At 72.4% G+C, this 56,624-nt stretch carries 52 protein-coding genes and 1 pseudogene; 31 read left to right on the top strand and 22 right to left on the bottom strand.

Features of this window, described 5'->3' with window-relative positions; genetic code table 11:
* Window positions 1-626 precede the first annotated feature (626 nt).
* The 5 genes and pseudogenes from AB5J87_RS18765 to AB5J87_RS18745 form a co-directional block, all read left to right on the top strand.
* Window positions 627-758, top strand: coding sequence for a hypothetical protein (locus AB5J87_RS18765; protein WP_369377953.1), 132 nt, complete (start codon window positions 627-629; stop codon window positions 756-758).
* A 276-nt stretch (window positions 759-1,034) separates the two neighbouring features.
* Complete coding sequence (locus AB5J87_RS18760; RefSeq protein ID WP_369377951.1) at window positions 1,035-1,709, top strand: cupin domain-containing protein; 675 nt, start codon at window positions 1,035-1,037, stop codon at window positions 1,707-1,709.
* Window positions 1,706-2,599, top strand: coding sequence for an aldo/keto reductase (locus AB5J87_RS18755; protein ID WP_369377950.1), 894 nt, complete (start codon window positions 1,706-1,708; stop codon window positions 2,597-2,599). Before AB5J87_RS18760 ends, AB5J87_RS18755 begins: the two co-directional genes overlap by 4 nt.
* Window positions 2,580-3,437 carry a hypothetical protein gene (locus AB5J87_RS18750; protein WP_369377949.1) on the top strand — a complete coding sequence of 286 codons (858 nt, stop codon included), beginning with the start codon at window positions 2,580-2,582 and terminating at the stop codon, window positions 3,435-3,437. Before AB5J87_RS18755 ends, AB5J87_RS18750 begins: the two co-directional genes overlap by 20 nt.
* Before the next feature lie 114 nt (window positions 3,438-3,551).
* Window positions 3,552-3,899, top strand: a pseudogene (locus AB5J87_RS18745) (DNRLRE domain-containing protein); the annotation flags it as partial.
* A 659-nt stretch (window positions 3,900-4,558) separates the two neighbouring features.
* On the opposite strand, the gene AB5J87_RS18740 reads toward AB5J87_RS18745, so the two are convergent.
* Complete coding sequence (locus tag AB5J87_RS18740) at window positions 4,559-4,996, bottom strand: STAS domain-containing protein (RefSeq protein WP_369377948.1); 438 nt, start codon at window positions 4,994-4,996, stop codon at window positions 4,559-4,561.
* A gap of 383 nt (window positions 4,997-5,379) precedes the next feature.
* Here AB5J87_RS18740 and AB5J87_RS18735 point away from each other — a divergent pair, with 383 nt between their 5' ends.
* From AB5J87_RS18735 to AB5J87_RS18720, 4 genes are read left to right on the top strand one after another with little or no spacing between them, the layout of a single operon-like run.
* On the top strand, window positions 5,380-5,979 hold the full coding sequence (locus AB5J87_RS18735) for a chemotaxis protein CheB (RefSeq protein WP_369377946.1): 600 nt from the start codon (window positions 5,380-5,382) through the stop codon (window positions 5,977-5,979).
* Window positions 5,979-7,844 (top strand): CheR family methyltransferase, encoded by a 1,866-nt coding sequence (locus AB5J87_RS18730; RefSeq protein ID WP_369377944.1) that lies wholly within the window; start codon window positions 5,979-5,981, stop codon window positions 7,842-7,844. Before AB5J87_RS18735 ends, AB5J87_RS18730 begins: the two co-directional genes overlap by 1 nt.
* A 24-nt stretch (window positions 7,845-7,868) precedes the next feature.
* Window positions 7,869-8,723, top strand: a complete 855-nt coding sequence (locus AB5J87_RS18725; RefSeq protein ID WP_369377943.1) for a GAF and ANTAR domain-containing protein — start codon at window positions 7,869-7,871, stop codon at window positions 8,721-8,723.
* A gap of 11 nt (window positions 8,724-8,734) precedes the next feature.
* Window positions 8,735-9,466 carry an ANTAR domain-containing protein gene (locus AB5J87_RS18720; protein ID WP_369377941.1) on the top strand — a complete coding sequence of 244 codons (732 nt, stop codon included), beginning with the start codon at window positions 8,735-8,737 and terminating at the stop codon, window positions 9,464-9,466.
* Between the two features lie 1,084 nt (window positions 9,467-10,550).
* Here the strand turns inward: AB5J87_RS18720 and AB5J87_RS18715 are convergent.
* On the bottom strand, window positions 10,551-11,051 hold the full coding sequence (locus AB5J87_RS18715) for a hypothetical protein (protein WP_369377940.1): 501 nt from the start codon (window positions 11,049-11,051) through the stop codon (window positions 10,551-10,553).
* A 330-nt stretch (window positions 11,052-11,381) separates the two neighbouring features.
* The gene (locus AB5J87_RS18710) at window positions 11,382-12,401 is read right to left on the bottom strand and encodes a LuxR C-terminal-related transcriptional regulator (protein WP_369377939.1); all 1,020 of its coding nucleotides are present in this window, start codon (window positions 12,399-12,401) and stop codon (window positions 11,382-11,384) included.
* 195 nt (window positions 12,402-12,596) lie between these two features.
* Between AB5J87_RS18710 and AB5J87_RS18705 the strand changes: the two genes are divergently transcribed.
* Both AB5J87_RS18705 and AB5J87_RS18700 read left to right on the top strand, forming a co-directional pair.
* On the top strand, window positions 12,597-12,890 hold the full coding sequence (locus tag AB5J87_RS18705; protein ID WP_369377938.1) for a hypothetical protein: 294 nt from the start codon (window positions 12,597-12,599) through the stop codon (window positions 12,888-12,890).
* Between the two features lie 42 nt (window positions 12,891-12,932).
* On the top strand, window positions 12,933-13,238 hold the full coding sequence (locus AB5J87_RS18700; RefSeq protein WP_369377937.1) for a response regulator transcription factor: 306 nt from the start codon (window positions 12,933-12,935) through the stop codon (window positions 13,236-13,238).
* Between the two features lie 56 nt (window positions 13,239-13,294).
* Here AB5J87_RS18700 and AB5J87_RS18695 read toward each other — a convergent pair whose 3' ends face one another.
* Window positions 13,295-14,653, bottom strand: coding sequence for a deoxyribodipyrimidine photo-lyase (locus AB5J87_RS18695; protein ID WP_369377935.1), 1,359 nt, complete (start codon window positions 14,651-14,653; stop codon window positions 13,295-13,297).
* Window positions 14,654-15,020: 367 nt separating this feature from the next.
* Complete coding sequence (locus AB5J87_RS18690; RefSeq protein WP_369377934.1) at window positions 15,021-15,446, bottom strand: MazG nucleotide pyrophosphohydrolase domain-containing protein; 426 nt, start codon at window positions 15,444-15,446, stop codon at window positions 15,021-15,023.
* 564 nt (window positions 15,447-16,010) lie between these two features.
* On the opposite strand from AB5J87_RS18690, the gene AB5J87_RS18685 reads away from it, so the two are divergent.
* The 4 genes from AB5J87_RS18685 to AB5J87_RS18670 all read left to right on the top strand — a co-directional run bounded on the left by AB5J87_RS18685 (window position 16,011) and on the right by AB5J87_RS18670 (window position 19,243).
* On the top strand, window positions 16,011-16,472 hold the full coding sequence (locus AB5J87_RS18685) for a hypothetical protein (protein ID WP_369377933.1): 462 nt from the start codon (window positions 16,011-16,013) through the stop codon (window positions 16,470-16,472).
* Window positions 16,473-16,703: 231 nt separating this feature from the next.
* On the top strand, window positions 16,704-17,258 hold the full coding sequence (locus AB5J87_RS18680; protein WP_369377932.1) for a toxin: 555 nt from the start codon (window positions 16,704-16,706) through the stop codon (window positions 17,256-17,258).
* A gap of 78 nt (window positions 17,259-17,336) precedes the next feature.
* Window positions 17,337-18,629 (top strand): MAB_1171c family putative transporter, encoded by a 1,293-nt coding sequence (locus tag AB5J87_RS18675; RefSeq protein ID WP_369377931.1) that lies wholly within the window; start codon window positions 17,337-17,339, stop codon window positions 18,627-18,629.
* An 8-nt stretch (window positions 18,630-18,637) separates the two neighbouring features.
* Window positions 18,638-19,243: a hypothetical protein gene (locus AB5J87_RS18670; protein WP_369383580.1), complete on the top strand. Its 606-nt coding sequence runs from the start codon at window positions 18,638-18,640 to the stop codon at window positions 19,241-19,243.
* A gap of 42 nt (window positions 19,244-19,285) precedes the next feature.
* Here AB5J87_RS18670 and AB5J87_RS18665 read toward each other — a convergent pair whose 3' ends face one another.
* The 3 genes from AB5J87_RS18665 to AB5J87_RS18655 form a co-directional block, all read right to left on the bottom strand.
* Window positions 19,286-20,908: a DHA2 family efflux MFS transporter permease subunit gene (locus AB5J87_RS18665; RefSeq protein ID WP_369377930.1), complete on the bottom strand. Its 1,623-nt coding sequence runs from the start codon at window positions 20,906-20,908 to the stop codon at window positions 19,286-19,288.
* A 449-nt stretch (window positions 20,909-21,357) separates the two neighbouring features.
* Complete coding sequence (gene trpS / locus AB5J87_RS18660) at window positions 21,358-22,332, bottom strand: tryptophan--tRNA ligase (RefSeq protein WP_369377929.1); 975 nt, start codon at window positions 22,330-22,332, stop codon at window positions 21,358-21,360.
* A gap of 787 nt (window positions 22,333-23,119) precedes the next feature.
* Window positions 23,120-23,527: a hypothetical protein gene (locus AB5J87_RS18655; protein WP_369377927.1), complete on the bottom strand. Its 408-nt coding sequence runs from the start codon at window positions 23,525-23,527 to the stop codon at window positions 23,120-23,122.
* Between the two features lie 75 nt (window positions 23,528-23,602).
* On the opposite strand from AB5J87_RS18655, the gene AB5J87_RS18650 reads away from it, so the two are divergent.
* The 4 genes from AB5J87_RS18650 to AB5J87_RS18635 all read left to right on the top strand — a co-directional run bounded on the left by AB5J87_RS18650 (window position 23,603) and on the right by AB5J87_RS18635 (window position 28,183).
* A complete protein-coding gene (locus tag AB5J87_RS18650) occupies window positions 23,603-23,869 on the top strand; it encodes a hypothetical protein (protein WP_369377926.1) in 267 nt (88 codons plus the stop codon).
* Window positions 23,870-24,005: 136 nt separating this feature from the next.
* Window positions 24,006-24,983, top strand: coding sequence for an endonuclease/exonuclease/phosphatase family protein (locus tag AB5J87_RS18645; protein WP_369383579.1), 978 nt, complete (start codon window positions 24,006-24,008; stop codon window positions 24,981-24,983).
* 82 nt (window positions 24,984-25,065) lie between these two features.
* Entirely contained in the window at window positions 25,066-25,995 is a 930-nt protein-coding gene (locus AB5J87_RS18640) for an NADP-dependent oxidoreductase (RefSeq protein WP_369377925.1), read from the top strand.
* A 202-nt stretch (window positions 25,996-26,197) separates the two neighbouring features.
* Window positions 26,198-28,183, top strand: coding sequence for an FUSC family protein (locus AB5J87_RS18635; protein ID WP_369377924.1), 1,986 nt, complete (start codon window positions 26,198-26,200; stop codon window positions 28,181-28,183).
* Between the two features lie 22 nt (window positions 28,184-28,205).
* Here the strand turns inward: AB5J87_RS18635 and AB5J87_RS18630 are convergent, their stop codons facing one another.
* Both AB5J87_RS18630 and snpA read right to left on the bottom strand, forming a co-directional pair.
* Entirely contained in the window at window positions 28,206-28,418 is a 213-nt protein-coding gene (locus AB5J87_RS18630) for a hypothetical protein (RefSeq protein WP_369377923.1), read from the bottom strand.
* Window positions 28,419-28,484: 66 nt separating this feature from the next.
* Window positions 28,485-29,147 (bottom strand): snapalysin, encoded by a 663-nt coding sequence (gene snpA / locus AB5J87_RS18625; protein ID WP_369377922.1) that lies wholly within the window; start codon window positions 29,145-29,147, stop codon window positions 28,485-28,487.
* A 177-nt stretch (window positions 29,148-29,324) separates the two neighbouring features.
* On the opposite strand from snpA, the gene AB5J87_RS18620 reads away from it, so the two are divergent.
* The 6 genes from AB5J87_RS18620 to AB5J87_RS18595 all read left to right on the top strand — a co-directional run bounded on the left by AB5J87_RS18620 (window position 29,325) and on the right by AB5J87_RS18595 (window position 36,586).
* A complete protein-coding gene (locus AB5J87_RS18620; protein WP_369377921.1) occupies window positions 29,325-30,299 on the top strand; it encodes a LysR family transcriptional regulator in 975 nt (324 codons plus the stop codon).
* Between the two features lie 421 nt (window positions 30,300-30,720).
* Window positions 30,721-32,235 carry an APC family permease gene (locus tag AB5J87_RS18615; RefSeq protein ID WP_369377919.1) on the top strand — a complete coding sequence of 505 codons (1,515 nt, stop codon included), beginning with the start codon at window positions 30,721-30,723 and terminating at the stop codon, window positions 32,233-32,235.
* Window positions 32,236-32,276: 41 nt separating this feature from the next.
* The gene (locus AB5J87_RS18610; RefSeq protein ID WP_369377917.1) at window positions 32,277-33,251 is read left to right on the top strand and encodes a hypothetical protein; all 975 of its coding nucleotides are present in this window, start codon (window positions 32,277-32,279) and stop codon (window positions 33,249-33,251) included.
* Between the two features lie 164 nt (window positions 33,252-33,415).
* Complete coding sequence (locus AB5J87_RS18605; RefSeq protein ID WP_369377916.1) at window positions 33,416-34,591, top strand: VWA domain-containing protein; 1,176 nt, start codon at window positions 33,416-33,418, stop codon at window positions 34,589-34,591.
* Between the two features lie 107 nt (window positions 34,592-34,698).
* Window positions 34,699-36,306 carry a methionine--tRNA ligase gene (gene metG, locus AB5J87_RS18600; RefSeq protein ID WP_369377915.1) on the top strand — a complete coding sequence of 536 codons (1,608 nt, stop codon included), beginning with the start codon at window positions 34,699-34,701 and terminating at the stop codon, window positions 36,304-36,306.
* Window positions 36,307-36,436: 130 nt separating this feature from the next.
* Entirely contained in the window at window positions 36,437-36,586 is a 150-nt protein-coding gene (locus AB5J87_RS18595) for a hypothetical protein (protein ID WP_369377914.1), read from the top strand.
* A gap of 46 nt (window positions 36,587-36,632) precedes the next feature.
* Here the strand turns inward: AB5J87_RS18595 and AB5J87_RS18590 are convergent, their stop codons facing one another.
* The 4 genes from AB5J87_RS18590 to aspS form a co-directional block, all read right to left on the bottom strand.
* Window positions 36,633-37,433: a L,D-transpeptidase family protein gene (locus tag AB5J87_RS18590; protein ID WP_369377913.1), complete on the bottom strand. Its 801-nt coding sequence runs from the start codon at window positions 37,431-37,433 to the stop codon at window positions 36,633-36,635.
* Between the two features lie 41 nt (window positions 37,434-37,474).
* Window positions 37,475-38,290, bottom strand: coding sequence for a hypothetical protein (locus AB5J87_RS18585; RefSeq protein WP_369377912.1), 816 nt, complete (start codon window positions 38,288-38,290; stop codon window positions 37,475-37,477).
* Complete coding sequence (locus tag AB5J87_RS18580; protein ID WP_369377910.1) at window positions 38,283-38,789, bottom strand: SigE family RNA polymerase sigma factor; 507 nt, start codon at window positions 38,787-38,789, stop codon at window positions 38,283-38,285. Before AB5J87_RS18580 ends, AB5J87_RS18585 begins: the two co-directional genes overlap by 8 nt.
* A gap of 167 nt (window positions 38,790-38,956) precedes the next feature.
* Complete coding sequence (aspS, locus tag AB5J87_RS18575; protein WP_369377909.1) at window positions 38,957-40,735, bottom strand: aspartate--tRNA ligase; 1,779 nt, start codon at window positions 40,733-40,735, stop codon at window positions 38,957-38,959.
* Window positions 40,736-40,842: 107 nt separating this feature from the next.
* On the opposite strand from aspS, the gene AB5J87_RS18570 reads away from it, so the two are divergent.
* On the top strand, window positions 40,843-43,029 hold the full coding sequence (locus AB5J87_RS18570; protein ID WP_369377908.1) for a SpoIIE family protein phosphatase: 2,187 nt from the start codon (window positions 40,843-40,845) through the stop codon (window positions 43,027-43,029).
* Here the strand turns inward: AB5J87_RS18570 and AB5J87_RS18565 are convergent.
* From AB5J87_RS18565 to AB5J87_RS18555, 3 genes are all read right to left on the bottom strand, one after another.
* A complete protein-coding gene (locus AB5J87_RS18565; protein WP_369377907.1) occupies window positions 42,945-44,057 on the bottom strand; it encodes an AI-2E family transporter in 1,113 nt (370 codons plus the stop codon). The two genes, AB5J87_RS18570 and AB5J87_RS18565, sit on opposite strands and share 85 nt — an antisense overlap.
* A 601-nt stretch (window positions 44,058-44,658) precedes the next feature.
* On the bottom strand, window positions 44,659-45,615 hold the full coding sequence (locus tag AB5J87_RS18560) for a pirin family protein (protein WP_369377905.1): 957 nt from the start codon (window positions 45,613-45,615) through the stop codon (window positions 44,659-44,661).
* A gap of 208 nt (window positions 45,616-45,823) precedes the next feature.
* Window positions 45,824-46,273 carry an SseB family protein gene (locus AB5J87_RS18555; protein WP_369377904.1) on the bottom strand — a complete coding sequence of 150 codons (450 nt, stop codon included), beginning with the start codon at window positions 46,271-46,273 and terminating at the stop codon, window positions 45,824-45,826.
* A 122-nt stretch (window positions 46,274-46,395) separates the two neighbouring features.
* Here AB5J87_RS18555 and AB5J87_RS18550 point away from each other — a divergent pair, with 122 nt between their 5' ends.
* Both AB5J87_RS18550 and AB5J87_RS18545 read left to right on the top strand, forming a co-directional pair.
* Window positions 46,396-48,225 (top strand): acyl-CoA dehydrogenase, encoded by a 1,830-nt coding sequence (locus AB5J87_RS18550; protein WP_369377903.1) that lies wholly within the window; start codon window positions 46,396-46,398, stop codon window positions 48,223-48,225.
* A 100-nt stretch (window positions 48,226-48,325) separates the two neighbouring features.
* A complete protein-coding gene (locus AB5J87_RS18545) occupies window positions 48,326-49,615 on the top strand; it encodes a M18 family aminopeptidase (protein ID WP_369377902.1) in 1,290 nt (429 codons plus the stop codon).
* Between the two features lie 108 nt (window positions 49,616-49,723).
* Here AB5J87_RS18545 and AB5J87_RS18540 read toward each other — a convergent pair whose 3' ends face one another.
* Window positions 49,724-51,544: an NHL domain-containing thioredoxin family protein gene (locus AB5J87_RS18540; protein ID WP_369377901.1), complete on the bottom strand. Its 1,821-nt coding sequence runs from the start codon at window positions 51,542-51,544 to the stop codon at window positions 49,724-49,726.
* A 74-nt stretch (window positions 51,545-51,618) separates the two neighbouring features.
* Between AB5J87_RS18540 and AB5J87_RS18535 the strand changes: the two genes are divergently transcribed.
* The gene (locus AB5J87_RS18535; RefSeq protein WP_369377899.1) at window positions 51,619-52,266 is read left to right on the top strand and encodes a hypothetical protein; all 648 of its coding nucleotides are present in this window, start codon (window positions 51,619-51,621) and stop codon (window positions 52,264-52,266) included.
* A gap of 101 nt (window positions 52,267-52,367) precedes the next feature.
* Here the strand turns inward: AB5J87_RS18535 and AB5J87_RS18530 are convergent, their stop codons facing one another.
* From AB5J87_RS18530 to AB5J87_RS18520, 3 genes are read right to left on the bottom strand one after another with little or no spacing between them, the layout of a single operon-like run.
* A complete protein-coding gene (locus AB5J87_RS18530) occupies window positions 52,368-53,456 on the bottom strand; it encodes a recombinase family protein (protein WP_369377898.1) in 1,089 nt (362 codons plus the stop codon).
* On the bottom strand, window positions 53,363-53,917 hold the full coding sequence (locus AB5J87_RS18525; RefSeq protein WP_369377897.1) for a recombinase family protein: 555 nt from the start codon (window positions 53,915-53,917) through the stop codon (window positions 53,363-53,365). Before AB5J87_RS18525 ends, AB5J87_RS18530 begins: the two co-directional genes overlap by 94 nt.
* 42 nt (window positions 53,918-53,959) lie before the next feature.
* Window positions 53,960-54,082 carry a hypothetical protein gene (locus AB5J87_RS18520; RefSeq protein ID WP_369383776.1) on the bottom strand — a complete coding sequence of 41 codons (123 nt, stop codon included), beginning with the start codon at window positions 54,080-54,082 and terminating at the stop codon, window positions 53,960-53,962.
* A 40-nt stretch (window positions 54,083-54,122) separates the two neighbouring features.
* On the opposite strand from AB5J87_RS18520, the gene AB5J87_RS18515 reads away from it, so the two are divergent.
* Window positions 54,123-54,632: an LURP-one-related/scramblase family protein gene (locus tag AB5J87_RS18515; RefSeq protein WP_369377896.1), complete on the top strand. Its 510-nt coding sequence runs from the start codon at window positions 54,123-54,125 to the stop codon at window positions 54,630-54,632.
* A gap of 162 nt (window positions 54,633-54,794) precedes the next feature.
* On the opposite strand, the gene AB5J87_RS18510 is transcribed toward AB5J87_RS18515, so the two are convergent.
* A complete protein-coding gene (locus tag AB5J87_RS18510) occupies window positions 54,795-55,574 on the bottom strand; it encodes a carbon-nitrogen family hydrolase (RefSeq protein WP_369377895.1) in 780 nt (259 codons plus the stop codon).
* Between the two features lie 140 nt (window positions 55,575-55,714).
* Between AB5J87_RS18510 and AB5J87_RS18505 the strand changes: the two genes are divergently transcribed.
* On the top strand, window positions 55,715-56,539 hold the full coding sequence (locus AB5J87_RS18505; protein WP_369377894.1) for a maleylpyruvate isomerase family mycothiol-dependent enzyme: 825 nt from the start codon (window positions 55,715-55,717) through the stop codon (window positions 56,537-56,539).
* Window positions 56,540-56,624 lie beyond the last annotated feature (85 nt).

Here is a 56,624-nt window from a genome sequence, read left to right as displayed (position 1 = left end):
AAGGGCTCAACCGAGCGTGATGGTACCCAAGTTGGGTAATCCGCTGGACCTTTCTGCCCCCTGGCCCTGATCGCGATCCTTCTGCACATGGCGAAGCGACCGAGGACGACCGCCTCGAACGACTCGGCGGGCACTCCTGACACGCAGCGAACGACGATCGGGAAGACCCCTGGCCCGGGCTTCAAGCCCCGCGTCCTCATGAGCATCCGGGTGTCACGGGACTCGGGCCGAACGTGGTCACCGGGGACGCGGGTCCTGGAAGGAGACCGCTACGACCTCCTCTCCAACCCCGGGCGCTACCCCCCGTGCAAGTGCCCGCGTTGCGGCGGCACGGCCTTGTCGGCCCGATCCCTGCGACCGGCCCCCGTCGAGACGGGGGCGGCGTGAGGGGCGGCTGCCCCCGGCCCCGTGCCCGTGGCCCCCGGGGCTGGCGCCAGCCGCTCGCCGTTCTCCTGTACGTCATCGCCGTCAGCGCCCTTGTGATCACCCTGGCCATGGCCGGGGATCCCAGTCGCTGACCCACGGACGTCCGTCCCGAGATCCCCGCACGTCACGGGGCGGAGGCACCACCGCAGTGCCCCGTCGGGTTCCCGGCGGAACTCATCGAGATCAGAGAGGAGTACGGAATGAACGAGAACGCTCCCACCGAAGAGAACAGCAGTCTGGTGATCGGTGTCCGCCGCATCGCCGCAGACCGCTCGCGCACCGAGGAAGCCTCGGACAACACGGGCGGCAGGTCGGACATGAACGACACCTGATCAACCCAGGAGACCCACGGTGACTGATTCCGCATCGTGGGCCGAGCGTCTGGGCGGGGACACGTTCCTCGCCCAGACGTGCTTCCGGGCCCACAAAATGATCCCCTCCGACGGCATCATCCGTCCCCCGCTACTGGGCTGGGACGACCTCAACGAGATCGTGGCCGCTCACCGGCTCGAACCGCCTCGGATGCGGCTCTCCCGCGCCGGGGAAGCCGTGGCTGCCACGGCCTACTCGAAGGCTCCAAGCGGTGGAAGATCTACAGCCCCACCCGCGTGGCACCTGCCTGGCGGGACGTCGAAGCACCCCAGGCCCCTGCTGGCGACCCGATCGCGGATCTCGTCCTGGCGCCGGGGGACGTGCTCTATCTGCCGCGTGGCTGGTGGCACGCCGTCAGCGCCGACCGGGGCACCGCCTCGCTTCACCTCACTTTCGGGCTCGCCACTCAGTCCGGCGCCGAGTTCCTGGGCTGGCTGTGCGACAGCCTCCGGGCGAGCGCGACAGTCCGGGCAGACGTACCGCGTTTCGGGACTTCGCAGGAGCGGGCGGACTGCCTGGCCGCGGTACGGAAGGAGGTTCTGGCCGCCCTGGACGACCCGGGGGTTCTGGACCGCTGGCAGACGTCACTGGACACCACGCACCCCGGGCGTCCACGTCTGTCGCTGCCACACCTCACCGGCGTTCCTGCCGAGCCGCGCATCACCGTCCAGGCCACGGTGCCCCGTGCCCGGATCGACCAGGACGACGAGACTGTGACCTTCGCCGGGGCGGGGAACGAGTGGACCTTCGCCCTGCCCGTCGCCCCGGTTCTCCGCCTCCTCGCACGTGGCGGGCCAACCACCATGGCGGACCTGGCCGCCGAGTCCGATCTCACCCTTGCTCAGGTGGCAGAGGTCGTCTCCGCGTTGGTTGCCGGTCAGGCCGTCGCCGTGGTCGGGGGCGCCTCGTGACCGCTTCCCTGGGACTGGGGACGTACCGGGTGCGCGCTGTCGAACAGGCGGCCCGCACCGCGTGCGCCGACGGGGCGGTTTGGATCGACACCGCCCCCAACTACGGCGGCGCCCACCAGGCGCTGGGCCCTGTCATCTCCGACTGCCCGAGCGCCCTGGTGGCAACGAAGACGGGGTTCTTCATGCCGGAAGAAGGTGAGGCCGCTCTCCGGGCCGGACTGCTCACCGCTGCCCAAGTCCGCACCGGACACAGCCTCGACGCCGCCTTCATCCGCTGGCAGACAAAGAGGTCCCTGGCCGCTCTCGGCCGGGTCGACCTGGTGTTCATCCACAATCCGGAGCGTGCCGGCCTGCGCCCCGGGGAACTGCACCCGGCGCTCCGTGAGGCGTTCGCGGTCCTGGAGGAGTTCGCCGGCGCGGGCAGGATCGGCGGGTACGGCGTGGCTACTTGGTCGGGGTTCCTGCACGGCACCTTCACCGTGCCCGAACTCCTGGGCCTGGCCACCGAGGCCGCTGGATCGGGTGAACATCACCTGCGGGCCATCCAGCAGCCGGTCAGCCTCGTCATGGCAAGACCGATCGCCCACGCCCTCGACAGCCGGGGCCCCCTCGTCCTGGCACATGCGGCGGGACTGATCAACTTCGGCTCCTCTCCCCTGCACGGCGGCGAGCTGCCCGGCCTCGTCACACCAGCACTCGCCGACTTCATCCGCCCGCGTGCCTCACCGGCCGCTTCCTGCCTCCTCGTCGCCGCCTCATGTCCGAACCTGGACGTGGTACTGCTGTCTACGAGCACCGCCCCTCACTGGGCCGCCGCAAAGGCCGCCATCACCGCCCCGCTCGATCCGGGCCATCTCAGGAAGGTCACCGATGTACTCGCCCACGGATGAGAGCACCAGGGCACGCATGGAGAATGCCCTGGCCGACGCCGCTGCCCGCCTGTCCACCACGACCATGGGTGCGCCTGCGTGGGGATGGCTGGGCCGCACCATCGGCAGCCGCACCGAGGGCGGACACTGGCTCCGCATCCACTGCGGCGAGGCCGCCAAGACCACCACCACTCGGAACGAGGGGATCGCACTCGCCGAGGAACGCGTGTCCGACAAGGTGCCCCGCCCGCACCTCCACGAGCTGTACCGCTGGGACAGCGGCGAGTACATCTTCGAGGCAGAGCTGATCGACTACATCGCCCAGCCCGTCATCTCGCCGGAAACACCCGACCTCACCCGCGACCCGCACCTACCGGACTCATGGTGGACCACCTTGCGGGAAAGCCTGGACGCCCTCAGCACCGCCGAACCGCCCCGCGAAACCATCCGTCAGTCCTGGGCCGACCGAGCCTTCCCCGAGTTCCTGGGCATCCCCGCGCCGGCCATCACCGAACGCGTCACCGGCCACGCCGATCTCCAGTGGGCCAACCTCACCCATGACCCGCTCGTCATCCTGGACTGGGAGCGCTGGGGCGCCGTCCCCGTCGGCTACGACCCCGCGATGCTCTACGTCAACAGCCTCCGCGTCCCCGCCGTCGCCGACCGCATCCGCGCCGAGTTCGCCCACGTACTCGACACCCCCGCCGGTCGGATCGCCGAACAGATCGCCCTCGCCGAGATGCTCCAGGCCGTGGGCCGCGGCTGGTACAGCAAGCTGGCCCCGCTCCTGCGGCACCGCGCGGAGGAACTGACCGGGGTCCGCCCTCCCAGCCCGGCTCCTGCTCCATCTACCGCCTGACCGGCAGCAGCACCCCACCTCCGGGCCCCGGCGCTTCTCCGTGGCTCCGCGGCTCAGATGCACCATCCCGCGGATGGCGCCGCTATCGCCTGGTGGCAACAGGGCGTTGGACTCCACTCGGCCAACACCGACTGCAAGGCGCAGCCCTGGCAGGTGTGGGCGGCCGACCCGGCCACCACGACGAGCCGCTGGACCAACCGGCCCACGATGCGCACCAAATATGCGACGCCCACCGAGACGAAGGGCAACCCCGCCTGCGGCGCGGACGGCTGGATCAACGCTGACGTCACCTCGCTCGTGCAGACCTGGGCCTCGGCCAAGGCGCCGCAGTCGACTATGGGCCTGACTGCGGCCGACGAGTCGTCCGTCGCCCAGTGGAAGCGCGTCAACTCCGCGAACGCCACCAGCAACCCGCCGAAGCTCACGGTCACCTACAACTTCCGACCGCGGTCGGGGAGCAAGTCGCATCCAGCGTGCTGCATCTTTCCGGGAACGGGCCCGCATTCCGGTCAGAGTCGCTGCCGGTCACTCATCCACCGCGCGCGACGGAACGCTGTTGCCGGGCAGAGGAGGGCGAGAGCCCGCAGGAGTGCGCCCGCGCGGGAGACCAAGTGCCTCGGCACACCACCCTGCAAGGCGGCATCCATTGGACGCTTCAGCTGGTCAGGGGGAGGCAAGCGCTCAAGTACTCCTTCATTCCCAAGCGTCAGAGCGCGGGTTCGATTCCCGTCACTCGCTCCACGACAAAGGCCCTGGTCAACGACCGGGGCCTTGTTTGTTGTTCAGGCACCCCTGCCCGACGGCGCTCAACGGCGCTTTGGAGGCGGCCGTCGCCGCGTATCGGCGACGGCCGCCTGCGCGCGGAGTTGCCCCCCTCATCACGGGATCCGCGCGCGCGGATCGTCCTCGCGGCCAGTGGGGCAGCGCGGGAGTGTGGCCCCAGTTCGAAGAGACCGGGAGGACGCGGGCCGGGAGCCGTCCACGTCCCTTGCGGGACGGGTTCCGGCCGCTTGACGAATGTGTCTCTCCCGACCCGGGGGCAGGGGGTCGGAAACCGCCCACCGCACAGGCCGACACTGCTGCCTCTGCCTCGATGGGCGTGGAGTTCCTTGCTCCGCAGCCTAGGGCGAACCTTCCGTGGGCAACAGCCCGCGAATCGGACTGTGCGGCGGGAAACCGAGCCCGTGCAGGCCCGGCCCCGGTTCACTGGCGGGCGCCTGCCGAACGTCCCGTCCAGGGCGCCCGACCGCCTCGTCCAAGGTGTCCGCCACCGCGAAGACCTCGTCGAGCCCCAAGACGCGGAGCATCCTGCGAATGCCGGGACCGGGACGTACGAGGGTCAGGCGTCCGCTCCGTTCCTCGACGCGTCGCCGTGCACGGCACAGCATCCCCAGCCCGCAGCAGTCCATGAACTCGACAGGACCGAGATCGACCACGATGTCGACACGCGGCCCCTCCGTGAGTACGTCCATCTCGGCGGTGAAGCGCAGGACGACGGCCATGTCGATCTCACCCAGCAGTTCGACGACGGTGCGCCCTTCCGTCTCACGGACACGCATCTGGCGGACAGAGGAGTGGACAGAGGACTGGACAGGGGGAACGGGCTCCCGGGGCATCGCGCCATCTCCGTAGGGGGTCGCGAGATGCCCGCCTCAAGGGCGAAGCGGGCGTCGATGGAGGTTCTCGGCCACCGGGAGCACGGGTGACGACGGGGCGACTCTAGGCCGACCCAGGTCAGGAACAGGACGCCTCTCGAACAGAAACGCTTCTCCTTGGCGGGCGTTCCGCCTTTCGGGTGTACTTTTGAGAATGACCTTGATGAGGAGCCCAAAGGGTGCAATCAGACCAGGCAGTCACCCCGGACGGCGCAGGCCGTAAGCACGGGGGCCTGTCGACGTCCTCGGCTCCTCACCCACCGGCCCGGTTCGGTTACGCTCGTGAGGTGACGCGCGAACGGCCACCCGCAGATCACTACGGCGTCCTCGCCGTCGCATCGTCCGCAGGCGGCATCCAAGCACTGAGCGCCCTGCTCGGGGCGCTCGACCCGGAGCTGCCGGTGCCCGTGCTGGTGGTCCAGCACCTCGATCCGAAGCACCGGACGGTGCTCGCCCAGGTCCTCGCGCGCCGTACCGCCCTCCCGGTCAAACTCGCCGAGGCGGGGGAGCGCGCGCGGCCCGGCACCGTCTACATCGCCCCTCCCGGCCAGCACCTCCTCGTCGGATCCAGCGGCTTCCTGAGACTGTCCACCACCGAGGCCGTCCACTTCGTACGCCCCTCCGCCGACCGCCTCTTCGCATCGGTCGCCAGCGCCTACGGTCCGGCCGCGATCGCCTGCGTCCTCACCGGCACCGGCCGGGACGGAGCCACCGGAGTCGACACCGTGAAGGCGCACGGCGGCACGGTGATCGCCCAGGACCCGAAGACCGCGGAGTTCCCCGGGATGCCGCAGTCGGCCGTGGACACGGGAGCGGTGGACTTCGTGCTACCTCTTGAGGAGATCGCCGCGGTCGTGCGCGGACTTGTCGAGGCCGAGAGGCAGTGATGGGCGGACCGCAGGACGCCGAGAGCAACGAGGCGCTGGAGGAGCTGCTCGGCTTCATCAGGGAAGCCCGCGGCTTCGACTTCACCGGCTACAAGCGCTCGACGCTGGCCCGGCGCATCCACAAGCGGATGACGGACGTCGGCATCGACTCGTACCCGGACTACCAGGATCTCCTGGAGACCAACACCGACGAGTTCGGCGCCCTCTTCAACACCATCCTGATCAACGTCACCTCCTTCTTCCGCGACCCGGAGGCGTGGACGCTCCTCCAGGACGAGGTCGTTCCCCAGCTGCTCACGACGCTCGACCCGGAAGAGGAGATCAGGGTGTGGAGCGCGGGGTGCTCCAGCGGCGAGGAGGCGTACTCGCTGGCCATGATGTTCGCGGAGACGCTGGGCATCGAGGAGTGCCTGCGCCGGGTCAAGATCTACGCGACGGACGTCGACGAGGAAGCGCTGCGCGAGGCCCGTTCCGGGCTGTACACGCCGAAGGCCCTGGAGTCGCTGCCCGCCGATCTGCGGGAGAAGTACTTCGAGCAGAACAGCGCGCAGTTCAGCTTCCGCCTCGACCTGCGGCGCCGGGTGATCTTCGGGCGCCACGACATCACCCGCGACGCCCCGATCTCCCGGCTCGATCTGCTCGTGTGCCGGAACACGATGATGTACTTCAACGTCGAGGCCCAGACGCAGATCGTCGACCGGTTCCACTTCGCCCTGCGCCCCGGCGGCTTCCTCTTCCTCGGCAAGGCCGAGATGCTGCTGAACGACAGCGAGCGGTTCGAGGTCGTGAACATGCGCCAGCGCGTCTTCCGCCGCCGGGCCGGCAGCAAGGGGCCGACCTACAGCCCCGCTCCCCTGAAGCTCAGGGCCGCCACGGGCACCGAGATGCACTCGGTGGCGCGCACCCGCCAGCTGCGCGACCTGGTGCTCGACGCCGGGCCCACCCCGCTGATCGCCCTCGACGCCGACGGAACCGTCGTCGCGGTCAACAGCCAGGCGAGGATCCAGCTCGGCCTGACCACCAGCGACATCGGCCGCCCCTTCCAGGACCTGGAGGTCTCCTACCGGCCGGTCGAACTCCGTTCCCTGATCGACCAGTCCACGCACGAGCGCCGGACCCTGCGGGTCAACCGCGTCGAGCGCCGCGGGGCCGAGGACGTCCAGTACTGCGACATCCTTATCCAGCCACTCTCCGGACCCAACGGGCTGCACGTCGCCACCGTGATCTCGTTCACCGACGTGACCGTCGCCACGCAGCTGAAGGCCGAGGTCAAAAGGGTCCGGGAGGAGCTGGAGACGGCGTACGAGGAACTCCAGTCCACCAATGAGGAACTGGAGACCACCAACGAGGAACTCCAGTCCAGCATTGAGGAACTGGAGACCACCAACGAGGAACTCCAGTCGACCAACGAGGAGTTGGAGACCACGAACGAGGAACTCCAGTCCGGCAACGAGGAACTGGAGACGATGAACGAGGAGATGCGCATCCGCACGGACGAACTGGACGAGGCCAGGGCGTTTCTGGAGGCGGTCCTCACCAGCATCGCGGCGGGTGTGGTGGTCCTGGGCAAGGACCTGAAGGTGAAGAGCTGGAACCGGGGCGCCGTCGACCTGTGGGGACTGCGCGCCGACGAAGTGCTGGACCGGCCCTTCTTCGACCTGGACTTCGGCCTGCCCACCAAGGAACTGCGACCCGTCGTGGAGCGCTGCATGGAGACCCGCACCCGCTCCGGCCCGCTCGGTGTGGAGTCCCTCAGCCGCATCGGCCGGCCCATCACCTGCGACGTGTTCTTCTCCCCGTTCGGCGGCAACCACGGCGGCGTCGTCCTGATGATGGAAGAGAGCCGAAACAACACCTCCGACTGAGCCAGGCGGCGTAGCTTCGTACTCATGGACGCTCAGGGGCGCAGGGAAGACCTCGGCCTGACAGCGGTGGCCCGGCAGCGGGCCGCGCTGGCCCGTGAACGGGCGGACCGGGCGGACGCGGTCGCCGAGCGGCACGAACTCCTGGCGGCGGAGCCCGGTCAGGAGTTCCACCTCCAGATCGCGAAGACCCATCGCAGAACCGCCGAGTGCCATCGCGCGTCGGCCCGCCTCCAGGACGACTTCGCCGTGCGCGCCGCGACCTGGTCCGGAGGCCACGACGTCCGGCCGCGGTTCATGACGGTGGTCGCGGAGGCGTGCGGCACCCGCAGCGCCGCAGTCGCACTGATCGACGCCGAACGGAACCAGCTCGCGGTGGCCGCGTCCGACCACCTGGCGGGTTCGGCCCAGGACCTGGAGTTCGTCCTCGGCGAGGGTCCGGGCCGGGACGCGGCGGCTGGACACCGACCGGTACACGTGTCGGGGCCCGGGATGAAGTCGCGCTGGCCGTGGTACGGGCCTTCCCTTCTCTCGCTGGGCATCGCCTCGGTGGCCGCCGTACCGCTGCGGGCACGCAGCAGCTGCATCGGCGCGCTGACGGTCTTCGGCACGGGGCCCACGGATACCGGAACCGCCCACCTCGCCGAGGTCGCCGAGGCCCTCACCCACATCGTCCTGCTCGACCCCGACGCCGACCCGGACCTCTACGGCGGGACGGACATGCGGGCCACCGTGCACCAGGCGGCCGGCATGGTGTCCGCACAGACCGGCTGCTCGGTCTCGGACGCGCTGGCACTCATCAAGGCCCGGGCCTTCGCGGAGGCGGTCTCCTCCGACACCGTCGCCCGGCAGATCGTGCACGAAAACCGGAAAATCATCTGAGATGAGGTGTCATGACAGCCGAACAGCGGCTGGCCGACGCGTTCGTGGCCCTGGCCGACAGCACGGCGGACGATTCGTCGGACGTGCCCGGGCCGCTGAGCGTCCTCGCACACCGCACCCCGGCCCTGCTCAACATTCGTGCCGCGACCGTCGTGTTCGCCCCGGGGGAGTACGAGGCGGCGCGCGCGACCGGCTCCAACCCCCAGGTGTCCCGCCTGGAGCACGAGGCCATCGGGTGGCGGGAGGGCCCGGGCCACGACTGCCACCGGGCCGACGCGGGCCCCTGGGCACAGACCGCTCTCACCAGCCACCCCACCAGGCAGCGCTGGCCGCACTACACCCCGCAGGCACTGACGCTGGGCTACACCCACGTCGCGGCCCTCCCCCTGCGCGAACACACCGTGACGCGAGGGGTGCTCACCCTGCTGTCCGGCGCACGGAACACCTTCTCCCCCGCGACGCTGGTGCTCGGGCGGTCACTCGCGGACTTCACCGCCGTCATGCTGGAACGCGCCCACGAAGCCGACCGCAGCCGGACCCTCGCCGCCCAGCTGGAACAGGCGCTGACCAGCCGCGTGGTCATCGAACAGGCCAAGGGGATGCTCGCGAACCGCCGGGCCGTGCCCCTGGACGAAGCCTTCGACCTGCTGCGCAGACACGCCCGCGCACGGCAGCGGCCACTGAGGGACGTGGCCCGTGAGGTGATCGAGGGCCGGGCGGATCCCGATCTCACCGATCAGTGAGCCGGGCCGTCACGGGCCTGCCCGCACCGGGCGGCGAAGCACGGCCGGTTCACGCGGTGTTGCGTCCGGCCCGACCGGTCCTAGCATGTGAGGTATTCGGAGAGCGCCGGACCGTGTTCCATCGACGGCCGGTGCGTCGCCCGCTGATGCGGCCCCCGGCCCCCGGGCTTCAGCACGCTCCACACTCTGGGCGGCCGGAACCGCACATGCACCGCATCACGACGGTTCCGGCCCTTCGTCCTCCTGGCACGTTCGAGCCGGGGTGTACTCCCGCGCACTCCGGGTGCCGATGAGGACGGTGGGGTGCGAGGACCTCACGGAGGGGGAGCCGTGCAGTTCCCGCACTCGTGGCCGCCGCCGATGTCGGCCCATGCCTCCGGCGGCGGCCTTCACACGCAACGAGCGGATTCCACTGGGGAGTTCATCCGCACGCTGCGGACTCGGACGCACCGCGCCCGTTCGAACGGACGCGCCGCGCGCCCGCCGCAAGGCCCAGGGTGCTGCGCCTCAACCGGTACGGCGGGCAGCGGAACAAGAGCCCGGCAGGCGTTCGGGAGGCAATGAGTCGACCGGGGTCCTGGGCCGCACAGCCCTACGGTAGTCCTCGGCAACCCCGCCTGACAGGGCTACGAATCAGCCGTCCTCGACGCGACCGAGCACCGAGGACCCGGCGGGCGGGTTCCGACCGTGGCGGAGAGGAAGCGACAGCCTCCTGGAGGCGCGACGGCTGCCGGCCCTTCGCGCCCATCGTGTTGCTGCGCCTGCCCCCGCGAGGCCGACGCCCAGAGGCGATGTGGCGAACGGCGTCGCACCTTCCCGAGGGCCGTGCACCTCCGTGCCACGACATGCCATAAAGGGCGGTAAACAGCGGCCGACAGACCCGTCCCACGATCGCCCTCAGGGATCCCCCACTGAAGGCATACCTGCAGATCAGGGGCCACATCGGCGTCCGAGGACCGTGCGATTCCCAAGCTCAGAGCGCGGGTTCGATTCCCGTCACTCGCTCCACAACAAAGGCCCTGGTCAACGACCGGGGCCTTGTTGCTGTGCGGGTGCGTCGATCGACGCGGTCCGTCCGCTCGCGTCAGCCCGGCACCCGCCACGCCACAGGGTCGGCGTTGCGGCCCGGCCCCAGGGCCAGTAGCAGGGTGCGGGAGCGTTTGGATTTGTGGCGGGTGCACAGGGCGTGGGGTGGGACGTACAGGACCGCACCCGTCTGTACGCGCAGGGTCAGCGCCGTTCCGGACTGCGGTGCTATGTGCCACGTGTCCGAGCCGCCCAGCTGGCACACCAGCAGGTCCTGCGGGGTGTGCGTGAAGCCGTACTCCGGTTCGCCCGGGAGGTGGGGCAGTTCGGTGATCCCCCGGGCCAGGCGGTGTGCCAGGGCGCTCGGCAGGGAGCGTTCCACCACTCGCGGGTCCAGCGGCTCGTGCTCCAGCCACATCAGGCCGGGGCGCCGGCCCCGGTGGACGGAGAGGAACAGCACGATCTCCTCCACCAAGGGGCGTTGCGTCCCCGTCCCCGCGGCACCGTCCTCGTACGCGTTCCCGTACGTCTTCTCCTGGACCTCGGTAGCGCTCGGCATCCGGGACCGCCTTCCTGGAATCCGGCCCCGCGAGGCGAGTTGTCCGCTTCGGCGGCCCGTTCGGTGGTCGGGGTGACGGTCGGAATCCTGGGCCGTGCGCGGGCTCGGGGAAATCCGCGAGAAGGCGGTCCCGGGATCTCGGTCCCGTACGTCCGGTCCCGGAAACCCGTTACCGCGTGGCCGGTGCCGCGTGCCCGGTCACGGATCCCCGGCACCGGACACCCCGGACCACGCGCCCCGCCACCAACCCCCGCCCCCCGAAACCCCGTACCGCGCGCCCCGCCACGCCCCCCGGGCCCGGGATCCCCCACCCCGCAGCCCCTCCCCCCCTCACCGCTCCCTGGACAGCAGCCCCGCCCAAGCCGCCGCCGCGCCCGCCTGGAAGCGGCTGTCCGCTCCCAGGTCGTCCATGATGTCCGCGATGTGGCGGCGTGCCGTGCGCAGCGACATGCCCAGGCGGCGGGCTATCGCCTCGTCCTTCAGGCCCGCGCCCAGCAGTCGCAGGATCGTGCGGTCGATCTCGCGGGCCACCTGCTCCAGCCCCTGGCTCGCCGCGTCCTCGAACACCGCCGCCTGCTCCCACGCCTGCTCGAACAGTTCGCACAGGTAGGCCACCGTGTGCGGCTCTCGGACCACCACCGCGCCCCAGCTGCCGTCGCTCAGCGGCAGGAACGCCGTCTCCCGGTCGTACACGACCAGCCGTCCGAACAGCTCGTGCGCCGTGCGGTGTTCGGCGCCCAGTTCGGAGGCGGCGGCCACGTACGCCTGCGTCGGGGCGTGGAAGCGGGAGGTGTGGGGGTGCAGTACGCGCAGCCGGATGCCCCGGTCCAGCAGGGGGCGGTCGCGTTCCAGGGTGTCGCGCAGGGTGTCGGGGGTGCGGAAGCCGCCGGCGGGCTGGCAGGTGAAGACCTCGCTGCGGCAGCCCGCCGCCGCCCGGGTCAGCAGGGTGCGCACGGCGTGCATGCCCGAGACGACCTCCAGCGCGCCGCCCGCCGCCTGCACCCCGCGCTGGTACGAGGTGGTGAACTGCTGCAACTGCCGCCGCATCCGCAGCAGTTGCTGCTGGCGGGTGCGGATCTCCGCCTCCACCGGGGCGGCCAGCTGCGCGGCGGCCACCTCGGGGGCGACGGCGTATCCCGTACCCGGCTCCTGCGGGTCGGCGTGGACCAGCCGGGCCGCGATCAGCCGATCCAGCGCGGCCACCGTCTCCTCGGCCGTGAGGCCGAGGTCCTCCGCCACCGCCGCGGCGTCGAGCCGGCGGTGCTCGGCCACCCACTCGTAGACCGCCCGGTCCGTTTCCTCACCGGCGGTGATGCCCGCTATGCCCCCGGAACTACGCCCTTCATCCACTTCGTCCCCCGCTCCCCTTCCTGCCACACAACTTTAGTGACAGGTGGGACATGTAGTGCGGGGGCGCGACGGCGACCAAGCTGAAAGGGATCCCGGAGCCCGGCCGATTCGGCCGGGCCCCGACCCACCTGTCCCGCATGACCGACCCGCCCGACCGACCCGCATGACCGACCCGCATGACCAACGGGAGTCCTCGTGAACACCAAGCTGAAGCACCTCGCCCTCACCGCCATGACCGCCGCCCTCTTCGCCGTGGGCGCCCCGGCCGTGGCGCACGCCGATGTCGCGCCGCCGACCACCATCGACCCGGACCGCGGTACGGGCAGGTGCCACTGGGCGTCCACCGAGGAGCTCCAGCGCCGGTACTCCCCGGCCGAGCTGGCCGTCATGAAGGAGAACGGGACCCTGCCCGTCGGCCCGGTACGGATCTGCACCGGCGACGGGACCGGCAACGGCTGGGGGCCCGTCCCCCCGCGCGAGCAGGACTGACGCGCACCCCCGGGAACCTGCGAACCCCACGGAGGCCCAGCCATGACCACGCCCGCCGCACTTCCGGACGCGTCCCCGGACGCACCTCCGGACGCGTCCCCACCGGCGCCCGCTCCCGGTCCCGGTCCCGCTCCTGCTCCTGCTCCCGCGCCCGCCTTCACCGCCCGCGAGCGGGAACTCCTCGGGCACCTCGCGCAGGGCGCCACCGACCGCGCCATCGCCCGCCGCATGGCGCTCAGCCCGCACACGGTGGACACGTATCTGCGGCGGCTGCGGTCCAAGACGGGGACCAGCAACCGCGTCCAGCTCGCCATCGTCGCCCACACCGCCCTGCACCCGGCTCGCTGAGGCCCGGCCGCCGCGGCCCGCGGCCCGCCCTCATCGCCCCCGGGGAGGGGCACCCCTCACAGCCCCCGCCCCCGTTCGAACCGGGCCCGCCCCTCCGCCAGGTCGACGACCGGTTCCGGGTAGCCGGTGCGGGCCAGTTCCCGCTCCGGCAGCTTCCACGGCTCGTGCACGAACTTGTCGTCCACCCCGGCCAGTTCGGGGACCCACCGGCGTACGTAGACGCCGCGCGGGTCGAAGCGCTTGCCCTGCACCACGGGGTTGAGGACGCGGTTGGGGCGGGTGTCGGTGCCGGTGCCCGCCACCCACTGCCAGTTCAGCTGGTTGTTGGCGAGGTCCCCGTCGACCAGCAGGTCGAGGAAGTGGCGGGCGCCGAGCCGCCAGTCCAGGTACAGCGTCTTGGCGAGGAAGCTCGCGGCCAGCATCCGGCCCCGGTTGTGGATCCAGCCCTCGTGGGCGAGCTGTCTCATCGCCGCGTCGACCAGCGGGTATCCGGTGTGCCCGGAGGACCAGGCGGTGAACTCCGCCTCGTCGTGGTGCCAGTCGTCGCCGCGCGCGCGGTAGTCCGCGCGGGCGGCGTCGGGGCGGGCCGCGAGGACCTGGTGGTGGAAGTCGCGCCAGGCCAGCTGGCGCACGAACGCCTCGGCGCCCGGGGAGCCCTCGCGCCGGGCCAGCTGGACGAGTTCGGCCGCCGACAGGGCGCCGAAGTGGAGGTAGGGGGAGAGCCGGGAGGTGACGTCGCCGCCGAGGTCGTCGTGGCCGTCCTCGTACCCGGCGAGCCCGTCCGAGAGCCACTGCCACAGCCGCTCGCGGCCCGCGGTCTCGCCGCCCTCGGCCAGTCCCGGCGAGACGCCGTCGACGTCGGCGCGGTCGGGCAGCGGCTCCGAGTCGACCTCGGCGACCCGCACCTTGCGCGGGGTCGCCACCACGTCCCGTAGGCCCGTGCTCGACCAGCGGTTGAAGTACGGGGTGAACACGGCGTAGTGGTCGCGGCCCTCGGGGGTGACCGCGCCCGGGGCGAGCGCGGTGAGCACCCCGTCGTGCACGGCGAGCGCGCACCCGGTGCCGGACAGCGCCTCGCGCAGCGCGCTCTCCCGGCGCGCGGCGTACGCGCTGACCCCGCCCGCCACGTGCACCCGGCGGGCGCCGGTCTCGGTGACCACGGCCCGGACCCGGTCGGCCGGGTCGCCGGAGCGGACCACGAGGTGGCCGCCGCGCGCCCGCAGCCCGGCGTCCAGGTCGGCGAGGCAGTCGGCGAGGAAGGCGCGCCGGTTGGGGGCGTCGAACCCCGCCTTGCGGATGCCGTCGTCGAGGACGAACAGCGGCACGATCCGGTCCGCCTCGCGCAGCGCGGTGTGCAGGACCGGGTTGTCGTTGAGCCGCAGGTCGGAGGTGAACAGGACTACGGAGACACTCACTTGGCTCGGGCTCCTCACGCCGTGGCCGGGACGTTCATCGGGGCGGGCGGCGCGGTGGCCGGGGCGGGCGGGCCGTGGCCGGGCGCTCCGCCCGCACCACCGCTCCTCCCGCCCCGCCGATCCTCCTCGACGCCCGCCGTCACACAGGTGATTCGGAGCGGGTGTCCCCAATGGATTCGCCGTACGCGAAAGAAAGCGGCGGACGACCGGAACGGGTGAAGGGGCCGGGCACCGAGCTCGGGCTCGGAGCCCGGCCGCGCGTGCCCGCCAGCCCCGCCCGGCCCGTCAGGCGCGGCTCCGCGTGTCCGCCCGGGCTGCCCGGCCCGTCAGGCGCCGCCCCGCGTGCCCGCCCGGACTGCCCGGCCCGTCAGGCCCGCTCGGGCCAGCCCTGGCGGCGCAGTACCTCGGAGACGTCCGGCGCCCGGTAGTGCTCGCCCTTCAGCACCTTTCCGTCCGCGCGCAGCAGCGGCCGGCCGTCGGGGCCGAGCTTGGTCATGTTGGCGCGGTGGACCTCGGCGATGACCGCGTCCAGGTCGATGCCGTGGACGAGGGCGGTGCCGTACGCCACGTAGACGACGTCCGCGAGTTCGTGCGCCAGATGGTCGAGTGGGCCGTCGACCGCGGCCTCGGCCGCCTCCGCCGCCTCCTCCACCAGCAGGTCGCGGCGGTGGGCGGCGAGGTCGGCGGGGACCTCGGTGGGGGTGGTGCGGGCGTCCAGGCCGAAGGCGACGTGGAACTCCCGCACGAGGGAGGCGGGCGAGGTCTGCGGCTCTGCCGTCGTGGGCTCGTTCATTGCCCTGATTTTACGTTCCTGGTACGGGAGTTGCGCCGGGAGGCCGACCCGCCGGGTGCGCCGGCGGCGGAGCCGGGCGAAGTGCGCGGCCGTGCGGTCTGTGCATCTGCTACGGACCCGGTGGGAGCGGTGGCGCCGCCGGGCGGGAGCCGCGGCCACCCCGTTCCGGGTGCGGCGACCGGCCGGAGGACACCGCCCGGCCCGGGTTCGCCGGGGCGGGGGCCGGGGCAAGGTGTGTACATGTGTACGCATGCGCGATCGGCGGGCCGCCTTGTCCCGGCGGGCTGACTCGGTGTCATAATGTATGGGTAGCCCTTCGTGCATCCCCCGTCGCGAAGGGCTACACCTCTCTCCGGGCATGCCCGAGCACCCGGTCCGGGCCCGGAAGCGGGCCGGAATCGGCTCGGAACCGGTCCGGAACCGGGCACGGCGAGGCCCGGAAAGGCACGGCTTTCACACGGGCAAGGGACTCCCCTCGTGGCCCCCTGCCCGTGTTTTTTCGAGTTAACAGTGGCGTAGAGTGTTTGTGCAAGCCCAGTTCTGACCAGACAGGGTGGGGACCCGATGGACGAAGCGCCCGACACGCCGGAGCTGTCGACCTTGCAGCAGAAGGTCGAATACATGGTGGAGAAGACCTTCCCCGGGGAGAAGGTCTCCGGGCGTACCTTCTCCGACCTCGTGAAGGAGCGCGGCGGCTCCCTGTCGCACAGCTACTTCTCCAACATCCTGGCGGGCAAGGTCACCCATCCGTCCGAGGAGATCCTGAAGGCCCTCGGACTCGGCTTCGGGGTCGACTGGCGGTTCTTCAAGGAGGAGTCCGAGGTCGTCGACGACGTCGTGGCGGGACTCCAGTTCCTGGCCAAGCGGCGTACGGGAGAGATCAAAGGCATCGCCGGGCGCGGCCTCGACGACGACGGGCTCTCGGCCGAGCTGCTCCAGTTCGCGCTGTCCCTGCTGGAGGAGACCAGCGGGAAGGGCAGGAAGGACGACGACGGAACGCCGGGGGACGGCGGCCCGACCGTCTGAACAGCACGGACGCGCGCACCCTCCGGCCGTGCGCGGCCAGGGCGGGACCCGGCCGCCGCACGCGGTTCACGAAAGTGTCAGCCCGTGTCCGCCTTCACCGAATCCCCGTTTCGCGGTAAGCCCGTATTCACCCTGATTCGTTAAGATGCGCCGATCGCTCACATGTCCAACCGGTCGATCGCATGTCCATACGTACAGCGTGACTACGCCCAGAGGGACCGAGAGACTTCCATGTCCATGCGGGAGCTGCGGAGAGAGTGCGAGGCCGGACTCGCCGACCTCCCCATCCCGGCCCCGTTCAGCGTCCCCGCGCTGGTGAAGAACATGGAAGAGGCCCGCGGCCGGACCATCGTGCTGCGGGAGCTGCCCGACCGGCTGGCCCGGGTCAACGCGGCCTGCGGGCTGCGGCTGAAGTCCGGCGACACCAGCTTCGTCCTCTACCGGCGGCGGCCCACCGACTACCAGACCCAGCACGTGATCCTGCACGAGCTGTGCCACGAGTGGTTCGACCACGGCACCACGCTGGACGCCGCGCAGCTCAAGGCGCTGCTGCCGGTCTTCGACACCTCGCTGATCCAGCGGGTGGTGAGCTCGGGCGCCACGGTCCAGGCCCGCGCCCAGTACGACACCCACGACGAGCGCGTCGCCGAGTTCGGGGCCTCCCTCATCCCCCGCATGGCGCTCGACGTGACCAGCGACGACATGGTCGGCCGGCTGGCGAACTCGCTGTCGCGGCCGGTGGCGCACCGGCGGCGCGGGCTCGGCCGGCTGTTCCGCAGAGACTGATCCCCACCCGCGCACAAGAACCGCCCTTCCCCGCGAACGACCCCCGTCCCCATTCCTGCCCCCGAGGAATTCCCCCCGATGACTCCGCTCGACCTCGCCGGCTACCTCATAGCCGCGCTGATGACCGCCGTCGCCCTGTGGCGGATGCCCGCCGCCCTGTGGGGCGACGAGGAAGACAGAAGGCGGCGGGCCCTGTGGGGCTGTTACGCCGGGTTCGCGGTCGCGCTGTGGACCAAGACCAAGATCGTACGGATCACGCTCAACGACAGCGAGGTCACCGACCTCGCCGTCCTCATCAAGCACTACACCGCCACGATCGCGATCCTGGCGATCCTCAGCTACATCGTGGCGATCTACGGCCACTTCCCGGACGAGGGCGCGATCCCCCGGCACGTGCGGTTCGCGCGGACCGTGCAGCGGGTCGCCGCCAAGGCGTCCGTGGCCACGCTGGTGCTGCTGACCGTGCTGTTCTTCACGGTGGTGGACCGCTCGGTGCCCTCCGACCGGTTCGTGTCGGACCACGCCGGGCAGTGGGGCGCCACGCTCTACATGAGCGTGTTCTACCTGTACTTGGGCGCGTCCTCGGCGGTGTGCGCGTACCAGTGGGCGCTGGCCACCCGGAACACCGGGGTGCGGCATCTGCGGGCCGGGCTCGGCATGATGACGTTCGCCATGTTCATCGGGGTCGCCTACACGCTCAGCCGGACGCTGTTCCTGTGGGTGAGCGTCGTCGACCAGCCGGGCAAGCGGTTCGCGCTGCACTTCGACGAGATCACCGAAGCCTCCCAGATCGTGCTGTTCGCGTTCTTCGCGCTGGGCGCGTCCATCCCGGCGTTCAGCAAGGGCTGGCGGCGGGTGCGGCTGTGGCGGGCGCAGGCGCGGCTGCACCCGCTCTGGCACGAGCTGATGACGGCGTTCCCTAACCAGCCGTTCGAGCCGCCGGCCTCGCTCGCGCGTGAGCTGACCCGCTTCGACACCCCCGCCGACCTGCGCGTCGACCGCTGGGCCGCGGACATCGCGGACGCGGTGGAGAAGCTGCGCCACTATGTGCCGGACGGGCTCGTGGACGCCGCCAAGCGCGCGGCCCGCGAGGACCGGCCCGAGCGGAACGGGCCGCTCGCCGACGCGCACTGGATCAAGGCCGCGCTGGCCGCCAAGGCCGGGGGCGCCGCCGCCGGTCCGGCCGCCGCCATCGAGCCGCAGCACGCCACGGACCAGGACGGCGAGGTCGCCCGGCTGGTGCGGGTCGCCGCCGCGTACCGGACGATCGACGACGGCCGGGCCCGCGCGGTGCTGGCGGCGGCGCGGGCCGCCGACGGGACGGCGGAACGGGCCCCAGAACGGACCGCGGAACGGGAGGCCACCGCGTGAGCGACACCATCGAGAGCCGGACGTCCGGACTGGACGATCCCGCCCGGCGCCCCGTGGCGCTCGCGGTCACCAACGTCCTCCAGCCCCGCAACTGCCTGCTCGTGGGCATGCTGGGCATCGGGCTCGCGGCGGCGGGCGACTGGACCGGGCTGCTGTGGGGGTTCCTGGGCGCGCTCTGCGCGGGGCTGATCCCGGCCGGGTACATCGAGTGGGAGCGGGGGCGCGGCACCTGGGGCGACCGGCACGTGGTCGACCGTACGAAACGGGCGCCGATCTTCTTCGTCATCCTCGGCTCGATCGGCACCGGCTCGCTGGTCATGGTCCTCGGGGACGCCCCCGTCGGCATCCTCGCGGCGATGCTGGCGCTGTGGGTGATGACGATCGGGCTGCTGGCCGTCAACACGGTCTGGAAGATCTCGGTGGACTCGGCGGTGGCGTCGGCGCTGGTGGCGCTGCTGGCCGCCGTGCAGCACCAGCCGCTGTGGCTGCTCGCGTACGGGCCGGTCGTGGCCGTGTGCTGGTCCCGGGTGGCGCTCAGCTACCACACCGTGGGGCAGGTGGTGGCGGGGGCGGGGCTGGGGGCCGCGACGGCGTCCGCGTTCCTGTTCGTCTGAAGGGCCCGCCCCCGGGGCGGGCCCTTCGGGCCCCCGCGCGGGTCACATGTGGACCGGGCCCGCGTCTCCGCCCTCCGTGGGGTGCGGGTGGGGTGGGCCCTTGCGGTAGAGGATCACGGTGACCAGCAGGCCGAGGGCGAAGAAGCCCGCCGACCACCAGTACGCGGTGGAGTAGCTGTGCAGCTGGGCCTTGGCCAGCGCCTGCGGGGTCTGCTCCTTGCCGACGAGATAGCTGGCGGCGGCGCTGGTGGCGAGGGTGTTCAGCAGTGAGGTGCCGACCGAACCGCCCACCTGCTGGCTGGTGTTGACCATCGCGGAGGCCACGCCCGCGTCGTGGGCGGCGACTCCGGCGGTGGCGAGGTTCATCGCCGGGGCGAAGATCAGGCCCATGCCGATGCCCATGATCAGGAGCGGCGGCAGGACGTGGGCGGCGTAGGTGCTGTCGACGTCCAGCGCCGTCATCCACACCAGCCCGGCCGCGCCGAGCCCCATGCCCAGCGGCACGATCGGTCTGGCGCCCAGCTTGGGGACGAACTTGTTCTGCGCGATCACCGAGGACACGATCATCACCGCGACCATGGGCAGGAAGGCCAGGCCGGTCTTCACCGGGGAGTAGCGCAGGATCTGCTGGAGGTAGTAGGTCAGGAACAGGAAGACGCCGAACATGCCCGCGCCCGAGATGAACATGCCCAGGAACGAGGCGCCCCGGTCCCGGTCCAGGACCACGCGCAGCGGCAGCAGGGGGTGCGCGGCCCGCAGTTGCCAGGCCACGAACGCGACCAGCAGGACCGCGCCCGCCGCCAGGAACCCCCAGGTCTGGGGCGAACTCCAGTCGTGCTTCTCGGCGTTGGAGAACCCGTACACGATGCAGAACAGGCCCGCCGAGACCAGCAGGGTGCCGGGGATGTCGAGCTTAGGGCGGTCGGCGGGGGCACCCGGGTGCAGCAGGCGCAGCCCGCCGAGGAAGGCGACGGCCGCGAAGAGCAGGTTGACGTACAGGCACCAGCGCCAGTTGAGGTATTCGGTGAGCAGGCCGCCGAGCAGCAGGCCCACCGCGCCGCCGGTGCCCGCGATGGCGCCGTAGATGCCGAACGCCTTGGCGCGTTCCTTCGGGTCGGTGAAGGTCGTGGTCAGCAGGGACAGCGCGGCCGGGGCGAGCAGCGCGCCGAAGACGCCCTGGAGCGCGCGGGCGATGACCAGGACGGTGAAGCTGGGCGCGGCGCCGCCGATCGCGGAGGCGACGGCGAAGCCGACCAGGCCGGTCAGGAAGACGGCCTTGCGCCCGACCAGGTCCGCGACGCGCCCGCCGAGCAGCAGCAGCGAGCCGAAGGCGAGGGCGTACGCGGTGACGATCCACTGGCGGTTGCCGTCGCTGAAGCCGAGATCGCTCTGCGCGGAGGGCAGCGCGATGTTCACGATGGTGGCGTCGAGGACGACCATCAGCTGGGCGACCCCGATGACCGCGAGGACCAGCCAGCGGTGTTCGTGGGCGGCGCCCGCGTGGGAGGTCTGCCCGGCGGCGGCCGTGGCCGCGCCCGCTCCCCGGGTGCCGGTGGCCGGTCCTGCGGCCGTGCCCGCCGCGCCGGGATCCTCCTCGGCTCCGGAAGCTGCGGCGATGCGTTCCGCCCTGCCTTCTTCGACGGCGTCCTTGGTGTGACGGCCCATGGCGTACGTCTCCTCACGGGACGATGGCGCCCTTTCCTCACGCTAAGTGGAGGTGGGACGTTCCGCCACGCGAGTGACGAGGGGGGACAAAAGGTGAGGGAGGGGAGGGTGGTGGTGGTACGGGGGCGGGCCCGGGAACGGTACGGCGACGGGGGTGTCGCGCCCCCCGCTCACATCCGCCCCGGCCGCCACTCCCGTACCGCACCCGCCTCCGGCCCCAACAGCCTTAACCGCAGGGCGACTTCGAGCTCGGAGCGCGCGTCCGGATGGGTGCGGTCGCGCTCGGCGGGCGGTCCGAGCGCGACCATCGCCACAGTGTCGGTCAGGGACCGGCCGGCCGCCAGCGCCGCCTGTTCGAGTGCGGACGGGTGCGCCCCGGAGACGGTCCGGCCCGGCGGCCGGCGGCGTCCGCGGTCCCGCCCGCCCGCCCGTTTCGGCCCGCGAGCCCGCTAGCGGAACCCGCCCATCGCGGCGCGCACCTCGTCGAGGGTGGCCTCGGCGATGTCGTTGGCGCGCTTGTTGCCCTCGCGCAGGACCTCGCGTACGTACGGGAGGTCGCGCGCGTACTCCGCGCGGCGGGCGCGCATCGGGGCGAGGAAGGTGTTCACGGCGTCCGTGACGCGCGCCTTCAGCGCGGCGGCGCCGCCGTCGCCGATCTCGGCCGCGATCTCGTGCGGGTCGCCGTTCCCGCAGAGGGCGGCCAGCTGGAGCAGGTTGGCGACGTTCGGCCGGTTCTCGGGGTCGTAGGTGATGCGGCGGTCGGCGTCGGTGGTCGCGCGGCGGATGACCGCGGCCGTCTCGTCGGCGGTGGCGCCCAGGGGCACCGAGTTGCCGCGCGACTTGCTCATCTTGGTGCCGTCGGTGCCGAGCAGGAGCGGGGTCGCCGACAGCAGGATGTCGGGCTCGGGGAAGACGTGCCCGTAACGGTCGTTGAAGCGGCGCGCGATCGTCCGGGTCACCTCCAGGTGGGGCGCCTGGTCCTGGCCCACCGGGACCAGGTCCGGCTTGCAGAACAGGATGTCGGCGGCCTGGTGGGCCGGGTACGTGTACATCAGCCCGCTCACCGCCGACTGCCGCGAATGCGCGATCTCGTCCTTGACCGTGGGGTTGCGGCCCAGCTCGGCCACCGAGACCAGGCTGAGGAAGGGGAGCAGGAGCTGGTTGAGGGCGGGGACCGCGCTGTGGTTGAAGACCGTGGTGCGGGCGGGGTCGATGCCGGCGGCCAGATAGTCCAGGACCAGGCCGAGGGTGTGGCCGACCAGGTCGTCGGCCAGGTCCCGGTCGGTGATCACCTGGTAGTCGGCGACGACCAGGATCACCTCCGCGCCCTCGTCCTGGAGGCGTACGCGGTTCTGGAGCGTGCCGAAGTAGTGGCCGAGGTGGAGGGGGCCGGTGGGGCGGTCGCCGGTCAGGATGCGGGGCATGTCCGCGGGTCCTCTCTGGAGTGGGTGGCGGGCGGTCCGGGGGACGGCCACGGGGTCCAGAGGGGTTCCGGTGCGGGGTGCGGCGCCGGGGTCCGGGCGTGGGAAAGGGCCGTCCGTGGCGAACGGCCCTTGGTCATGCAGGCGTGCAGGTGGGGTGGCCGCTCCTAGGGGGAGCGCCGCCAGCATCGGGGCTGCATGGAGGTCATGGGGGGAGTGTAGCGGGGGTGCGGTGCTTTGGCTTGGGTGTTTGTCTGCGGGCCGCCTGTGGCTGGTCGCGCGGTTTTCCCTGGGCCGGGGGTTCGTCTGCGGGCCGGTGGTCGCTCCTCGCGCCGTTCCCCGCGCCCCTTCTAGGCCGGGGCTTTGTCCGCGGGCCGGTGGTCGCTCCTCGCGCCGTTCCCCGCGCCCCTTCTAGGCCGGGGGTTCGTCTGCGGGCCGTGGTCGCTTCTCGCGCAGTTCCCCGCGCCCCTGGGAAACCCGCCGTCGCCTGCGGGCCGTGCTGGGTTGCTCGCGCAGTTCCCCGCGCCCCTCAGAAGCACCCCGTCTGCGGGCCGTGCTCGCTTCTCGCGCAGTTCCCCGCGCCCCTTCTAAACCCGCCTTCGTCCGCGGGCCGTGGTCGCTTCTCGCGCAGTTCCCCGCGCCCCTGGGAAACCCGCCGTCGCCTGCGGGCCGTGCTGGGTTGCTCGCGCAGTTCCCCGCGCCCCTCAGAAGCACCCCGTCTGCGGGTCGTGGTCGCTTCTCGCGTCGTTCCCCGTGCCCCCGAACCCGCTGCTCCAGCAGGCGCGGCTGCTCAGGGTTCTCTCGTGTAGAAGACGTAGAACGCCGCCGCCAGCATTCCTCCGCCCAGTAGTGCTCCCATCATCGACGCGCCGAACACGCTCTCGCCGGACTGGGCGTACAGGAAGCCCGTGCCCGCGCCGAACAGGGCTCCGTAGGCCAGGGCACGGGCCTCTCGCGGCAGGCGGTTCTGGATCGTCAGGAGGGCGAGGCCGAGGGCGGCGACGACCGCGCCCGAGACCAGGCCGAGGGCGATGTTCGCGCCGGTGACCTCGCCGCCCCGGCGGCTGATGGACGCGGCCCAGAAGCCGTAGCAGACGCCGATCACCACCGGCAGGGCCATCAGCGCGGGGGAGAGGCCGAGCGCGGGGGTCCTGTGCCGTCGCGCCGGACCTGCGGGCATCGCTGCGTGTGCGGACATGGCGAGACTCCTTCCGTTCCCCCATACAGCCCACACCCGCGCGCCCCGCCCGGCAACCCGGGGTTCCCTTGACGGGTGCGCACCTCCGTCACCGCCGTCGGCCTGGGCCTCGCCGCAGGCGGTCTCGGGCTGCGCGCACTCGTCGCCCTCGGCCGGGTCCTCACCATCGCCGACCTGCCGCCGCGCGCCGACCCGGGCACGGCGGCCGACGTCTACGACGCCCTCACCGACGCCCTGTCCACCTCCGCGTGGTGCGCGGTCGCGGTCGGTCTCGCTCTGGCGGCGGCCTGCTGGGCCGGTGGCCGGGCCCGGCGCGCCCCGCCGCCCCCGCCCGCCGTCTGAGCCCTGCCGCACCACCGACCCGTACGGCCGTCTCCCCCGTACGGCCGTCTTCCTCGTCGTCCGGGGCCGGGGAGCGGATACTTGAGGTGCGCGGAGCACGGCTGACCCGTAGACGGGGAGGGTCCCTTTGGACATCCTGGGCACCGCACCGCGGGCGCACGCGTGGCGGCGGGTCTCGGCGGTGTCGGCCGCGCCGCTGCTCGCGGTGGTCAGCGTGGTCGTGGGGTGCCGGGCGGCCGGCTCCGACGGCGTCACCCCCGTACCCCAGCTGCTCGCGTTCCTGCCGTGGCTGCTGGCGCCGGGCGCGGTCGCGCTGGCGCTGGCCGCGTTCGGGCGGTGGCGGACCGGGACGGGGTGGGCGGCGGCCGTGCTCGCGGTGACGGCCTGGTTCATTCAGCCGTACGGCGCCGACGGCACGCGCCCGGACGGCCGGCTCCTGGCCGAGGTGCGGGTGCTGACCTCGAACGTCGAATTCAGCGGCGCCACCGACGACTTGATCACCGCGATCGGCCGGGAGCGGCCCGACCTCGTCTTCGTGCAGGAGTGCGGTTTCCGCTGCGCGGACGCGCTGGCCCGGCGCGTGCCACGGGCGGCGTACCCGTATCGCGACGTGGTCCGCGAGGACGGCTCGGCCGGGTCCGCCCTCCTCAGCCGCTTCCCGCTGCGGGCCGGGCCCGTACTGCCCTCGGAGATGGCGATGCCGGGCGCGGTCGCGGTGGTGGCGGGCCGCCACGTGCTGCTCCAGCTGGCGCATCCGATGCCGCCGCTGCCGGGGCAGGAGGGCACGTGGCGCCGGGAGCTGGGCCGGGTGCGGGAGTTCGCGGCGGCGGCGCGGGGGCGGCCGGTGATCCTGGCCGGGGACTTCAACGCCTCCCAGGACCACGCCGTGTTCCGTTCGGTGCTCGCCGCGGGCGCCCTGCACGACAGCGCCCGGCTGACCGGCCACGCCCGTACGTACTCCTGGCCCGCCGACCGGGCGACACCCTTTCGGACCCAGATCGACCATGTGCTCGTCAGCGGCGCCGACTTCAGGGCCCGCTCCTCCCGGTTCCTGAAGCTGCGCGGCACCGACCACCGGGCGCTCCTGGTGGATCTCGCTCTGTACGGAGGGTGAATGCCCGGGGTGCGCGCCGCCGCACCGTGGGTCAGGATCGGACCAGTCGAAGGCGAGGGGGGCCCGAGCAGGAGGCGTCACCATGCGCGCTGTCGCGGTACGGGCCTTCAGGGCCGACCCGGAAGTGATCCACGTTCCCAAGCCGGAGCCCGGCCCGGGGGAAGTGCTGGTGAAGATCGAGTACGCCGCGCTCAACCCGTTCGACTGGCAGGTGGCCGAGGGGTTCTTCGACGGCCGCGTCCCGCACGTCTTCCCGCTCGTGCTCGGCGTCGACTTCGCCGGCCGGGTGGACGTGGTCGGGCCCGGCGAGCACCGGTTCGTGGTCGGTGACGCGGTGTACGGGCAGGCGGGCCGGACGCCGCTGGGCACCGGCACCTTCGCCGAGTACGTGATCATGCCGCAGGACGCGGCGATCGCCGGGGTGCCGGACGGGCTCGCCCTGCGGGCCGCCGCCGCGCTGCCCACGGCCGGGATGACCGCCCTGCAGATCCTGCGGGCCGGGGTCGCCCTGGAGCCGGGCGACTCGCTGCTCGTGGTGGGTGCGGCGGGCGGCATCGGCAGCGCCCTCACCCAGCTGGCCGCCGCCCGCGACCTGCGGGTGGTGGCGGCGGTGCGCGGCGACGAGCGCGAGCGGATGGGCGCCCTGGGCGCCGAGTTCACCGTGGACACCACCGAGGAGTCGGTGCGCGAGGCGTGCCGGCGGGCCTTCCCGGGCGGCCTGGACGCGGTCGTCGACCTGGCGTCGGCGGACCCGGAGTCGTTCGCCGCGCACGCCGCGCTGCTGCGGCCGGGCGGCACCGCGCTGAGCACCCGGTCCGCCGCGCCGCCCGGACGCGGGGTGAACTTCCAGCTCCGCGCGGACGGCGCCCTGCTCGAAGCGCTCGCCGACGCGGCCGGGGCGGGGCAGGTGCACATGCCGGTGGAGGGCGAGTACCCGCTGGAGAAGGCCCCGGAGGCGCTGGCCCGCAACCGCGCGGGCGGGGCGCGCGGGAAGACGCTGTTCGTGCCGTAGGGGCGGGGCGAGGGACGGGGTGCGGATGTGCGGGCGGTTCCGGGTGCGGGCGCGTGGGCCGTGCGCGCGGGCGTGAATTCTTTTCCACAGGTTGTGGAAAAGAATTCGGCCACCGACCCCGCACCACTCGCGGCACAAAGATCCATTGTGCCCCGGACACCCGCCCAAAAGGGTCCAATCGCCGTGATCGCATACTGATCCCATGGGTGCACAGCTCGACGTGGACAAGGACCCGCAGGGCCGGGGACGAGTACGGCTCACACCGCCCGAGTGGCTGGTCAGCGGGTTGCGTCCGCAGCGCACCCCCATCCCGTGGCCCGCCGTCGCCCGCGCCGGAGCCGGCCTCGCGGTCCCCCTCGCCGTCGGCTTCGCCGCCGACCGGCCCGCCTACGGCGCCCTGGTCTCCATGGGCGCCCTCTCCGGCGTCATCGGCGACACCGCCGACGCCTACCGGATGCGCGTCTTCAACATCGCCGTGCCCCAGCTGTTCGGCGCGATCGGCGTCACCCTCGGCACCCTCGTGTACGGCGACGGCTGGCTCGCCGTCGGCGCGCTCACCCTGGTGGCGCTGGTCTCCGGGATGATCTCGTCGATCGGCGCGGTGGCCTCCGTCTCGGGGCTGCTGCTGTTGCTGAACGCGGTCGTCGGCGCCGGACTGCCGATGCCCTCGCCGTGGTGGAAGGCGCCGCTGCTGCTCACCCTCGGCGGCCTGTTCGTCCTGCTGCTCACCCTGCTCGGCTGGCCGCTGCGGGGCCGCGGGCCCGAACGCGCCGCCGTCGCCGACACCTACCGGGCCGCCGCCGACCTCCTGGAGGCCGCGGGCACCGGCGCGTACGACGCGAAGCGGCAGGCGGTGACCCAGTCCCTCAACACCGCCTACGACCTGGTGCTCGCCCGCCGCACCCGCGACCACGGACGGCGCAGCCCGCTGGTGCGCCTGCTCGCCCAGCTCAACGTGGTCATCCCGCTCGTCGAGGCCGCCCCCGCCGCCCATCTGCGCGGCCGGCCGCTGCCCCCCGAAATCCCCGCCGCCGTACGGGAGCTGGCCGACGCCGTGGCGAACGAGCGGACCGGGCCGGTGCCCCAGCTCGCCCTGCCGGAACCCGGCAAGCCCTCCGAGCGGGCCGTGGACACGGCACTGCGGCACGCGGCCGTCGTCGTGCACAAGCCCGACCCCGACCCGTACAACGTCGACGACCGGCTCGGCCGTCCGGCCGCCCTGCGCATCCGGCTGCGCCGGGGCGCCCGCAACGTCCTGCTCTCCCAGGCGTCCTGGCGCTACGGGCTGCGCCTCGCGCTCTGCATCGGACTCGCCCAGGCTCTGGTGTCGCTGGTGGCGGTGCCCCGCTCGTACTGGGTGGCGCTGACCGTCACCTTCGTCCTCAAGCCCGACTTCGGCTCGGTGTTCTCGCGCGCGGTCCTGCGGGCCTTCGGCACCGCCCTCGGCCTCGTCACGGCCGCCGCGGTGCTCTCCGAGGTGCCGCGCGGCTGGTGGGACGTGCCGGTGATGGTGGTGCTCGCGGCCCTGATCCCGGCGTTCTCCGCCAAGGGGTACGCCTTCCAGACCGCCGCCATCACCCCCGTCATCCTGCTGCTTTCGGACCTCCTCAACCACCAGGGCTTCGCCCTCGTGCTGCCCCGGCTGTGGGACAGCCTGATCGGCTGCGGCATCGCGCTGGTGGCGGGCTATCTGCTGTGGCCCGAGAGCTGGCACACCCGGATCGGGGACCGGCTCGCCGACGCGGTCGAGGAGGCCGCGGGCTATGTGGAGTGCGCGTTCGCGGGCGCCGACCAGGCCGAACGGGTGCGGCGGCGCCGCCGCATCTACCGGGACCTGTCCGTGGTGCGCTCCGAGTTCCAGCGCGCCCTGACCGAACCGCCGCCCACCGGGGCGCGGGCCGCCGCGTGGTGGCCGCTGGTGGTGGCGGCCGAACGGATCGTGGACGCGACGACGGCGGCGCGGGTCCGGGTCAACCACGGCGCCCCCGGGCCGACCGCGGCCGAAGTGGCCGACGCGGCCCGCGAACTGCGCGCCCTGGCCGGGGGCCTGCGCGCCTCCGCGACGCTGGTGGAGGTGCGGGCGGAGCTCCCCGGCGACGAGGAGGGCGTCCTCGGCCCCCTGCGCCAGGAGGTCCGCGCGGCCCGCGCGATCGCCTCGCCGGTGCGGGGCGCGCCCGCCGGGCGGTGAGGGCCGGTGGCGCGCGCCGCCCTCAGAACAGCGGCAGCTGCCCCGGGAACGGGGCGAGTTCGAAGCCGTCCAGGGTGCGCTGCGCGGCGTCCGAGGGGGCGCCCCGCTTGGAGCCGGGGCACAGTGTCAGCTCCCCGCCGTCACGGGTCCGGGGGTCGTGCCGTACGTACCGGCCCGCCACCACGGCCACGGCACGGCCGCAGAAGGGACAGGGACGACGGGGAGAGACACTCATGGGGGTCATGCTGCCAGAGCGGTCACCGCACCCCCGCGGTCACCGCCCGGCGGTCCGGGCCGTGGTTCAGGCCGCGGGCTTGAAGGCCGACGCCAGACCGTTGCGCCACAGGCTGTTCACCCGCGACTTCTCCTGGCTGTTCGGGTAGGCGTTGCGGCACGAGGTGCCGGGGCCGCCGCCGGACATCAGCTCGCTGCACGGGCCCGAGTAGTGGTCGGGGAGGCCGAGCACGTGGCCGGTCTCGTGGGCGACCACGCGGACCGAGTAGTACTGCTGGTTCTGCGAGTAGTCCAGGAAGATGTAGCCGTTGCCGTGCCCGTCCGTGGAGGCGTACGAGCCGTTCTGCGGGTCGTTGCCCTCGTAGTACTGGAAGTCGGCGCCGGAGGAGGACTCGGCGAGGCGGACGTTCTGCACCGAGGAGTTCCAGATCTGCGCGGACTGCGATATCTGGGAACGGAAGCTCGGGGCGTTGCTGGTGCTGTAGTAGACGGTGACGGAGGCCGCCAGCGGGTGGGCGGCCCGCTTCTTGGCCACGGACTTCATGACGGCGTCGTAGAACGCCTTGTTGTTCGCGGCGGCCTTCGCGGAACCCGCGTAGTCGGCGTGCGACGCGGTGGCGGCGGTCGCGGCGCCCTGGGCGGGGGCGGCGGCGGTGGCGGGGATCGCGCCGAGGCCGGCGAGCGCCAGGCCGAGGGCGGTGGACAGGACGACGGTCTTCTGGTGTCTCATGGGGGGGCTCCTGCTCGTCCGTTCATGGGGGGCGTCCCCGGTGGGTTGCCGGGAACCAGGCCGAGTGTCCGGGAGCGGGACGGGCGCGCGGATGATGGCAACCGGCGATAACTCCGCGCTATCACTGGTGATTCGGCCGTCTAGTCGGGACATGACAAGCGCTTTACCCTCGGTGCCATGGAGCTCGACGTGAGGCATCTGAGGGCTCTGTGCGCGATCGCCGACACGGGCAGTCTGCACAGAGCGGCCCGGCAGCTCGGCACCAGCCAGCCGGCCCTGACCACCCAACTGCGGCGCATCGAGCACTCCCTGGGCGGATTGCTCTTCGCCCGCGAGCGCACCGGCTGCCGCCCCACCCCCCTCGGCCTCACCGTCCTCAGCCGCGCCCGGCCGCTGCTCGCCGGGATGGACGCGCTGGTCACCGAGGTGCGCGCGGCCGTCAACGGCGTGGACGGGCGGCCCCGGCTGCGCATCGGCTCCACCGCCAGCCGCGCCATCCCCGGCTGGCTGCGGCGGCTGCGCGAACGGCTGCCCGGCACCGACACCCAGCTCAACGTCGCCGTCTCCGCCAACGCCCTGCTCGGCCTGGTCGCGGCGGGCGAGCTCGACGTGGCCTTCGTCCACCAGGTGGAGGGGTGCCCGCTGCGGATGCCCGACGGGCTCGACGTCCGCGTACTGGTCGAGCGGGAGCCGCAGTTCATCTCGCTGGCCGCCGACCATCCGGCCGCCGCCGACGAGACCGTGGAGCTCGCCGACCTCGCGGGCGACCGCTGGATGGTCGACCCCAGCGTGGACGGGGAGTGGGACGGGCTGCGCCGGGTCTTCGCGGCGGCCGGGGTGAACCCGCCCGTCCTGCACGGCGACTACCTCACCGCCGCCTCCCTGGTCGCCTCCGGCGAGGCCGTCACCCCCTGCCAGCCGACGTCCCGGCCGCGCTCCGACATGGCGATCAGACCGCTGCGCGGCGACCCCCTGGCCGTACGCCTGCTCCTCGCGGCCCGCACCGGCGCCTTCGAGGACACGATCCACGCGACGGTCCACGCGGCCCTGGAGGCGGCGTACTGGGAAGCGGCCCGAATGTCGGCCCCCTACCGGGCCTGGCTGGCAGAACCCCACCACGGAGAAGACGGCCGAACCCTGATCCCGGCATAGCACCCGACGGGGGCACCCCCCTCCGAAGGGGCACGGGGAACGCCGCGAGAACCCACCACACCCCGCGGACGAGGATGGGTTTCCCAGGGGCGCGGGGAACTGCGCGAGAAGCGACCACGACCCGCAGACGAAGCCCCGGCCCAAAAGGGGCGCGGGGAACGGCGCGACCAGCCCCCACCGGCCCGCGGACAAAGACCGGCCCAAAAGGGGCGCGGGGAACGGCGCGAGCGACCCACCACCGGCCCGAGGCCGAACGACACCCCCCCGGGTCCCCCCGGGACACGTCCTGATCACGACCCCCCACCACACGGTTTCGGCCACTACGATGCACCCGTCTCCCAGGGGCCACACACAACACCCGCCCCGGCGACCGCAGTTCTGACATACCGCCATATGTCACGCCGCAAAGGACGTACGGGCCATGAACCACAGCCGCAGTACGGACCGGGGGCTCCGCGCCAACGCCCTCAGCACGTTCGACACCACCGTCATGGCCGTCGCGGGCAGCGCCCCCGCGTACTCGCTGGCGGCCACCACCGCCGTCCTGGTCGGCGCGGTCGGCCTGGCCGGCCCCGCCGCCCTGCTCTACTGCGCGATCCCCATGCTCGGCATCGTCCTCGCCTTCGGCCGGCTCGGACGGCTCGACGTCCACGCGGGCGCCGCGTACTCCTGGGTCGCCCGCACCCTCCACCCCTTCCTCGGCTTCCTCAGCGGCTGGGCCCTGGTGGTGGCCGCCACCCTGTTCATGGTGGCCGGATCCCTGCCCGCCGGACAGATGACCCTCGCCCTGTTCGACCCCGGCCTCGCGCACCACACCGCGCTCGCCACCGCCACCGGCGCGTTCTGGTTCCTGCTGATGCTGCTCGTGGTGCTGGGCGGCGCCCGCCTGTCCGCCCGCGCCCAGGTGATCGTCTCCGGGGTCGAGCTCACCATCCTCGTCGTCTTCGCCGTAGGCGCCGTGCTCCACCACGGCGGCGCCGCCCCCTTCGACTGGTCCTGGCTGGGCTTCGGCCACTTCGACGGGGTGCACGGCTTCGCCTCCGGCACGCTCGTCGCCGCGTTCTACTACTGGGGCTGGGACGTCACCAGCAACCTCAGCGAGGAGACCCGCGACAGCCGCCGCGCGGCCGGGGTCGCCGCGCTCGCCGGTCTCGCCGTCGTCTTCCTGCTCTTCGTCGGCTTCACCGTCGCCGTCAACATGACGCTGACCTCGGACCAGATCGAGCAGCACCAGACCAATGTGCTGGCGGTGCTCGGCGAGACCATCTGGCCGGGCGTCGGCGGCAAACTCATGGTCCTGGCCGTGGTCCTGTCCACCATCGCCACCTTGGAGACCACCCTGCTCCAGGTCACCCGCTCGCTCTTCGCGATGGGCCGCGACCGCACGATGCCCGCCGCCCTCGGCACCGTGCACCGGCGCTGGAACACCCCGTGGGTCGCGGTCGTGGTGGTCGGCGCGGTCGCCCTCGCGCTCTTCGTCGCCTCCAACGCCCTGGGCTCGGTCGAGGAGATCATGACGGACGCGCTGGCCGCGATCGGGCTGCAGACCACGTTCTACTACGGCCTCGCGGGCCTGGCCGCGGTCGTCGCGTACCGGGGCACGCTGACGCGCTCGGTGGGCGCGTTCGTCTTCGGCGGGGTGTGGCCGCTGCTCGGCTCCGCGTACATGCTCTGCGTCTTCGCCCTGTCGCTCACCGAGCTGAGCGGCGCCGCGATCGCCATCGGCGTCGGCGGCCTGGCCGCCGGGCTCGGCCCGATGCTCTGGTACTGGCGGCGCGGCAGCGGCTACTACCGGCCCGCCGCCCTGGACGCCGGCCGGGCCATCGCGGTCGACGCCGGCCACGGACGCGACCACGGGTACGGATACGGATACGCGGACTCCGGCGCGGCCCGCCACCCGGCCGGGCACGCGGGCGCCCTCCCCACCGACTTCTGACGCCCACCCCTCCCCGGCCCCTCCCCCAGAAAGGGGTGCCGATGGCAGCTGCCCGCCGCCGCTCCCCGGCCGTCCGCTTCGACCCCGACCTCGGCGACCGCCCGCTGACCGCCGCGCGCCACGACATCGTCATCGGCCGCTGGCAGGGCGTGCGCGACCTGCTCGCGGCGACCGGCGCGAACTGGCCACTGCGCACCCACCGCATCCGGCTGCTGGCCCCCGCCGTCGCGGGCTCCTCCGTCGTCGAGGCGTGGCGCGCGGCCGAACCCGACAGCGCCGACGCGGCCGTCCTGCGGGCCGCGACCGAAGTGGTGCGGGTCTTCAACCGGGCCATCGCGGCGGGCCGCGGCGCCCGGCCCGACCGGCACCGCCTCGACACGGCGGCCACGGCCTGCCTCGACGCGGCCGAGGCGCACCCGGCCGACCCGATGCCCTGGGCCTCGCTGCTCACGGTGGCCCGGCTCTGCCCGGGCGGGGTCGGGCGGCGCGATCTGCGCGGCTGGTGGGACGAGTTGCGGCGGCGCGACCCGTACCACGTGGAGGGCCATGTGCAGATGCTGCGGTACTTCTCGGCCCGCTGGCACGGCACGCACGGCACCATGTACGACTTCGCCCGGGACGCGGCGGGCGCGGCGCCGCAGGGCTCGGCGCTGCCGGTGCTGGTGCAGATCGCGCGGGTGGAGGAGTACCGGTACGCCGCCGAGGGCGCCAAGGGGCAGCCGGTACGGGGGTTCGGACAGCACTGGAGCGGCGAGCTCGCGGTGACCGAGCTGCGCCGCACCTACGACCGCTGGCTGGGCGCCCGGCCGCCCGGACCGGTCCCGGTCGCCGAGGCGGCCGAGCTCAACTACCTGGCGCACGCGGCGTGTTGCGCGGGTCTGGACCTGGAGGCGCGGGCACTGATGGGGCTGCTCGGGGAGCGGGTGGCCCGGGTGCCGTGGATGTACACGGGCGAGCCGGAGCGGCAGATCGCGCGATGGCGGGAACGGGCGCGGGCCCAGGGCCCGACGGGGTAACCGGTACGCCGCCCTCCGCCCCCTGCCGAGGATGACCGGATCAGATCGCTAACCTTACGTGTCCACGCCCGTGTCCCCCTCACTGCGGCGTGGACATGCACGAACATCGCACCCAACTCATGCGAAAGGCCAGGCCCATGGGCATTCGGAGCTTGCTGCGCAAAGTGTTCGGACGCGATCGCGCGGAGCGCGCCGACGCGACGGCGGCTCCGGAGGAGGCTCCGTCCCCGGCCGCCACCGTGCCGGCCCCGGCCGCCGAGCGCGCTCCCGCCGAGGAGTCCGCACCGGCCGCCGAGACCCCGACCGTGCCGGCTCCGGCCCGGCGCGACCTCTCCCCGGCGGAGGAACTGGTGGCCGCGGCGTTCGACGCCGCCCCGCGCCCGGCGGTCCCGTCCCCGGCCCGCCCGGCCGAGGACGCCCCGGCGACGCCCCCGACGAGCGAAGTCCCCCAGCCGCGAACGGAACCGACCCCGGAGCCGGTCATGGCCGAGCCCGAGCCCGAGCCGGAAGCGGTCGCGGCCGAGCCCGCCCCGGAGCCGGAGCCCGAGCCCGTCGTGGCCGAGCCCGCCCCGGAACCCGAGCCCGTACAGCCCGAGCCCGTCGTCGCGGACGCCGAGCCCGAGCCGGAGGCGGTCGTGGCCGAGGCCGAGGCCGTGCAGGCCGTCGTCAAGGCGTCCCCCGCCCTCTCCCTCGCCCGGCTCAAGTCCCGGGCCCCCGGTCTCGCCGAGGCGTACAAGGCCGCCGGGGCGCAGCTGCGCAAGGCCGGGCTCGGCGGCGAGCGGGCCCGGGTGTACCTGGTGCTCGACCGGTCCGGCTCGATGCGGCCGTTCTACAAGGACGGCAGCGCCCAGCACCTGGCCGAGCACGCGCTGGCGCTCGCCGCGCACCTCGACGAGGACGCGACCGTGCACACCGTCTTCTTCTCGACCGAGCTGGACGGCACCGCCGACCTCTCCCTCACCTCGTACGAGGGCGTCGTCGACGAGACGCACGCCGGGCTCGGGCGGATGGGCCGCACCAGCTACCACTGCGCGGTGGAGGCGGTGGTGGAGCACTACGAGAAGAGCCAGTACGAGGGCCCCGCGCTGGTCGTCTTCCAGACCGACGGCGCCCCGGACGCCAAGGTGCCCGCCCGCCAGGCGCTGGCCGACGCGGCCGGCAAGCCGCTGTTCTGGCAGTTCGTGGCGTTCGGCGAGGACGACAGCAAGGCGTTCGACTTCCTGCGCAGGCTGGACGCCGAGAACGCCGCGTTCTTCCACGCCGGGCCCGCGCCCCTGGACCTGCCCGCCGCCGCCCTGCACGCGGGGCTCGTCGGTGGGTTCGCCCGGCGGGAGCGGTAACCGGCGGCGGACCCGGCCGGGCCGGACCGCCCCCGGGGAGCGGTCCGGCACCGGGGTCCCCCGCGCGAAGGTGAGTGGACCTTCGCGCGGCCGTTAAAATTCCGACCATGGCGGCCACTGGATCCGAGAAGCAGGGGACGAAGGCGTACTACGTCACGACCCCCATCTACTACGTCAACGACGCTCCTCACCTGGGCCACGCCTACACGACCGTCGCAGGCGACGTGCTCACGCGCTGGCACCGTCAGCGCGGCGAGAAGGTGTGGTACCTCACCGGCACGGACGAGCACGGTCAGAAGATCATGCGCACGGCCGACGCGAACGGGGTCACCCCGCAGGAGTGGTGCGACAAGCTCGTCGAGGAAGCCTGGCGGCCCCTCTGGGAGCACCTGGACATCGCGAACGACGACTTCATCCGCACCACGGAGAAGCGGCACACCGACCGGGTGCAGGAGTTCGTGCAGGACCTGTACGACAAGGGCGAGATCTACAAGGGCGGCTACGAGGGCCCGTACTGCGTGGGCTGCGAGGAGTACAAGCTCCCCGGCGACCTCGTCGAGGCCGAGGACGGCACCAAGCTGTGCCCGATCCACAAGAAGCCGGTGGAGATCCTCAAGGAGGAGAACTACTTCTTCAAGCTCAGCGAGTACGGCCCGAAGCTGCTGGAGTTCTACGAGGCCAACGCGGACTTCATCCAGCCCGAGTCGGCCCGCAACGAGGTCGTGAACTTCGTCAAGCAGGGGCTCCAGGACCTGTCGATCTCCCGCTCCACCTTCGACTGGGGCGTCCCGGTCCCGTGGGACGACAAGCACGTCATCTACGTGTGGGTGGACGCGCTCCTGAACTACGCCACGGCCGTCGGCTACGGCGCCAACCAGGCGAAGTTCGACGAGACGTTCCCCGCCAGCGTGCACCTGGTCGGCAAGGACATCCTGCGCTTCCACGCGGTGATCTGGCCCGCCATGCTGATGGCGCAGGGCCTGCCGGTGCCCGGCAGGGTCGCGGCCAACGGCTGGCTGATGGTCGGCGGCGAGAAGATGTCGAAGTCCAACCTGACCGGCATCAAGCCGCAGGACCTCACCTCGCACTTCGGCGTCGACGCCTACCGCTGGTACTTCCTGCGCGCCATCGCCTTCGGCAGCGACGGCTCGTTCTCGTGGGAGGACTTCACCGCCCGGTACACCTCCGAGCTCGCCAACGACTACGGCAACCTCGCCTCCCGCGTGGCCGCCATGGTCGGCAAGTACTTCGGCGGCACCCTCCCGGCGGCGACCGCGTCCGGCGCGGCCGAGCGGGCGATCGCCGAGGGCATGGCGAAGGCCGTGGCCGAGGCCGACCGCCGGATCGGCGAGGAGCTGGACTTCCAGGGCGGCATCCTGGCCGTCTTCGACTTCGTCAAGCAGGTCAACGGCTACATCACGGAGCAGGAGCCGTGGAAGGTGGCCAAGGACGAGTCGGAGGAGGGCCGGGCGCGGCTCGCGACCGTCCTCTACACGGCCGCCGAGGCGCTGCGCGCGGTCGCCGTGCTGCTGAACCCGGTGATGCCGGACACCTCGCAGAAGCTGTGGGACTCGCTGGGCGCCGAGGCCGCGGACCTGGGTCCGCTGGCGGACCAGCGGGTGCAGGACGCGGGCCGCTGGGGCCTGCTGCCCGCCGGCGCGACGGTGACGAAGGGCGCGGTGCTGTTCCCGCGTCTGGAGGAGAAGCCCGCGTAAGGGTGGCGAACGTGTGAAGGGCCCGGGACAAGTCAGGTCCCGGGCCCTTCGCGTGCGCGCTCCGGGTTGCGGGCCGCGCCCGGTGCGCGCACGCTGCGGACACGGGGCACGTACCGAGGGGGTGCGCACAGTGACGAGGAGTACCGAACAGCAGCAGGCCGAGGAGGACGCGCGGCGCCGCGAGGAGCTACTGGAGAAGGTCCGGGAAGCGAACCGGCAGAGCACCAGCCGGCCGTGCGGCCCACCGTCGCCGGACCCGCTGGGCCCGGCGGACGACTGAGTGGCACGACCGGGCTCGGCGGGCGCGGGCCGACGCGCCCCGGGGTTCAGCGGGCCAGGGCCGCCGCGTCCCCCATCACGACCACCGGGGTGCGCGCCGGGTCCAGGGCGCGCAGCAGCTGCCGCATCCGTTCCTTGGGCAGCGCCACACAGCCGTGCGTGGGGCCGCCGTGGTCGACGTGGAGCCAGATCCCGCCACCGCGTCCGGCGCCGAGCGGGCGGGTCCAGTCCAGCGGGGTGGTGCCGGGCCTGCGGTTGTAGTTGACCGCGACCACGTAGTCGAAGGACCCGGCCAGCGGTTCGCCCTCGACCCCGGTGCCGCTCGCGGTGAACGCGGACGTGCGGTCGTAGGGCAGCCGGGTGCCGGGGTCGGCGAGCAGGCCGCCCGCGTCGGTCAGGCCGAACACCCCGACCGGCGAGCGCAGATCGCCCAGGTGGTGCTCGGCGGTCCAGCCGTGCGCCGCGTTGCGGGCCGGCCAGGGGCCGTCGGCGGGCTGCCAGCCCTTCACCGGGTCGCGGGTGTAGAGGACGGCGGTGGACTCGCTGGCGTCCGCCCCCTTGCCGGTGACGACGAGCGCCTGGGTGCTGGCGGCGGGGACGCGGGCGCGGGTGGCGGGGCCGAGCGCGGGTATCTCCAGCAGCCGGGCGGGCGCCTGCCGGGTGCGTACGGGTGCGGGGGCGGCCCGCCCCGCGTGCGCGCCGCCGCCGGAGTCGGTGTTCACGTCGGCGAGCGCGCCGGGGCCGTCGCCCGCGTCCCGCACGCCCTCGCCGCTGTGGCCGCAGCCGGTGAGCAGCAGCGCCGCCAGGGTGGCGGCGGCCCAGGTGGCGCGGGTGGCACGGACGGACATGGCGGAGCCTTTCTTCGCGGGGCGGCCGGTGGCGGCGGGCGTCATCGGCCCCTCCGCCTGGCGGTGGGGGTGGGGGGCTCGGTGGCCGGGGAGGCGCTCTCGTAGGTCGCGCCGTCCAGCAGCGCGGCGACCTCGGCGGCGCGCCCGTCGGCCCCGCTGCCGTTGACGCACAGGGTGGCGTACAGGTCCGTCGAGGGGTCCGGCGTGGCGCGCTTGAGGGTGTAGTAGGCGGTGGCGCCCATGCTCCGGCAGCTCTCCGGGACCTCCGGCACGCGCTCCATCGGCGTCCCCGCCGGCGGCGCCGCGGGGAGATCGGCACCGCCCGGCAGCCCCCACAGCGTGAGCAGCAGGCCCCCGGGGGCCAGCCGTTCCAGCGGCTCGCACAGCACCCCGGCGCCGTCCCCTGCCGCGGTCTTCTTCGGGTCCGGGCACGCCTGCGCGTACGAGCGCAGCGGCTGCGCGGCCAGATAGCCGGACGGCAGGGTCTTGAGCTTCTGGCCGTCGGGCAGCCGCAGCGCGTCCCAGCTCGCGGGCAGCCGCAGCACCAGACCGCCGAGCTCGGGGAAGGCGGCCCGCACCCCGGCGGGTTCGGTCACCGCCCGCGGGGGCGCGGCCGGGGGCGTCCGGTCCGCGTCGGTGCGCAGCGCGTCCGGCAGCAGCGCGCCCGCCGCCACCAGCAGGACGACCGCGGTGGCGGTGCCTCCGGCGGCCCGGCGGCGCCTGCGCCGCGCCAGCCGTTCGCGCACCGCGTCCAGGCGGGTCGCGGGCACCGGCAGCCGGGGCACGGTCCGCTCCAGCAGGACCCGCAGCGCCTGCTCGTCGTCGTCCGGCCCCGAGGGGCCCGGGTGGTCAGTCACGGCGCTCCTCGATCGGTACGGGCAGCAGCCCGCGCAGGGTGCGCAGCGCCTTGGCGGCCTGGCTCTTGACGGTGCCCGGCGCACAGCCGAGCACCGCCGCCGTCTCCTCCACGCCCAGGTCCTCGAAGTAGCGCAGCACGACCACCGCGCGCTGCCGGGCGGGCAGCGCGCGCACGGCCGCCGCCAGCGACTGCTCCAGGTCCACGCCCTCGTACGGGTCGTCCTGCCCGGCCGCGTCCGGGAGTTCGCCGTGCGGGACCTCGCCCCGCCAGCGGCGGCGCCACCAGGAGGTGCAGGTGGTCACCAGCGTCTTGCGGACGTACGCCTCGGGGTGGTCGTCCGCTATCCGGTGCCATTTGGGCCACACCTTGGCGAGCGCGGTCTGCAACAGGTCCTCGGCGAGGTGCGCGTCGCCGGTCAGCAGCCAGGCCATGCGCAGCAGCCGGGGGCCCCGGGCGGCGACGAACTCCTCGAATCCGTCGGGTCCTCCGGGGTGCATCCTCGTGTCCTCGTCTGTCCGTACGGGTTCTCACACCTGTCGAACGCGGTGGGGTCCCCGGTCGGTTGCCCCGGGAGGCGGACCGGATGCGGAAAGGACCCGGATCCACCGGGATCCGGGTCCTTCTCCGTGCGGAACGGCCGTACGGAACGGCCGTACGGGCGGCTCTACTTCTCGGTGCCCTTGGCGGCGACCGGCTTGCGCAGCTGGATGTTCAGCTCGCGCAGCCGGACCTCCTCCAGCTCGCTGGGCGCGCCCATCATCAGGTCCTGCGCGTTGCCGTTGAGCGGGAACGCGATGGTCTCGCGGATGTTGGGCTCGTCGGCCAGCAGCATCACGATGCGGTCCACGCCCGGGGCGATGCCGCCGTGCGGCGGGGCGCCGAGGCGGAAGGCGCGCAGCATGCCGGCGAACTCGCGCTCGACGGTCTCCGCCTCGTAGCCCGCGATCGCGAACGCCTTCAGCATGATGTCGGGCTCGTGGTTGCGGATCGCGCCGGAGGACAGCTCGATGCCGTTGCAGACGATGTCGTACTGCCAGGCGAGGATGTCGAGCGGGTCCTTCTCCTCCAGGTCGCGCATGCCGCCCTGCGGCATCGAGAAGGGGTTGTGCGAGAAGTCGATCTTCCCGGTCTCCTCGTCCTTCTCGTACATCGGGAAGTCGACGATCCAGCAGAACCGGAAGACGTTCTCCTCGAAGTGGCCGGCGCGCTTGGCGGCCTCGACGCGGACCGCGCCCATGATCTTGGAGACCTCGTCGTACTCGCCCGCGCCGAAGAAGACGGCGTGCCCGGCCGTCAGGCCCAGGCGCTCGGTGAGGACCTTGACGTTCTCCTCGGTGAGGAACTTGGCGATCGGGCCCGCGAAGGCGCCGTCCGCGCCGACCCGGATCCAGGCCAGGCCCTTGGCGCCGTGCTCCACCGCGTACTCGCCGAGGCCGTCGAAGAACTTGCGGGACTGGTCGGCGGTGTCCGGGACCGGCAGCGCGCGCACGTGCTTGCCCGCGAACGCCTTGAACTCCGAGCCCTCGAAGACATCGGTGATGTCGACGAGCTCCAGCTGGGCGCGCAGGTCCGGCTTGTCGTTGCCGTACTTCAGCATCGACTCGCGGAACGGGATGCGCGGGAACGGGGAGGTGACCTCGCGACCGCCGCCGAACTCCGTGAAGATCTCGGTCATGAGCTTCTCGATGGGCTGGAAGACGTCTTCCTGCTCCACGAAGCTCATCTCGATGTCGAGCTGGTAGAACTCGCCCGGCGAGCGGTCCGCGCGCGCGTCCTCGTCGCGGAAGCAGGGCGCGATCTGGAAGTAGCGGTCGAAGCCCGAGATCATCAGCAGCTGCTTGAACTGCTGCGGGGCCTGCGGCAGCGCGTAGAACTTGCCGGGGTTCAGCCGGGAGGGGACCACGAAGTCGCGGGCGCCCTCGGGGGAGGTCGCGGCGAGGATCGGGGTCGCCATCTCGTTGAAGCCGAGCGCCGTCATCTTGTGGCGCATCGCCGAGATCACGGCCGAGCGCAGCATGATGTTGCGGTGCATGCGCTCGCGGCGCAGGTCGAGGAAGCGGTACTCCAGGCGCCGCTCCTCGTTGACGCCGTCCTCGGCGTTGATCGTGAACGGCAGCGGGCCGGCCGCGCCGAGCACCTCGACCTCGCCGACCTCGATCTCGACCTCACCGGTCGGCAGGTCCGCGTTCACGTTCTCCGCGCCGCGCGAGACGACCTTGCCGTCGATGCGGACGACGGTCTCCTTGGAGAGCTTGTCCAGCACCTCCGCGCCGGCCGTGCCGGGGCGGGCGACCAACTGGGTGATGCCGTAGTGGTCGCGCAGATCGATGAAGAGGATGCCGCCCAGGTCTCGGCGATTGTGCAGCCAGCCGCTCAGCCGGACGTCGGCGCCGACGTCGGAGGCGCGGAGCTCGCCGCAGGTGTGGGACCTGTACCGATGCATTTCTTCATCCAGTTCTTCGCGTGACAGGCGGGAAACAGTCCCTCCAGGTTACCGGCCGGGCCCAGCAGCTCTCGCCGGTACAAAACGCGCTGCCTACAGTGGGGATCATGCGCACCGAGGACGTCCTGGCTGCGATCGCCACCGGGCTGTGGCGCTGGGACAACGCGTCCGGGACGGTCACGCTCGACGCCGAGGCCGCCCGCCTCCTCGGGCTGCCCCCCGAGCGGGCCGTGCTGACCGAGGCCGCCGTCCGCTCCCGCTTCCACCCGGTCGACTGGAACGAGGTCGACCAGATCGTGGCGCTGGCCCTGGCCGAGGGCACCCTCGCCGAGGCCCGCATGCGGATCATGGACGAGAACGGGCGGGTGCTGCGGACCGTGCGCAGCCGCTCCAAGCCGCTGCGCCGGGACAGTGCCGACGGCCTCGACTACCTGCTGGTCGGCACCCTCCAGGAGGTGGCCGAGCCACAGCCCGGCGCCACCGCCGCCCACACCTCCATCACCGGCGACTGGCGCCGCTCCCGGGAGGCGTTCCTGCTGGACGCGGGGCGGGCGCTGGCCGAGGCCCGCTCGACCGCCGAGGTGCTGCGGGTGGCCGCCTCGCTCTCCATGCCGGGCTTCTCGCCGGACGGGCTCGCCGTCTTCGGGGTGGCGGGCGACCGGCTCTCGATCATCGGCCACCACGGGCACAACCCCGGCGACGACGGCCCCTTCGCCGACATGCAGCTGGACACCGACTATCCGGCCGCCGACGTCGTACGGACCGGCCGGGCCATCTATCTGCCCACCCCCGAGGAGTACCGCCGCCGCTATCCGGCCACCTGGCCCCTGGCCCAGCGGTTCGACCGGCACTCCTGGGCGTTCCTGCCGCTGATCGTGGCCGGGCGCACGATGGGCACCTGGATGGCCGCCTTCAAGCAGCCGGTGGCGTTCACGCCCGACGAGCGCTCGGTCCTCACCACGGTGGCCCGGATGCTGGCCCAGGCGCTGGCGCGGGCGGGCGAGGCCGAGTCCGAGCGGGAGCTGTCGCTGGGGCTCCAGCGCTCGATGATGCCCACCCTCGGCCCGGAGATCCCCGGCATGACGGTGGCGGCCCGCTATGTGCCCACCGGCGGCGGGCTACAGGTCGGCGGCGACTGGTACGACATGATCCCGCTGCCGTCCGGCCGGTTCGCCCTGGTCATCGGGGACGTGCAGGGGCACGACGTACGGGCCGCCGGGCTGATGGGCCAGCTCCGCATCGCCCTGCGGGCCTACGCAAGCGAGGGCCACCGCCCCGACGCGGTCCTCTCCCGCGCCTCCCGCTTCCTGTACGGGATCACCGAGTCGTACGGGGAGTCCTACGGCGACGCCGACGACCACCCCCGCTTCGCCACCTGCCTCTACATCGAGGTCGACCCCGCCACCGGCACCCTCGACATCGCCCGCGCGGGCCATCCCGACCCGGTGATCCGCACGGCCGAGGGCACCGCCCTGATCCGGCAGACCGCGGGCGGCCTGCCGCTGGGCATCGAGGCCGACTCCGACTACCCCACCACCCGGCTCTTCCTGGAGCCCGGCGAGACCATGATGATCTGCACCGACGGGCTGATCGAGACCGGCGGCCACGACATGGCCTCCGGCTGGACCCGGCTGCGGCCGGTCCTGGAGGAGGACGCCGGGGACAGCCTGGAGAAGCTCGCCGACGCGCTCGTCCAGGCCGTGCACGGCCCGCCCTCGCACCACACGGTCGGCCCGCTGGCGGACCGGCGCGAGGACGACATCGCGGTGCTGCTGCTGTGCCGCAACAGCGACCTCTGCGGCTGCGGGCCGGTCACCGCCGCCGGGGCCGCCCCGGCCCGCCGCACCGCCCTGACCGTCGCCCAGGCGGAGCCGCACCGCATCGCGGGCGCCCGCCGCCAGCTGCGCGAGCTGCTGCACGACTGGGCGGACGCCGAACAGGTCGACGCGGCGGTCCTGATGGTCTCCGAGATGGTCACCAACGTCCTGGTCCACACCGACGGCGACGCCCTGCTGGTCGCCGAGGCGGCCGGCCCGCCCGGCACCCGGCGCCTGCGCGTGGAGGTGGCCGACGCCAGCGACGACCTCCCCCACAAGCGCCGCCCCGGCGAGATGGCGTCGAGCGGGCGCGGCCTGATCCTGATGGAAATGCTGGCGGACCGCTGGGGGGTGGACCCGCGGGGGGAGGGCAAGTCGATCTGGTTCGAACTCTACGAGGGCGACGCACCGGGCGGGGGCGGGGCGGGGGCGTCCGGAGGCGCCGCCGGGGAGTCGGGCGGCTCCTCCGTCCCGTAACGCCCGCGCAGCTCGCCCAGGACACCGAAGCCGGCGGCGGCCACCGGTACCGCCAGGAGCATCCCGAGCAGCCCGGCGACCCCGGCGCCCGCCGTGATCGCGATCATCACCATCGCCGGGTGCATCTGCACGGTCCGGCTCTGGATCATCGGCTGCAGGATGTGCCCCTCCAGCTGCTGCACGGCGAGGACGACCCCGAGCGTCCACAGCGCGGTCCCGACGCCCCGGTCGGCGAGCGCCACCAGGACGGCGACGGCGCCGGAGACGAAGGCGCCGAGGTACGGGATGTACGCGCCCATGAACACCAGCGCGCCCAGCCCCACCGCGCCCGGGACGCCCAGCACCAGCAGCCCCACGGTGATGCAGACCGCGTCGATCAGGGCGATCAGCGTGGTGCCCCGCATGAACCCCTCCACCGCCTCGAACGCCCGCCGGGCCATGGCCTCGACCACGGGCCCGGTGCCGCGCGGGGCCAGTGAGTGTGCCAGCCGCACGGCCCGGTCGGAGTCCTTGAGGAAGAAGAAGGTCAGCAGCAGGGAGAGCACCCCCGTCGCGATGAGCGAGCCGACGATGCTGAGCCCGGTGAGCAGCCCCGAGGCGGCGGTGGCGCCGAACCGGCCGAGCAGCTTCTTGGCGTTGTCGGCGAGGCTGGACACGCCGTCGCCGCTGGCGACCCCGAAGTGGTCGGCGAGCCACTGTCCGGCCTGCCGCAGGGAGTCGATGATCTGGTCGCCGGTGTCGATGAGCGCGCTGACCACGACGTACCCGGCTCCGCCGACGGCGGCGACCAGGGCGACGCAGGTGAGTCCGGCGGCGACGCCCCGCCCCAGCCGCAGCCGCAGCAGCTGCCGGAAGACGGGCCCGAGCAGGGCGGTGCCGAGCAGGGCCAGCAGTACGGGGGTGACGGCGGTCTTGAACACGACGCACAGCCACACGGCCACGGCGCCGACGCCGGTGACGAGCAGCACGACGACGCACCACGCGGCGAGGCGCCGCGCGGCTTCGGGGAGTAGGTGCCCACGCTCCACGCCCCCACGTCACCACGCCCACCCCCACCCCGCCCCCGGAAACCCCCCACCCGGGTTGCGCCACCCCCCAACAGCCGAAGCCCCGGCCCGGGCCTTGAGGGGCGCGGGGAACGGCGCGAGCACTCACCACGGCCCGCAGCCGAAGCACCGGACGGGGGGCGGGGCCGCAGGCCCGCCGAGCGGGGGGGCGGGGGCGAAGCCCGGCCGAGCGGGGTGTGCAGGGGCGAAGCCCGGCCGAGCGGGGGGGCGGGGGCGGAGCCCCAGCGAGGGGTGCAAGGGCGAAGCCCCGTAGGGTGCGGGGGCGGAGCCCCAGCGGAGGGTGCAGGGGCGGAGCCCCAGCGGAGGGTGCAAGGGCGAAGCCCCGCAGGGTGCGGGGGGGGGGGACCCCCAGCGGGGTGCAGGGGCGGAGCCCCGCAGGGTGCGAGGGGGCAGAGCCCCCAGCGGGGGGCGGGGGCGAAGCCCCGCAGGGTGCGGGGGCGGAGCCCCAGCGGGGTGCAGGGGCCGCAGGCCCCGCGAGGGGGGGCCGGGGGCCCCGCCCCCGGGAAAAGAGACGCCCACCCCCACCCACCCCCGGAGGGTTTGGGGAAGGGGCGGGGAGGGGCTACATCCCGTGGACCGCCGGAACCGTCCCCAGCCGCCCCTTCTGAAAGTCCTCGAACGCCTGCTGCAACTCCTCCCGCGTGTTCATCACGAACGGCCCGTAGTGCGCCATCGGCTCCCGGATGGGCCGCCCACCGAGGAGCACGACCTCCAGGTCCGGCGTATGGGCGTCCTGCCGCTCGTCCGCACGGACCGTCAGCGACCCGCCGTCGCCGAACACGGCGGTCTGCCCCATGTGGACGGGCCGCCGGTCGGTGCCCACCGACCCCCGCCCGGCCAGCACGTACGCCAGCCCGTTGAAGTCCTGCCGCCACGGCAGCGTGATCTCGGCCCCCGGCCGCACGGTCGCGTGGATCATCGTGATCGGCGTGTGCGTGATGCCGGGCCCGTCGTGGCCGTCCAGCGACCCGGCGATGACCCGCAGCAGCGCACCCCCGTCGGGCGAGGTGAGGAGCTGGACCTGGCCGCCCCGGATGTCCTGGTAGCGGGGGTCCATCATCTTGTCGGCGGCGGGCAGGTTCACCCACAGCTGGAGGCCGTGGAAGAGGCCGCCCGAGGTGACCAGCGACTCCGGCGGCGCCTCGATGTGGAGCAGGCCGGAGCCCGCCGTCATCCACTGGGTGTCGCCGTTCATGATCGTGCCGCCGCCACCGTTGCTGTCCTGGTGCACGAAGGTGCCGTCGATCAGATAGGTCACGGTCTCGAAGCCGCGGTGGGGGTGCCAGGGGGTGCCCTTGGGCTCGCCCGGCGCGTACTCCACCTCACCCATCTGGTCCATCATGATGAACGGGTCGAGGTACTTGTAGTTGATCCCGGCGAACGCGCGCCGCACCGGGAACCCCTCCCCCTCGAACCCGGCCGGCGCCGTGGTCACGGCGAGCACGGGACGCGGCACGGCACCCTCGGGCGCGGCGACCCGCGGCAGGGTGAGCGGGTTTTCGACGGTCACAGCAGGCATGGGACGGCCCTCCTCGCGGGATGCTCAGCATCCAAAGTAGTTGAATGGTGAACAGCTAGCAAGGCGCAGCCATTCCCACGCCGGAACCCGGCGCCCAAAACCACCCGAATGGCGGAAAACGGCCCCTGCCGGACCGGCGCGCGGATCCCGCCCCGGCCGCCACGACGACGCGGCGGCACCGGAGCCGACGGGATCCGGGAGGCACGCCCTACCCGTACATCCGTCGCATCGCGAAGTCCACCATCTGCTCGACGGCCTTGGCGTCGAACACCATCCGGTGGTCGCCCTCCATGTCGAGGACGAAGCCGTACCCGGTCGGGAGCAGGTCGATGACCTCCGCGCCGGTGATGACGAAGTACTTGGACTCCTTGCCCGCGTACCGGCGCAGCTCCTTGAGCGAGGTGAACATGGGGATCACCGGCTGCTGCGTGTTGTGCAGCGCCAGGAACCCGGGGTTGTCCCCGCGCGGGCAGTACACCTTGGAGCCCGCGAAGATCTGCTGGAAGTCCTCGGCGGACAGGGACCCCGTGGTGAAGGCCCGCACCGCGTCCGCGAGCGAGGGCGGCGACGGCTCGGGGTACAGCGGCTGCTCCCCGTAGGAGGGCTGCGGCTGGGCGTACTGCGCTTGAGCACCCTGGTTCTGGTCGTAGCCGTACATGGGCGCAAGAGTAGTGCGCCACATATGGGCCCAGAGGGGTTGCGTCTTATTACCCGTGGGTAGCATCATCGTAGCTACTTGCTGGTAGAGATGTAACCGATCCTGCTTACGGAGCCGTCGCCATGGGGCACTACAAGTCGAATCTCCGCGACATCGAGTTCAACCTCTTCGAGGTCCTCGGGCGCGACAAGCTGTACGGCACCGGCCCGTTCGCCGAGATGGACGTCGACACCGCCAAGACCATCCTCGACGAGATCGCGCGTCTCGCCGAGAACGAGCTGGCCGACTCCTTCGCCGACGCCGACCGCAACCCGCCGGTGTTCGACCCGGAGACCAACACCGCGCCGGTCCCGGCGTCCTTCAAGAGCTCCTACAAGGCGTTCATGGACAGCGAGTACTGGCGCCTGGGCCTGCCGGAGGAGATCGGCGGAACCGTTTCCCCGCGCTCCCTCATCTGGGCCTACGCCGAGCTGCTGCTGGGCGCCAACCCGGCCGTGTGGATGTACTCCTCGGGCCCGGCCTTCGCCGGCATCCTCTTCGAGGAGGGCAACGAGGTCCAGAAGAAGATCGCCGAGATCGCCGTCGAGAAGCGCTGGGGCTCCACCATGGTCCTCACCGAGCCGGACGCCGGCTCGGACGTGGGCGCCGGCCGCACCAAGGCCGTCCAGCAGGACGACGGCTCCTGGCACATCGAGGGCGTGAAGCGCTTCATCACCTCCGGCGAGCACGACATGGAGGAGAACATCCTCCACTACGTCCTCGCCCGCCCCGAGGGCCACGGCCCCGGCACCAAGGGCCTCTCCCTCTTCCTGGTCCCGAAGTTCCACTTCGACTTCGAGACCGGCGAGCTGGGCGAGCGCAACGGCGTGTACGCGACGAACGTCGAGCACAAGATGGGCCTCAAGGCGTCCAACACGTGCGAGATGACCTTCGGCGACAAGCACCCCGCCAAGGGCTGGCTGATCGGCGACAAGCACGACGGCATCCGCCAGATGTTCATGATCATCGAGTTCGCCCGGATGATGGTCGGCACGAAGGCCATCGCGACCCTGTCGACGGGTTACCTGAACGCGCTGGAGTACGCCAAGGAGCGCGTCCAGGGCAGCGACCTCTCGCAGTTCATGGACAAGACCGCGCCCAAGGTGACGATCACGCACCACCCCGACGTGCGCCGCTCCCTGATGACGCAGAAGGCGTACGCCGAGGGCATGCGCTCCCTCGTCCTCTACACCGCCGCCGTCCAGGACGCGATCCAGCTCAAGGAGGCCGCGGGCGAGGACGCCAAGGCGCTGGTGGGCCTCAACGACCTGCTGCTGCCGATCGTGAAGGGCTACGGCTCGGAGAAGTCGTACGAGAAGCTCTCGCACGAGTCGCTGCAGACCTTCGGCGGCTCCGGGTACCTCCAGGAGTACCCGATCGAGCAGTACATCCGCGACGCCAAGATCGACACGCTCTACGAGGGCACCACCGCGATCCAGGGCCAGGACTTCTTCTTCCGGAAGATCGTCCGCGACCAGGGCGCCTCCCTGAACCTCCTCTCCGAGGAGATCAAGAAGTTCCTCGCCGAGCAGTCGGGCCACGAGGAGCTGGGCGGCGCGCTCGACTCGCTGGCCAAGGCCGCGGTCGACCTGGAGGCGATCGTCGGCACGATGATCACCGACCTCACCGCCACCGGCGAGGACGTCAAGAACATCTACAAGGTGGGCCTCAACACCACCCGCCTGCTGATGGCCTCCGGTGACGTCGTCGTCGGCTACCTGCTCCTCAAGAGCGCCGCCGTCGCCGCCGAGAAGCTGCCCTCGGCCGCCGGCAAGGACGTCGCCTTCTACACCGGCAAGATCGCCGCCGCGAAGTTCTTCGCCGCGAACGTCCTGCCCGGCGTCGGCACCGCCCGCGCGCTGGCCGAGACCGTCGACAACTCCCTGATGGAGCTGGACGAGGCCGCCTTCTAGGACGTCCCCGGGCCTCCTTCCAGGCCCCCCGGACGGAGGGCCCGCATCCCCTTGGGGAAGCGGGCCCTTGTCCGTCGGTGCCCCTGGTTAAGGTGAACGCATGAGCACTCCGCCCCGCTTCGACCGCGGCCACACCGACGACCTGATGTCCTTCCTGGCGGCCAGCCCGTCCCCGTACCACGCGGTGGCGAACGCGGCGGCGCGGCTGGAGAAGGCCGGCTTCCAGCAGGTGCGGGAGACGGACGCGTGGGACGCGAGCGCGGGCGGGAAGTACGTGCTGCGCGGCGGCGCGATCATCGCCTGGTACGTGCCGGAGGGGGCGGCGGCGCACACCCCGTTCCGGATCGTGGGGGCCCACACCGACTCGCCCAACCTGCGGGTCAAGCCCCTGCCGGACACCGGCGCCCACGGCTGGCGCCAGGTCGCCGTCGAGGTCTACGGCGGGACGCTCCTCAACACCTGGCTCGACCGCGACCTCGGGCTCGCGGGCCGCCTCACCCTGCGCGACGGCACCCACCGCCTGGTGAACGTGGACCGCGCCCTGCTGCGCGTCCCCCAGCTCGCCATCCACCTGGACCGCTCGGCCAACGACGGCCTCAAGCTGGACCGGCAGAAGCACCTCCAGCCCATCTGGGGCCTCGGCGACGTCGCCGAGGGCGACCTCATCCGCTTCCTGGAGCAGGAGGAGGGCCTGGCCGAGGGCGAGGTCACCGGCTGGGACCTGATGGTGCACTCCATCGAGCCGCCGTCGTACCTGGGCCGCGACCAGGAGCTGGTGGCCGGGCCCCGGATGGACAACCTGATCTCGGTGCACGCGGGCACGGCCGCCCTGGCCGCCGCGTCCACCGCCGCCGAGCCGGACTTCATCCCGGTCCTGGCCGCCTTCGACCACGAGGAGAACGGCTCGCAGGCCGACACCGGCGCGGACGGCCCCCTGCTCGGCACGGTCCTGGAGCGCTCGGTGTTCGCGCGCGGCGGGTCCTACGAGGACAAGGCGCGGGCCTTCGCGGGCACGGTCTGCCTCTCCTCCGACACCGGCCACGCCATCCACCCCAACTACGCGGAGCGCCACGACCCGACGCACCACCCGCGCGCCAACGGCGGCCCGATCCTCAAGGTCAACGTCAACCAGCGGTACGCGACGGACGGTTCGGGGCGGGCGGTGTTCGCGGCGGCGTGCGAGCGGGCGGGGGTGCCGTGGCAGACGTTCGTGTCCAACAACGCGATGCCCTGCGGGACCACGATCGGGCCCATCACGGCGGCCCGCCACGGGATCCACACGGTGGACATCGGGGTGGCGATCCTGTCGATGCACAGCGCGCGCGAACTGTGCGGGGCGGACGACCCGTACCTGCTGGCGAACGCGCTGCTGGCGTTCCTCCAGGGCTGAGCCCCGCCCCTTCCCGGGCTGGTTCTTCGTCCGCGGACCGCGGTGGGTCGCCCGCGCGGTTGCCCGCGTCCCTTTCGGGGCCCGGGCAACCGCGCGGGCAGTCGGGGCCTAACCGTCCAGGCCCGCCAGGACCAGGGGCAGGCGCGTGGCACCGGCCTCCGTCAGGCGCACCGGGACGCCCCAGTCCTGCTGGTGCACATGGCACGCCGGGTACTCGTTCGCCGGGTCGTCGTCGCACGACGCCGCCATCGCGGAGACGTGCAGGACCCCCTCCGGCACCGACGGGTTCAGCGTCAGGTCACGGGACAGGTCCGTGCCCGTGCCCTCCCCGGACACCAGCAGCTCCACCGGCGTCGAGGACACGATCAGCCGCGTCGACGGGCCGTAGCGGGTGTCCAGCTTCTGGCCGGACGGGGCCTGGAAGACCACGTCGAGGCGGAGCGCGCCGGGGGCGACCTCCGTCGCCGCCCGCTGGGTGCGGTGCGCGACCGCGTCGACCCGTACCGCCTCCTCGGGCAGCCGCAGCCGCGTCAGCCGGTGGCGGGCCGACTCGACGACGACGATGTCGTCCCCGACCAGCACCGCGTCGCTGGGCTCGCGCAGGTCCGTGGCCAGCGTGGTCACTTCACCGGAGGCCGGGTCGTACCGGCGCAGCGCGTGGTTGTACGTGTCGGAGACCGCCACCGAGCCGTCCGGCAGGGCGGTGACGCCCAGCGCGTGCTGGAGCAGCGCCTGCCCCGCCTCCCCGTCCCGGTGCCCGAAGTCGAAGAGCCCGGTCCCGACCGCCGTACGCACGGCGTAGCCGGAGCCGTCCGCCTCCACGTACCGCAGCGCCGAGTTCTCGGAGTCCGCCACCCACAGGCGGTCCTCCGTCGCCGCGAGCCCCGACGGCTGCGCGAACCACGCCTCGGCCGCCGGGCCGTCGACCAGGCCCTCCTGGGTCGTACCGGCCGCGACCCCGACCGTGCCGGACTCCGGGTCGTACGTCCACAGCTGGTGCACCCCGGCCATGGCGATCCACACCTTGCCCTGCCACCAGGCGACGTCCCACGGCGAGGAGAGGTCCACCTCCAGGGCGGGGCCGGAGGTGGGCGAGCCCTGCCACCACTGCCTGCCGGTGCCCGCCACCCGCTCGACGGTCCCGCTCTCCGGGTCGAAGACCCGCAGCGCGTGGTGGACGGTGTCCGCGACGATCACGCGCCCGTCGGGCAGCAGCGCGAGCCCCTGCGGCTCCTTGAAGTCGCCGTCGCCGATCCGCCGCACGACGCTCTCGCCGTCCGGCGCGAGCTCCACCAGCTGGTGCCGGGTGGAGTCGGAGACCAGGAAGTTGCCCGAGCCGGGCAGGACGAGCGCCTTGCCGGGGAAGCGCAGATCGGTGGCGACGGGCTCCGGCGCCACGTACGGCCCGTCGCCGCGCCGCAGCGTCCCCTTCGCCCCGTGCTCGGCCTCCAGCTCCGCCACCAGCGCGGCGATGGCGTGCGCGTGCCCCTCGCCCGCGTGCTGGGCGACGATGTACCCCTCGGGGTCGATGACGACGAGCGTGGGCCAGGCCCGTACCGCGTACTGCTTCCAGGTCGCGAGCTCCGGGTCGTCCAGGACCGGGTGGTGCACCTGGTAGCGCTCGACGGCGTCGACGACGGCCTGGTGCTCGGCCTCGTGCACGAACTTCGGCGAGTGCACGCCGATGATCACGACGGTGTCCCGGTGCTTCTCCTCCAGCTCGCGCAGCTCGTCGAGGACGTGGAGACAGTTGATGCAGCAGAACGTCCAGAAATCTACGACAACGCACTTACCTCGCAGGTCAGCGAGGGTGAGCTCTTTGCCTCCGGTATTGAGCCAGCCGCCCTTGCCGATCAGCTCGGGGGCACGGACACGGGCACGGCGGCGGGGCGCAGGCGCGGGGGTGGGCGCCGGGGCAGCATCGTTCATCCTTCAAGCTTGCCATCCTGGTATGAACGTCGGATCACACGCGTACGGCAGGACCTACGGCAGGGGACCGAAGGTTGACTACGGACGACGACGAGAAGACTGCCGGCGAGACGGCGCGGACGGTTCAGGGGTTCCTGGCGCTGCCGGGGCCGGTGGAGGACCATAGGGATGTGTTCGCCGGATGCGTGGCGGAGGTCGTCCGTGTCCTCGGGCTCGATGTCGCTCGGGAGCCGCAGCCCGGCGATCCACGAACCTGGGTGAACCATGCTCGGACGGCGCTGTACAAGGTCTGCCGCCGGGAGCTGATCCTTTCCGAGGAGTCCTTCCAGACGTTGATCAAGGCAGCCGTCTACGACCCCGACCCAAGCTTCAACCGCCATTTCCTCGAGCCGGCGCTGAACGCGTTCGGGCACAGGCGGGTCCAGGCCTCGCTGCTTGGATACCTGCGGGCCGGCGCGGACCTCGAGCGGGCGGGCGCGGCGAATGCCTGGTACTGGTCGGGTCTACCCCTGCGCATGCCCACCGTACGGGCGGAGCACCCCGCAGCCACCGGTCCGGCGGAACCCGACGACGCCGCAACCGTGAGGGCCGAGGATTCCTCCAGGTCAGCCTTGAATGCCCGCCCAAAAACGGAGCCACACCCAGCGCATGTCTTTCGAGCTGGGGCCAGGGTCGCTGCGAGGGATTCGCCCGAACTTTGCGTATGCCGAGTGACGAAGTGACGGAATGACGATGAGTTCTGATCCACTCATGGAAACAACGAGAGCGTCATTCCGTCACTTCGTCACGCCTGTCCGCTGTCGGCGGGGCGCTTACCGGGTCCTCAGGCGGCCGTGTGGGTGACCGCCAGCTTCGCCCAATGGACCTGGATGCGTTGCTCGGGGATGATCCGCTGACCACGCACCCCCTTGCTCACCTCAACCCGGTCTATGGCGAGCGACAACCGATCGCGCCGGTCTTCGTTCGTCGCGTCAGCCCACGCCTCACGCAGGGTGAGGCCATCGAGCATCGGTGACACGTCCACGGACGGCATGGGGAGCTTACGGAGATCGCTACGAAGCCCCTCGATGCGCCCCCTCAGCCGCTCTGAAAGCCGGTTGTAGCGCTCCACGGCTGCGGCGCCGCTGAACTCGCCACGCACGTAGCGTGCATCCTCCAGATCGGCCAGGCGGGCTTCCTCGTCCTGGATCTCCGCAGTCAGGGCATCACGTTTCGCGAAGGTCTCCGGGTCCACACGGTGCACCCAGCGATCTGCGATGGCGACAAGCAGCGGGTCGTCCGGTTCAAGCGCCGGGAGCTTGGTGAGGAACTGTTCCGTCACGTACTGGTCCACCGCCTCAGCCAATGCCGACGCTCCGATGCACTGGTTGCCCGCGCGGCGAGCCATGCACTGATAGCTCCCGCCCACACGGTGCATCCGGCGACCGCAGCCAGGAACCGCGCAGAAGACGAGTCCCGTGAGCAGCGCCGTCCCCTCCGGCTTCGGCCGCCGCTTTCCCGCGTGTACGAACGTTCTGGATTCCAGGGTGCGGATGATCTGTTCACGTTCTCCGACCGTGATGATCCCCTCGCCGATCTCGACAGTGTCCAGCGTCTCGGGATCGCGGTACGGAAAAACCCTGCCTGTGTACTTCCGCTCGCCGTCATCCGTCTCGACGCTCTCGGTCTCCGGCATCAGGCCAGCGAGCGCAGGGGAACGCAAGAGCTGCATGATGCTGGCCGCGTTCCACTGCCCGCCCCTGGGCGAGAGGATCTCGTACTCGTTGAGGAGTCGAGCGATCTTGACCAACGATGTCCCGGCGAGGGCTTCGTCCGCGATCAGGCGGGCATAGACGGCGTGCTCCGGGTCGTGGACGAGCTTCTTGGTCTTCGGGTCGATGAGCAGCCCGTACGGAGGCTGTCCGCCGTCCACTGCCCCTTGCTGCGGAGGTAGCGCTTCGCGTGCCCGACACGCGTCCCGAGATTCTTCGACTCGGACCGGGCCAGCTCAGCGAGCATCGCGACCACCATGCGCGCCGAGTCGTTCGAGGTGTCGAGGCCGTCCACGACTGAGACGAGACGGCCGCCGGCGTTCTCAATGTCGTCCAGCACCTTGCCCACCTGGCCGATGCCCTTGCGGGACAGGCGGTCCAGTTTCCAGACGATCAGCGTGCCGACGACGCCCGCCGTGACGGCCGCCAGCGCGGCGTCGAAGCCCTTGCGCTCAATGGTCTTGTAGCCGGAGCGCCCTCTGTCTATGTGGACCTTGCGGACGGTCAGTCCGTTGCGTTCGGCCCAGGCACGGCAGTCGGCTTCCTGCCGTTCGATTGCGGTCTTGCCGTCCCGGTCGAGGGACAGGCGGAGATAGAGATCACAGATCGTGTCTTGGTGCACACACTCAGCGTGACGAAGAGTTCAGTGCTCTGTCGTCTACTTTCAGAAGTCGAGGATGACGATCCTCCCCCGCAGGTCGGCGAGGGTGTACTCCTGATCACCGGTGTTCAGCCAGCCGCCCTTGCCGATCAGCTCGGGGGCCCGAACGCGTGCACGTGTAGCCATACCCCCATCCAACCCCAAAAGCAGGGGTACGCATTCCGCCATGAAATATCTGGTGCGCGACAAGATCTTCGCGATCGGCGACGACTACTGGATCGAGACCGAGGACGGGCGGCACGCCTTCCTCGTCGACGGCAAGGCGCTGCGGCTGCGGGACACCCTGGAGCTGAAGGACCCGACCGGGCGGGTCCTGATCACTTTGCGCAAGAAGATGTTCGGCATCCGGGACACGATGACCGTCGAGCGCGACGAGCGCCCGCTGGCCACCATCCGCCGCAAACGGCTGTCCCTGCTGCGCAACCACTACCGCGTGACCCTGGTCGAGGGCACCGAGCTGGACGTCTCGGGCAAGATCCTGGACCGCGAGTTCGCCGTCGAGTACGACGGGGAGCTGCTCGCGCACGTCTCGCGCCGCTGGTTCCACGTGCGCGAGACGTACGCGGTGAACATCGTCCGCGAGGACGCGGACGCGGCGCTGCTGATCGCGGTGGTGGTCAGCGTGATCAGGATGGACGAGCGGGACCGGGAGCACCGGAACGAGGAGGACGACTGAGGGCCCCGGGACGGCCGAGAGCCGGGGGCGGAGACGGCGCGGGGCGGGCCACCGCCGGGGGCGGACCCGGCCGAGCGGGCCGGGCGGCCCACGGTCAGGGGCGAAGGCGGGGCGGCCCACGGTCAGGGGCGGAGGCGGGACCGGGGCGGGTCCGCCCGTTTGTCACCCCAGTCTGCGGTCCTTCAGGGCCGGGAACTGCTCCCGGGTCGTCGCCACCCGGGACAGGTCCAGGTCGACCGTGAGGACCTCCTCGGCCCCGCCCGCCTCCGCCAGCACCTCGCCCCAGGGGTCGACGACGATGCTGTGTCCCGCCTGCGGGACGTCCGCGTGGGTGCCGGCGGTGCCGCAGGCCAGTACGTAGGACTGGTCCTCGACCGCGCGGGCCCGGGCCAGCAGCGTCCAGTGCTCGCGGCGCCGGGCGGGCCAGCCCGCCGGGATCACGAAGAGCTGGGCGCCCGCGTCCACCAGGCCCCGGAACAGTTCGGGGAAGCGCAGGTCGTAGCAGGTGGCCAGGCCCAGCGTGGTGCCGGGCAGGGCGACCGTGACCAGCTCCGTGCCCGCGCCCATCAGGACGGCCTCGCCCTGGTCGAAGCCGAAGCGGTGGATCTTGCGGTAGGCGGCGGCGAGCTCGCCCTCCGGCGTGAAGACCAGCGAGGTGTTGTAGAGGGCGCCGTCCGCGCCCCGCTCGGGCACCGAACCCGCGTGCAGCCAGACGCCCGCGTCCCGGGCCGCCTTTGACATGACCTCATGCGTCGGCCCGTCAGGAACCGGCTCGGCGTGCTCCGCGAAGCTCTCGTAGGCGAACGCGCCCACCGTCCACAGCTCGGGCAGCACCACCAGATCCGCGCCGCGCTGCTCGCGCACCAGCGAGGCCGCCCGCTGCCTGCGCGAATCCACTGATTCCCGCTGGTCCACGCCGAATTGGATGAGGGAGGCGCGCACACTACCACCGTCCTGGCACTCGAGTCGTCAACACGGGCCTACGATCGTCACACGAAAGCACTGCCGGGGTGCCTTTCGGCAGCGTAACTTAACTGCCACAGCGCCCAGCCCGCGTACGTACAGAACCGCCGAGGGGTCCCGTGACCGTCCATCCCAGCCTCCAGACCTACGCCGACGCCTGGACCCACTCCATCGAGGCGATATCCGAGCTGGTGATGCCGCTCGTCGAGGGGGAGTGGAACCGGGCCACGCCGTGCCCGGCCTGGTCGGTGCGCGACATCGTGTCGCACATCATCGGCATGGAGTGCGAGCAGCTGGGCGACCCGCGTCCGATCCACACGCTGCCGCGCGATCTCTACCACGTACAGAGCGAGTTCGCCCGCTACATGGAGATGCAGGTCGATGTGCGCCGGCACCACACGGCGCCGGAGATGACGTCGGAGCTGGAGTACACGCTGATCCGCCGGGCCCGGAAGCTGCGCAACGAGACCCGCGCCCCCGAGACCATGGTCCGCGCCCCCCTCGGCGCCGAGCAGACCCTGGAACTGGCGCTGCGGATGCGGGCGTTCGACGTGTGGGTGCACGAGCAGGACCTGCGCTGGGCGCTGAACCGGCCGGGCAACCTGGACTCGCCGGGCGCGTACGTGACCCGGGACATCCTGCTGCACGCCTTGCCCAAGGTGGTCGCCAAGGACGCGGGCGCCCCGCCGAACTCGGCGGTGGTCTTCGACATCCACGGGCCGGTCGAGTTCCTGCGTACGGTCCGGGTCGACGCCGAGGGGCACGGCACGATCGACGGCGCGCCCTCCCTCGGCCCGCTCGCCACGATCGCGCTGGACTGGGAGACGTACGTGCGGCTCGCCTGCGGACGGGTGCGCCCGCGCGCGGTGGCGGACCGGGTGAAGACCGAGGGCGACCAGGAGCTGGCGGCGGCGATCCTGCGGGAGTTCGCGGTCACGCCGTAGGCGCCCCGCCGGGCGCCGTGCGCGCCGTGCGGCCCCGGGCACCGGCACTCCCCGCCCGCGCACCGGGCCCTTCCACGCATCCGTC

This window comes from Streptomyces sp. cg36, assembly GCF_041080675.1.
GTDB lineage: Bacteria > Actinomycetota > Actinomycetes > Streptomycetales > Streptomycetaceae > Streptomyces.
This window is presented reverse-complemented; position numbering and strand designations above follow the sequence as displayed.

Coding starts and splice junctions, on each gene's coding strand:
- AB5J87_RS18765 (WP_369377953.1), top strand. CDS start 627: ATGAACGAGAACGCTCCCACCGAAGAGAACAGCAGTCTGGTGATCGGT.
- AB5J87_RS18750 (WP_369377949.1), top strand. CDS start 2,580: ATGTACTCGCCCACGGATGAGAGCACCAGGGCACGCATGGAGAATGCC.
- AB5J87_RS18740 (WP_369377948.1), bottom strand. CDS start 4,996: ATGCGTGTCCGTGAGACGGAAGGGCGCACCGTCGTCGAACTGCTGGGT.
- AB5J87_RS18730 (WP_369377944.1), top strand. CDS start 5,979: ATGGGCGGACCGCAGGACGCCGAGAGCAACGAGGCGCTGGAGGAGCTG.
- AB5J87_RS18725 (WP_369377943.1), top strand. CDS start 7,869: ATGGACGCTCAGGGGCGCAGGGAAGACCTCGGCCTGACAGCGGTGGCC.
- AB5J87_RS18720 (WP_369377941.1), top strand. CDS start 8,735: ATGACAGCCGAACAGCGGCTGGCCGACGCGTTCGTGGCCCTGGCCGAC.
- AB5J87_RS18715 (WP_369377940.1), bottom strand. CDS start 11,051: ATGCCGAGCGCTACCGAGGTCCAGGAGAAGACGTACGGGAACGCGTAC.
- AB5J87_RS18700 (WP_369377937.1), top strand. CDS start 12,933: ATGACCACGCCCGCCGCACTTCCGGACGCGTCCCCGGACGCACCTCCG.
- AB5J87_RS18690 (WP_369377934.1), bottom strand. CDS start 15,446: ATGAACGAGCCCACGACGGCAGAGCCGCAGACCTCGCCCGCCTCCCTC.
- AB5J87_RS18685 (WP_369377933.1), top strand. CDS start 16,011: ATGGACGAAGCGCCCGACACGCCGGAGCTGTCGACCTTGCAGCAGAAG.
- AB5J87_RS18680 (WP_369377932.1), top strand. CDS start 16,704: ATGTCCATGCGGGAGCTGCGGAGAGAGTGCGAGGCCGGACTCGCCGAC.
- AB5J87_RS18675 (WP_369377931.1), top strand. CDS start 17,337: ATGACTCCGCTCGACCTCGCCGGCTACCTCATAGCCGCGCTGATGACC.
- AB5J87_RS18665 (WP_369377930.1), bottom strand. CDS start 20,908: ATGGGCCGTCACACCAAGGACGCCGTCGAAGAAGGCAGGGCGGAACGC.
- trpS (WP_369377929.1), bottom strand. CDS start 22,332: ATGCCCCGCATCCTGACCGGCGACCGCCCCACCGGCCCCCTCCACCTC.
- AB5J87_RS18655 (WP_369377927.1), bottom strand. CDS start 23,527: ATGTCCGCACACGCAGCGATGCCCGCAGGTCCGGCGCGACGGCACAGG.
- AB5J87_RS18640 (WP_369377925.1), top strand. CDS start 25,066: ATGCGCGCTGTCGCGGTACGGGCCTTCAGGGCCGACCCGGAAGTGATC.
- AB5J87_RS18635 (WP_369377924.1), top strand. CDS start 26,198: ATGGGTGCACAGCTCGACGTGGACAAGGACCCGCAGGGCCGGGGACGA.
- AB5J87_RS18630 (WP_369377923.1), bottom strand. CDS start 28,418: ATGAGTGTCTCTCCCCGTCGTCCCTGTCCCTTCTGCGGCCGTGCCGTG.
- snpA (WP_369377922.1), bottom strand. CDS start 29,147: ATGAGACACCAGAAGACCGTCGTCCTGTCCACCGCCCTCGGCCTGGCG.
- AB5J87_RS18620 (WP_369377921.1), top strand. CDS start 29,325: ATGGAGCTCGACGTGAGGCATCTGAGGGCTCTGTGCGCGATCGCCGAC.
- AB5J87_RS18615 (WP_369377919.1), top strand. CDS start 30,721: ATGAACCACAGCCGCAGTACGGACCGGGGGCTCCGCGCCAACGCCCTC.
- AB5J87_RS18610 (WP_369377917.1), top strand. CDS start 32,277: ATGGCAGCTGCCCGCCGCCGCTCCCCGGCCGTCCGCTTCGACCCCGAC.
- metG (WP_369377915.1), top strand. CDS start 34,699: ATGGCGGCCACTGGATCCGAGAAGCAGGGGACGAAGGCGTACTACGTC.
- AB5J87_RS18590 (WP_369377913.1), bottom strand. CDS start 37,433: ATGTCCGTCCGTGCCACCCGCGCCACCTGGGCCGCCGCCACCCTGGCG.
- AB5J87_RS18580 (WP_369377910.1), bottom strand. CDS start 38,789: ATGCACCCCGGAGGACCCGACGGATTCGAGGAGTTCGTCGCCGCCCGG.
- aspS (WP_369377909.1), bottom strand. CDS start 40,735: ATGCATCGGTACAGGTCCCACACCTGCGGCGAGCTCCGCGCCTCCGAC.
- AB5J87_RS18570 (WP_369377908.1), top strand. CDS start 40,843: ATGCGCACCGAGGACGTCCTGGCTGCGATCGCCACCGGGCTGTGGCGC.
- AB5J87_RS18560 (WP_369377905.1), bottom strand. CDS start 45,615: ATGCCTGCTGTGACCGTCGAAAACCCGCTCACCCTGCCGCGGGTCGCC.
- AB5J87_RS18555 (WP_369377904.1), bottom strand. CDS start 46,273: ATGTACGGCTACGACCAGAACCAGGGTGCTCAAGCGCAGTACGCCCAG.
- AB5J87_RS18550 (WP_369377903.1), top strand. CDS start 46,396: ATGGGGCACTACAAGTCGAATCTCCGCGACATCGAGTTCAACCTCTTC.
- AB5J87_RS18545 (WP_369377902.1), top strand. CDS start 48,326: ATGAGCACTCCGCCCCGCTTCGACCGCGGCCACACCGACGACCTGATG.
- AB5J87_RS18540 (WP_369377901.1), bottom strand. CDS start 51,544: ATGAACGATGCTGCCCCGGCGCCCACCCCCGCGCCTGCGCCCCGCCGC.
- AB5J87_RS18520 (WP_369383776.1), bottom strand. CDS start 54,082: ATGGCTACACGTGCACGCGTTCGGGCCCCCGAGCTGATCGGCAAGGGC.
- AB5J87_RS18515 (WP_369377896.1), top strand. CDS start 54,123: ATGAAATATCTGGTGCGCGACAAGATCTTCGCGATCGGCGACGACTAC.